This window comes from Streptomyces rugosispiralis, assembly GCF_024505145.1.
GTDB lineage: Bacteria > Actinomycetota > Actinomycetes > Streptomycetales > Streptomycetaceae > Streptomyces > Streptomyces rugosispiralis.
This window is the reverse complement of record NZ_JANIAA010000032.1, coordinates 1-57671: the sequence shown is the minus strand read 5'-3', so window position 1 is coordinate 57671 and position 57671 is coordinate 1. Positions and strand designations below refer to the sequence as shown.

Annotated in this window: 46 protein-coding genes and 2 pseudogenes (1 of these 48 running past the window's edge); 24 read left to right on the top strand and 24 right to left on the bottom strand. The window is 71.6% G+C overall.

What is annotated here, in order from left to right; all coding sequences use genetic code 11:
• Positions 1-156, top strand: partial view of a rifampin monooxygenase gene (gene rox, locus NP777_RS34055; RefSeq protein WP_256654037.1) — the final stretch only. 1275 nt of this gene lie to the left of the window's left edge; only the last 156 of its 1431 coding nucleotides appear in the window; its start codon lies off the left edge, out of view; it ends in the stop codon at positions 154-156.
• Positions 157-221: 65 nt separating this feature from the next.
• Here rox and NP777_RS34050 read toward each other — a convergent pair whose 3' ends face one another.
• Positions 222-584, bottom strand: coding sequence for an NUDIX domain-containing protein (locus NP777_RS34050; RefSeq protein WP_256654036.1), 363 nt, complete (start codon positions 582-584; stop codon positions 222-224).
• Positions 585-730: 146 nt separating this feature from the next.
• Here NP777_RS34050 and NP777_RS34045 point away from each other — a divergent pair, with 146 nt between their 5' ends.
• The 7 genes from NP777_RS34045 (at position 731) to NP777_RS34015 (ending at position 7264) form a co-directional block, all read left to right on the top strand.
• Positions 731-871 carry a hypothetical protein gene (locus tag NP777_RS34045; RefSeq protein WP_256654035.1) on the top strand — a complete coding sequence of 47 codons (141 nt, stop codon included), beginning with the start codon at positions 731-733 and terminating at the stop codon, positions 869-871.
• Between the two features lie 456 nt (positions 872-1327).
• Positions 1328-2263: an endo-beta-N-acetylglucosaminidase H gene (locus NP777_RS34040; protein ID WP_256654034.1), complete on the top strand. Its 936-nt coding sequence runs from the start codon at positions 1328-1330 to the stop codon at positions 2261-2263.
• Positions 2264-2383: 120 nt separating this feature from the next.
• A complete protein-coding gene (locus NP777_RS34035) occupies positions 2384-2602 on the top strand; it encodes an EF-hand domain-containing protein (protein ID WP_086880558.1) in 219 nt (72 codons plus the stop codon).
• An 827-nt stretch (positions 2603-3429) separates the two neighbouring features.
• Positions 3430-4146 (top strand): GntR family transcriptional regulator, encoded by a 717-nt coding sequence (locus NP777_RS34030; RefSeq protein ID WP_256654033.1) that lies wholly within the window; start codon positions 3430-3432, stop codon positions 4144-4146.
• Positions 4147-4248: 102 nt separating this feature from the next.
• Entirely contained in the window at positions 4249-5538 is a 1290-nt protein-coding gene (locus NP777_RS34025) for an MFS transporter (protein ID WP_256654032.1), read from the top strand.
• Between the two features lie 6 nt (positions 5539-5544).
• The gene (locus tag NP777_RS34020; RefSeq protein ID WP_256654031.1) at positions 5545-6945 is read left to right on the top strand and encodes an acyclic terpene utilization AtuA family protein; all 1401 of its coding nucleotides are present in this window, start codon (positions 5545-5547) and stop codon (positions 6943-6945) included.
• Positions 6946-6949: 4 nt separating this feature from the next.
• A complete protein-coding gene (locus tag NP777_RS34015) occupies positions 6950-7264 on the top strand; it encodes a DUF4387 domain-containing protein (RefSeq protein WP_256654030.1) in 315 nt (104 codons plus the stop codon).
• 55 nt (positions 7265-7319) lie between these two features.
• On the opposite strand, the gene NP777_RS34010 is transcribed toward NP777_RS34015, so the two are convergent.
• Positions 7320-7631, bottom strand: coding sequence for a hypothetical protein (locus NP777_RS34010; protein WP_256654029.1), 312 nt, complete (start codon positions 7629-7631; stop codon positions 7320-7322).
• Between the two features lie 103 nt (positions 7632-7734).
• On the opposite strand from NP777_RS34010, the gene NP777_RS34005 reads away from it, so the two are divergent.
• Together NP777_RS34005 and NP777_RS34000 are read left to right on the top strand one after the other, a co-directional pair.
• A complete protein-coding gene (locus NP777_RS34005) occupies positions 7735-7980 on the top strand; it encodes a hypothetical protein (protein WP_256654028.1) in 246 nt (81 codons plus the stop codon).
• 302 nt (positions 7981-8282) lie between these two features.
• Positions 8283-10958, top strand: coding sequence for an ABC transporter ATP-binding protein/permease (locus tag NP777_RS34000; RefSeq protein WP_256654027.1), 2676 nt, complete (start codon positions 8283-8285; stop codon positions 10956-10958).
• Here the strand turns inward: NP777_RS34000 and NP777_RS33995 are convergent.
• Positions 10955-11797 carry an AraC family transcriptional regulator gene (locus tag NP777_RS33995; protein WP_256654026.1) on the bottom strand — a complete coding sequence of 281 codons (843 nt, stop codon included), beginning with the start codon at positions 11795-11797 and terminating at the stop codon, positions 10955-10957. The two genes, NP777_RS34000 and NP777_RS33995, sit on opposite strands and share 4 nt — an antisense overlap.
• A 49-nt stretch (positions 11798-11846) precedes the next feature.
• Here NP777_RS33995 and NP777_RS33990 point away from each other — a divergent pair, with 49 nt between their 5' ends.
• Together NP777_RS33990 and NP777_RS33985 are read left to right on the top strand one after the other, a co-directional pair.
• A complete protein-coding gene (locus tag NP777_RS33990) occupies positions 11847-12695 on the top strand; it encodes a sulfite exporter TauE/SafE family protein (RefSeq protein ID WP_305890401.1) in 849 nt (282 codons plus the stop codon).
• Between the two features lie 221 nt (positions 12696-12916).
• Positions 12917-16048 carry a discoidin domain-containing protein gene (locus NP777_RS33985; protein WP_256654024.1) on the top strand — a complete coding sequence of 1044 codons (3132 nt, stop codon included), beginning with the start codon at positions 12917-12919 and terminating at the stop codon, positions 16046-16048.
• 75 nt (positions 16049-16123) lie between these two features.
• Here the strand turns inward: NP777_RS33985 and NP777_RS33980 are convergent, their stop codons facing one another.
• Positions 16124-17032: a LysR family transcriptional regulator gene (locus NP777_RS33980; RefSeq protein ID WP_256654023.1), complete on the bottom strand. Its 909-nt coding sequence runs from the start codon at positions 17030-17032 to the stop codon at positions 16124-16126.
• Between the two features lie 108 nt (positions 17033-17140).
• Here NP777_RS33980 and NP777_RS33975 point away from each other — a divergent pair, with 108 nt between their 5' ends.
• Positions 17141-18211: a YeiH family protein gene (locus NP777_RS33975; RefSeq protein WP_256654022.1), complete on the top strand. Its 1071-nt coding sequence runs from the start codon at positions 17141-17143 to the stop codon at positions 18209-18211.
• Between the two features lie 73 nt (positions 18212-18284).
• Here NP777_RS33975 and NP777_RS33970 read toward each other — a convergent pair whose 3' ends face one another.
• Positions 18285-19010: a hypothetical protein gene (locus NP777_RS33970; protein ID WP_256654021.1), complete on the bottom strand. Its 726-nt coding sequence runs from the start codon at positions 19008-19010 to the stop codon at positions 18285-18287.
• Between the two features lie 13 nt (positions 19011-19023).
• Here NP777_RS33970 and NP777_RS48860 point away from each other — a divergent pair.
• A pseudogene (locus NP777_RS48860) lies at positions 19024-19900 on the top strand (AMP-binding protein); the annotation flags it as partial.
• 57 nt (positions 19901-19957) lie between these two features.
• Here the strand turns inward: NP777_RS48860 and NP777_RS33960 are convergent.
• The 9 genes from NP777_RS33960 to NP777_RS33920 form a co-directional block, all read right to left on the bottom strand.
• Entirely contained in the window at positions 19958-20842 is an 885-nt protein-coding gene (locus NP777_RS33960; protein ID WP_256654020.1) for an NAD-dependent protein deacetylase, read from the bottom strand.
• A 216-nt stretch (positions 20843-21058) separates the two neighbouring features.
• The gene (locus NP777_RS33955; protein WP_256654019.1) at positions 21059-22165 is read right to left on the bottom strand and encodes an acyl-CoA dehydrogenase family protein; all 1107 of its coding nucleotides are present in this window, start codon (positions 22163-22165) and stop codon (positions 21059-21061) included.
• Positions 22158-22394, bottom strand: coding sequence for an acyl carrier protein (locus tag NP777_RS33950; RefSeq protein WP_391858634.1), 237 nt, complete (start codon positions 22392-22394; stop codon positions 22158-22160). Before NP777_RS33950 ends, NP777_RS33955 begins: the two co-directional genes overlap by 8 nt.
• Before the next feature lie 50 nt (positions 22395-22444).
• Complete coding sequence (locus NP777_RS33945) at positions 22445-23338, bottom strand: 3-hydroxyacyl-CoA dehydrogenase family protein (RefSeq protein ID WP_256654017.1); 894 nt, start codon at positions 23336-23338, stop codon at positions 22445-22447.
• Positions 23339-23447: 109 nt separating this feature from the next.
• The gene (locus tag NP777_RS33940; protein ID WP_256654016.1) at positions 23448-24557 is read right to left on the bottom strand and encodes a Rieske 2Fe-2S domain-containing protein; all 1110 of its coding nucleotides are present in this window, start codon (positions 24555-24557) and stop codon (positions 23448-23450) included.
• Between the two features lie 10 nt (positions 24558-24567).
• A complete protein-coding gene (locus NP777_RS33935; protein ID WP_256654015.1) occupies positions 24568-26040 on the bottom strand; it encodes a cytochrome P450 in 1473 nt (490 codons plus the stop codon).
• Positions 26037-27065, bottom strand: a complete 1029-nt coding sequence (locus NP777_RS33930) for a 3-oxoacyl-[acyl-carrier-protein] synthase III C-terminal domain-containing protein (RefSeq protein ID WP_256654014.1) — start codon at positions 27063-27065, stop codon at positions 26037-26039. Before NP777_RS33930 ends, NP777_RS33935 begins: the two co-directional genes overlap by 4 nt.
• 17 nt (positions 27066-27082) lie before the next feature.
• A complete protein-coding gene (locus tag NP777_RS33925; RefSeq protein ID WP_256654013.1) occupies positions 27083-33169 on the bottom strand; it encodes an SDR family oxidoreductase in 6087 nt (2028 codons plus the stop codon).
• Positions 33166-34698 (bottom strand): acyltransferase domain-containing protein, encoded by a 1533-nt coding sequence (locus NP777_RS33920; RefSeq protein ID WP_256654012.1) that lies wholly within the window; start codon positions 34696-34698, stop codon positions 33166-33168. The genes NP777_RS33925 and NP777_RS33920 overlap by 4 nt, the downstream gene beginning before the upstream one ends.
• Positions 34699-35706: 1008 nt before the next feature.
• Between NP777_RS33920 and NP777_RS33915 the strand changes: the two genes are divergently transcribed.
• The 6 genes from NP777_RS33915 to NP777_RS33890 all read left to right on the top strand — a co-directional run bounded on the left by NP777_RS33915 (position 35707) and on the right by NP777_RS33890 (position 42705).
• Positions 35707-36822 carry a M24 family metallopeptidase gene (locus tag NP777_RS33915; protein WP_256654011.1) on the top strand — a complete coding sequence of 372 codons (1116 nt, stop codon included), beginning with the start codon at positions 35707-35709 and terminating at the stop codon, positions 36820-36822.
• Positions 36823-37004: 182 nt separating this feature from the next.
• Positions 37005-40418 (top strand): CARDB domain-containing protein, encoded by a 3414-nt coding sequence (locus NP777_RS33910; RefSeq protein WP_256654010.1) that lies wholly within the window; start codon positions 37005-37007, stop codon positions 40416-40418.
• A gap of 142 nt (positions 40419-40560) precedes the next feature.
• A complete protein-coding gene (locus NP777_RS33905) occupies positions 40561-41250 on the top strand; it encodes a siderophore-interacting protein (RefSeq protein ID WP_256654009.1) in 690 nt (229 codons plus the stop codon).
• 43 nt (positions 41251-41293) lie between these two features.
• Positions 41294-41473, top strand: a complete 180-nt coding sequence (locus tag NP777_RS33900; protein ID WP_256654008.1) for a ribbon-helix-helix domain-containing protein — start codon at positions 41294-41296, stop codon at positions 41471-41473.
• A 1-nt stretch (position 41474) separates the two neighbouring features.
• A complete protein-coding gene (locus NP777_RS33895) occupies positions 41475-41819 on the top strand; it encodes a VOC family protein (RefSeq protein ID WP_256654007.1) in 345 nt (114 codons plus the stop codon).
• A gap of 28 nt (positions 41820-41847) precedes the next feature.
• Positions 41848-42705, top strand: a complete 858-nt coding sequence (locus tag NP777_RS33890) for a class I SAM-dependent methyltransferase (protein WP_256654006.1) — start codon at positions 41848-41850, stop codon at positions 42703-42705.
• A gap of 39 nt (positions 42706-42744) precedes the next feature.
• Here NP777_RS33890 and NP777_RS33885 read toward each other — a convergent pair whose 3' ends face one another.
• Positions 42745-43347: a TetR/AcrR family transcriptional regulator gene (locus NP777_RS33885; RefSeq protein ID WP_256654005.1), complete on the bottom strand. Its 603-nt coding sequence runs from the start codon at positions 43345-43347 to the stop codon at positions 42745-42747.
• Between the two features lie 132 nt (positions 43348-43479).
• Here NP777_RS33885 and NP777_RS33880 point away from each other — a divergent pair, with 132 nt between their 5' ends.
• Positions 43480-44094: a dihydrofolate reductase family protein gene (locus tag NP777_RS33880; RefSeq protein ID WP_256654004.1), complete on the top strand. Its 615-nt coding sequence runs from the start codon at positions 43480-43482 to the stop codon at positions 44092-44094.
• Positions 44095-44150: 56 nt separating this feature from the next.
• On the opposite strand, the gene NP777_RS33875 is transcribed toward NP777_RS33880, so the two are convergent.
• On the bottom strand, positions 44151-44870 hold the full coding sequence (locus NP777_RS33875; RefSeq protein WP_256654003.1) for a helix-turn-helix domain-containing protein: 720 nt from the start codon (positions 44868-44870) through the stop codon (positions 44151-44153).
• A gap of 235 nt (positions 44871-45105) precedes the next feature.
• Here NP777_RS33875 and NP777_RS33870 point away from each other — a divergent pair, with 235 nt between their 5' ends.
• Together NP777_RS33870 and NP777_RS33865 are read left to right on the top strand one after the other, a co-directional pair.
• Entirely contained in the window at positions 45106-45771 is a 666-nt protein-coding gene (locus NP777_RS33870; RefSeq protein WP_256654085.1) for a DUF4097 family beta strand repeat-containing protein, read from the top strand.
• Between the two features lie 129 nt (positions 45772-45900).
• Complete coding sequence (locus tag NP777_RS33865) at positions 45901-47091, top strand: alginate lyase family protein (RefSeq protein ID WP_256654002.1); 1191 nt, start codon at positions 45901-45903, stop codon at positions 47089-47091.
• Positions 47092-47115: 24 nt separating this feature from the next.
• Here NP777_RS33865 and narI read toward each other — a convergent pair whose 3' ends face one another.
• The 6 genes from narI to NP777_RS47820 form a co-directional block, all read right to left on the bottom strand.
• Positions 47116-47808, bottom strand: a complete 693-nt coding sequence (gene narI / locus NP777_RS33860) for a respiratory nitrate reductase subunit gamma (RefSeq protein ID WP_256654001.1) — start codon at positions 47806-47808, stop codon at positions 47116-47118.
• Positions 47805-48440 carry a nitrate reductase molybdenum cofactor assembly chaperone gene (gene narJ, locus NP777_RS33855; protein ID WP_256654000.1) on the bottom strand — a complete coding sequence of 212 codons (636 nt, stop codon included), beginning with the start codon at positions 48438-48440 and terminating at the stop codon, positions 47805-47807. Before narJ ends, narI begins: the two co-directional genes overlap by 4 nt.
• Complete coding sequence (narH, locus tag NP777_RS33850) at positions 48437-50071, bottom strand: nitrate reductase subunit beta (protein ID WP_256653999.1); 1635 nt, start codon at positions 50069-50071, stop codon at positions 48437-48439. Before narH ends, narJ begins: the two co-directional genes overlap by 4 nt.
• Position 50072: 1 nt before the next feature.
• On the bottom strand, positions 50073-53816 hold the full coding sequence (locus NP777_RS33845) for a nitrate reductase subunit alpha (RefSeq protein ID WP_256653998.1): 3744 nt from the start codon (positions 53814-53816) through the stop codon (positions 50073-50075).
• 283 nt (positions 53817-54099) lie between these two features.
• Positions 54100-55113: a tellurite resistance/C4-dicarboxylate transporter family protein gene (locus NP777_RS33840; protein WP_256653997.1), complete on the bottom strand. Its 1014-nt coding sequence runs from the start codon at positions 55111-55113 to the stop codon at positions 54100-54102.
• A 260-nt stretch (positions 55114-55373) separates the two neighbouring features.
• Entirely contained in the window at positions 55374-55964 is a 591-nt protein-coding gene (locus NP777_RS47820) for a TetR/AcrR family transcriptional regulator (RefSeq protein WP_305890400.1), read from the bottom strand.
• Between the two features lie 38 nt (positions 55965-56002).
• Between NP777_RS47820 and NP777_RS33830 the strand changes: the two genes are divergently transcribed.
• Positions 56003-56827: an oxidoreductase gene (locus NP777_RS33830; protein WP_256653996.1), complete on the top strand. Its 825-nt coding sequence runs from the start codon at positions 56003-56005 to the stop codon at positions 56825-56827.
• A gap of 22 nt (positions 56828-56849) precedes the next feature.
• Here NP777_RS33830 and NP777_RS33825 read toward each other — a convergent pair whose 3' ends face one another.
• Positions 56850-57296, bottom strand: coding sequence for an RbsD/FucU family protein (locus NP777_RS33825; RefSeq protein WP_256653995.1), 447 nt, complete (start codon positions 57294-57296; stop codon positions 56850-56852).
• A 6-nt stretch (positions 57297-57302) separates the two neighbouring features.
• Positions 57303-57671, bottom strand: a pseudogene (locus NP777_RS33820) (hypothetical protein); the annotation flags it as partial.

Below are 57671 nucleotides of genomic sequence, written 5' to 3'. Positions count from 1 at the left end.
TGGTCGGACCGGGTCGATCACCTCGCGGACCCCACCGCGGCACTGGATGTCCCGTGCGTCCTGCTACGCCCCGACGGCCACGTCGCCTGGATCGGCGACGACCAGCGGGACCTGGACGGCCACCTCTCCCGCTGGTTCGGCACGCCCGCCGGATAGTCGGCTAAGTCGGCACCAGGGCGGCCGAGGAGTACGCCCTGGTCGCTGAGGACGGTCGCGCCGGCTCAAGGCCCGGTGACCAGATAGTGCGGTCCTCGGTCCTGGCGTGCCCGTTCGATGGCATCGAGGCGGGCGAAGGGCCCCTCGCCCATGAGCCGTCGCCACTGGGCGAGATCGTGGACGGCCCACAGGTCGTGCTCGGCCGGGTCGAGCCGGACGCGGCGCAGCTGCCCGGAGCTGAGCCGGCCGCCGTCGAAGACGAAACCGATCTTGCCCAGTGGCCAGCGGGTGCCTGGCAGCAGGTAGTGCGTCAGCAGCAGACGCGGTTGGCCCTGGCCGAGTTCGAGCCCGGTCTCCTCGGCCGCTTCGCGGCGTGCGGTCCCCAGGGGGTCCTCCCCGGCGTCGGGTTGCCTCCGGGGAGCTGCCACAGCCGGTCGCCGTACACGGAGCGCAGCAGTACCGGGCGGTCGTGCTCGTCGCGGATGTACAGGCAGCCGTACACCGTGTGATGGGGCACCGTCTGGACGTACTCCTCGGGAGTCATGGGCATGGTGTGGCCGGGCCGTCCCGGCCGGTGGTCGAACTCGAAGGCGAGAGCGCCGAGGGCCTCCTTGTCCGGCGGGTAGCCGCGGCGGAGGCCGGCGAGCTGCTCCTCGCGTGTGCGGTCGGGATCGATGCGTACCGGATCCTCCGCGTCAAGAAGCTCCTCGAATGAGCCGTACGGAGTGATTCGCCGCGCGACGATGTCGAGTTCCCGCCCGCTGTCCGGCTCACGGAAGACGATCGTGTCCCCGGTCTCGACGGCCGCCTTCTTGGGTGTGCCGACGCGTACTTCGATCGCTCGAGCTCGATGTCCAGGCGCAGCCACCGGGCGGCGTTTCCGTGCTGGGCGGTCGCCTCGGCGAGGGCGTTGCCGGACCAGTCGACGGCGTCGACGTGGTAGCCGAGCGCGGACAGATGGGCTGCGAGTTCTCCGACCCCGCACCCGGGTGAGTTATACGTACGCCACGTCGGCGAGCCGGTGGGCGATGGGGATTGTGATGTGCGTGGGAGTCGTGAAGAGTTCGCGCGCGATTCTCGGGATTCGGTCACGGGAGCGGAAGACTTGGAGGGCTCACGCGGCGCTTCGAACAGGTCGGGCGCCGACCCAGCGAGGGGAGACCGGTCAACGATGTTCACTCTGGTACGGAGCAGATTACGGACGGCCGCGTTCGCGCTCTCGGTGGTCGCGGCCCTCGCCTTCGCCGGGATCGCCGGAACCACCGCGACCGCCTCGACCGGCGCGGCGGCGGCCCCCGCTGCCGCGAAACAGGGGCCGACCTCGGTGGCGTACGTCGAGGTGAACAACAACAGCATGCGGAATGTCGGCAAGTACACCCTCGCCAACGGCGGCGGCAACGTCTTCGACGTCGCCGTGGTCTTCGCGGCGAACATCAACTACGACACGGGTACGAAGGCGGCGTATCTGCACTTCAACGAGAACGTGCAGCGCGTCCTCGACAACGCCGCCACCGAGATACGGCCGTTGCAGCAGAAGGGCATCAAGGTCGTCCTCTCGGTGCTCGGCAACCACCAGGGTGCGGGCTTCGCCAACTTCCCGTCCCAGCAAGCGGCTTCGGCGTTCGCGAAACAACTGTCGGACACCGTGGCCAAGTACGGCCTCGACGGCATCGACTTCGATGACGAGTACGCGGAGTACGGTAACAACGGCACAGGCCAGCCCAACGACAGCTCATTCGTGCACCTGGTGACGGCGCTGCGCGCGAACATGCCGGACAAGATCATCAGCCTCTACAACATCGGCCCGGCCGCGTCGCGCCTCTCCTACGGCGGCGTCGACATCTCGTCCAAGTTCGACTACGCCTGGAACCCGTACTACGGCACCTGGCAGGTTCCCCGCGTGGCACTGCCCAAGTCGAAGCTGTCGCCGGCGGCTGTGGAGATCGGCCGGACCTCGCAGAGCACGGTCGCCGGCCTCGCCCGCCGCACCGTCAGCGAGGGGTACGGCGTCTATCTGACGTACAACCTCGACGGCGCCGATCGCAGCGCCGACGTCTCCGCGTTCACCAGGGAACTGTACGGCAGTGACGCCGTCTACACGCGGTAAGGCGACCGCACGCCCCGGCGCGCGGACGGCCATGTGAGTCGGGTCGGGTGGCGCCCGGGGCCGCTCCGGGCGGACGGATAGCCTGGGCCCGTCAGGGAAGATCGCAGAAGGGCGGAGCACATGGCAGACATCATGGAGACGGCGGCGCGGAAGGTCTTCGAGCGCTACGACCTCGACGGGGACGGTCTGGTCACCGCCGACGAATACCGGAAGGTCGTGGCGGAGTTGGAGGGCTCGGAGATCACCGAGTCGCAGGCCCAGGAACTCATCGACTCGCTCGACACCAATGGCGATCGCCAGATGTCCTTCGAGGAGTTCTGGGCTGCCATGAACGCCTGACACCGCCGGGTCCGGCACGTGTGAACGCCGTATGAGCGAGTATGCGCCGGAAGCGAGCATGCTGCCCGAAGACCCGCGGCCCGTCCCCGCCACCTGCGGGGACGGGCCGTTCTTCTCGAACCGTACTCGCCGGATCATCAATCGTCCTGGACCTCCCGGAACGCGGGAGCCCATCCTGTCCGGTGGGACGAGGGCGGTGCGCCCGGCCGCGCCGCATCGACATCCGCCCGGAAATCAGTGGAGCCGCACTCCCGTGTGCCGATACCGTGCTCCCGCCCACGTCACTCCGTCAAGGACATGCCGTTGTACACCAAGTGAGACCCACCAAGCGCTGATCCGTCGCGCGTCGCACCTGTGCGCCGTGCCCCTTTTCGCTGCGGTCTTCTCACTGGAACTGGTGTAACTCCGTGTCCAATAACTGGGTGGTCGTGCCCACCTGTGTGCCCACCTGTCTGCCCACCTTCCTGCCGATCGTCCTCCGCCGTTGCCACAGGTGCGCCTCCGGGCGCTTCTGGACGGACGGCGAATTCCACGTCACCGTCCCGGAGCGGATGAACGTGCGTTCCGTACCACCCGAGTCCGACATGGGCGGCCCGGGGCGAATCGAGCGGCCGGCCTGGCAGTCGCCGTACGGTCCGCCGCCGCGCCGGGCGCACCGCGGCCGGTGGGCGCCCGAGCCGGGGGTGGGGAGGTCTCGGTCCGCCGAGCGGCGTGGGTCCCCGTGCGGCCGGTGCGACTGATCGCCGAAGGCTTCGGCTTCACGGTCACGCGCGAGCGCCGAGCTCGCGCGATTGACTGTTTGCTATAGCAGAACTACGGTTGTCGACATGAGTGCTGACGCCCTGGGTCCCATGGAGACCACGTCGCTGGCCGACCAGGCATACCGGCAGCTGCGGGTCGCCATTCGTGACGGCGTTCTGCGGCCGGGCGAGAAGATCACCGAACGCGATCTCGCCGCCCGCCTCGGCGTCAGCCCCACCCCCGTCCGGGAGGCGCTGCGGCAGCTGGTGCACGAGAAGGTCGTCGAAAGGGTGGGCCCGCGTGCCCTGCGGATCGCCGACCACTCCTCGGCGGCCCGCTCCGAGATCGTCGAGGCCGAGGTCCGCCTGTCCGCGCTCATGGCGCGCCTCGCCGCCCGCAACGCCACGGCGGAGCAGCTCACCGACCTGGTCTCGCTGCTCGCCCGGACCGACCAGATGGTCGCCGATATCGAGAAGACGGCCGCCGAGCGGGGTGTGGAAGCCGATATGGCCGACCGGCTCGCGGCCGTCTTCCGCGAGCTGCGCCTCTTTCACCGCCGGATCGAGGCGTGCGTGGGCAACCCCGTCCTGGAGGGCCTGCTGAGTCAGGCCCGCGCCTTCAGCGAAGAGGAGCGGCTCGACCTCACCATAAGGCTCGCGCCCGAGCGCGCCGAGGCGTTCCGCGCCCGCTATCGCGAGCACCGCGAGTTGCTGGACGCTCTTCTCGAACGGGACGAGGACCGCGCCGAGGAGCTTGCCGTGCGACACCACCGCGCCGCCCTCGTCCAGCTGTCCGGCGGCTGACCCTCGATCCGCCTGCCCGCCCCCGGCGCATGGGATGCGCCCGCTGGCACTCCCTCCCCCCACCTCACTGGCTATAGCATATAGCGTAGGAGTCACTGCCTCATGACGCTCGATTCCCCGCCCGCCCCCACCACGGCCACGACACCGCCCCGCCCGGCAGTGGGGGAGCGGATGAACCGCGGTGCGGTGCTCTGGGTGACCCTCGCGGTGTTCGCCCAGGAAGCGGTCTGGAACTTCTACGACGCGCAGGTCCCCGAGCAGTTGCGGCGCTACTTCACCTCCGCGGGCGTGATCGGGCTGATCATGGGGCTGGACCACTCCTGGGGCATCCTCACCCAGCCGTCCGTCGGGTTCCTCTCCGACAAGCTCGCCCGCCGCCGCACCGGCCGGTGGCCGATCGTCCTGGTCGGCGCCGCGCTCGCCAGTGTGCCGTTCATCCTCATCCCCTGGGCGACGAACCTGCCGACGCTGATGGTGTGCGTGGTCGGCTTCGCCGCGATCGCCAACGCCTTCAAGGGCGTCACCGAGACCCTGATCACGGACTACATCGCGCCGTCCGGCCGCGGCAAGGCCCAGGGCTTCATCAAGGCCGGTGTCAGCCTGACCATCGTCGTGTCCTCTCTGATCAGCCTTCTGGTCGTGGACCGGTCCCTTCGTCTCGCCTTCGCGATCCCCCCGTTGCTGATGCTGACCGTGCTCGGCCTGTCCTGGGCCTTCCTCGGCCGCCGCCACGCCGACGCACTCCTCCCCGACGAGGAGACGGCCGAGGAGGTGCGGGAGTTGGGCTCTCCGTGGGCGGTGCTGAAGGGCGCGCTGCGTTCCCCGTCCAGCCCGACGCCGCTGCTGATGGTCGGCATCTTCTGTTTCGCCGGGATGTGGTCGGCGCTGCGCTCGCTGATGACCCCGTACGGTACGCAGGTCCTCGGCCTGACCCGCGGTGCGGCCGGCGGCCTCGCTCTGCCGGGCGCGGTCGCGTTCCTGATGGCTGTGGTGCCGATCGCCTACGCCTCCAACCGGCTGGGGCAGTTGCGCGCGGTGCGCTACGGGGTCGTCCTGTTCATCGCCGGAGTCCTGGTCGGCTTCACCGTCCCCACCGCCCCGGGCACGGTCGCGGCGATGGTGCTCTCCTCTCTCGGGTACGCGTCGTTCGCGGTCAACGCGCTCGCCGCGCTGTGGGACCTCGCGCCGACGCGGAAGGTGCTGGGCACCTACACCGCCCTGTACACCATCGCCTCCGCCTCCGGCATGGCGCTGGGCCCGGCCATTCTCGGCACCACGGTCGACCTGACCGGCTGGCGCTACATGTTCCTCAACGCCGCCGTCGCCGCCGGTGTCACCTTCCTCGTCTTCACCCGCCTGGCTCGACGCGCCCCCGACCGCGCCGTCGCCTGAGACCTCATGACATCCGCTCCCCGCTACGACGAAAGGCACCACCTCGTGGAACTCCGCATCCTGGCCCCCACCGGCGCGCTCGGTGCCGGGTTCGACGCCGACGCGTTCGCGCGCGGCCTCGCCGCCCGCCCGGACGTGATCGCCTGCGACGCCGGCTCCACCGACTCCGGGCCCGCCGCCCTCGGCTCGGGCACCCCGAAGCTGTCCGCCCAGGCGGTCACCCGCGACCTGCGGCTGCTTCTGAAGGCCCGTGCCGAGCTGGGCGTGCCGCTGATCATCGGCTCCTGCGGCACCTCCGGCCGTGACGTGGGAGTCGACCAGGTCGCCTCCCTCACCCGCGCCCTCGCCGCGGAGGAGCACCTGCGCTTCAAGCTCGGCCTGATCTACTCCGACCAGCCGGCCCAGCGCCTGAAGGACCTCTACGACATGGGCCGGATCCGGCCCCTGGCGAACGCGCCGGAGATCGACCGGGAACTGTTCGAACGCAGCCACACCGTCGCGATGATGGGCGTCGAACCCCTCCAGGAGGCCCTACGGAACGGCTGCGACGTGATCCTCGCCGGACGCGCCAGCGACACCGCCCTGTTCGCCGCCCTGCCCCAGATGCGAGGTGCCGACCCGGGCCTGACCTGGCACATGGCCAAGACCATCGAGTGCGGCGCCGCCTGCGCCATCCCGCCGTCCGCCAATGGCCTGCTCGCCACGGTGCGGGACGACCACTTCGACGTCACCACGCTGGCCGCCGGCACCCGGCTGACCCCCCGGTCGGTCGCCGCACACACCCTGTACGAAAACGCCGACCCGTATCACATCGCCGAACCCTCGGGCGTGCTGGACACCACCGAGGCGACCTACGAGCCGGTCGACGGACGAACCGTCCGCGTCCGCGGCGCCCGCTACCTCCCCGCCGACGGCTACACCAACAAGCTCGAAGGCGCCGAACTCGTCGGCTACCAGACCATCGTCATCGGCGGCGTGCGCGACCGCGTCGTCATCGACGCCCTGCCCAAGCTCCTGCCGACGGCCGAGCGTTACTTCGACGCCAAGATCCTCGACGTCTTCGACGGCGAGGTCGACCCCGCCGACATCGACATCGACTACCGCCTCTACGGCGCCGGGGCCGTCCTCACCGGCAGCGAACCCGATTCGCTCGCCCCGCGCGAACTCGGCGTACTGATCACCGTCACCGCACCCGACCAGGAGACCGCCCACGCCATCGCCACGTTCGTCGCCCACGCCAGCAGCCACCTGCCCATCGCCGAGTACGACGGCCTGGTCTCCACCCTCGCCTACCCCTACTCGCCACCCGAGACGGACCGCGGAGCCCTGTACCGCTTCACCCTCAACCACGTCGCCACCGGCGTCACCCCCACCGAGCTGTTCCGCACCGTCATCGAGGAGCTGTGACCCCATGACCACCCTTCTCGACTACTGCTCCCTGATCCGCTCGAAGAACGCCGGCCCCTTCACCCTCACCTTCGACTTCATGTGCCACGACCAGGCCGCGTACGACGCCCTCGTCGCCACCCGCTTCCTCAACGAGAACCTCTTCGCCACCCTTTACGGCGCCGACCCCGACCAGATCCTCGTCGTGAACCACCCCTTCGCCCTCGCGGTCAAGGTCTCCCTGCCGCGCCCGGCCGTCCAGGGCGATCCGCATGACACCGACTGCTACGCCGGGCAGCAGTACGCCCCGCTCATGGACATGGAGGTCGCTCCGGCATGACGCGGAACGACCACTACCTTGATCATGGGGGAGTATCGAGGACGCCGATGAGGAACTACTGAGGAAGCGTGAACGACGTGGGAATGGTCAGGTCGAAGAAGACTGCCGTCGGCTGGATCGTCAGCATGTGTGCGATGGCCGCGGTGTCAGTCCTCGCGGGGTGCTCGACGGACTCGGCGAAGACGGAGGACACGAAGGAGACGAAGGCCACGAAGGAAACGAAGGACGCGAACGGCTCGCCCTCGACCTCCGGAGCGACCTCGCCCCCGAACGGGCAGTCCAGTGACCAGTCCACGGCGCGGGGGGCGGTGGCCGCATGGGTGACCGCGGTCGTCGAGGACCGTCCCGAGCAGGCCTGCTTGGTCATGGCGACACCGGCCACCGGCGGGTCTCCCGCGAAGCCCGGCACCGAGGCGATGTGCGGAGGCGATGGGTCGGAGGCGCGACGGATGAAGGATCAAATTCACCGTATGCACACCGCGTTCACGCCCGACCAGCCGAAGAGCCCCCCGACGGTGAAGGTCGCCGAGGTCCCGGTCACCGGCAAGAAGGCGACAGTCGACGGTGAGCAGATCACCGTGGACGGTCAGACGTTGAAGGCCATCGTCCTGTCGCACTCCACCGGAGTGAAGGAGGATCAGGTCGGTGTCAGGATCGAGGCCGGTGTCGTGGAAGGCCGCTGGTACGTGACCAATCTGGGCCTCTCCGTCGGCTGACGTCGCGGACGCGAGACCAGGCCGGTTCCCGGTGGAAGAGAGGTCCCGGCCGACACCCATGGCCTTGAGTTGGAATCCCCGACTCAGTGCCATGACGGGCAACCTTTGTATGTCCCGCGCCCTCTTCCGTACCGGCGATGACCGTAACGGCCGGTGGTGGTCGGCCACCTCGCGCCGCGGGCCGTATGACGCTCATCCGCGCCCGGGACGTCCGGGAGCACACCGGAACCGCAGGAACCGTCCGAGCCGTCGTCTGTTCTCCCGCAGACGGCCTCGGTGTACACGACCGACTTGGGGCAGACGTGCCGGAACTTGTACTGCATGCCATTGGAAGCACCTGGACCCTGGACGCGTCCCGGAGCTACACCATCGGGCGCGATCAGCAGGCCGACATCCCGTGCATCGACCGCCGGGTCTCCCGGCGGCACCTCGTGATCCGTTGCGACGGCGGGACGTGGGTCATCGAGGATCTCGGCAGCGCCAATGGCACGTTCGCCGAAGGGCGCCGTATCCAGCGGCTGGAGATCGGCCACGGCTCGATCGTCCGGCTGGGAAACGTCTCCACCGGCTTGCGGCTGGACTTCACCGGGATGTTCAGCGGAGCCTCGGCGGCGGCGGGTGACGAACAGGTGCGTGCGGACGCCCGGATACGGGCGGGGGCGCCCCAGGGCGAGGCCCGTCCCGACACCGGGGGCGCCACGGATCGGGGCACGTCGGCGGCGGCTCCCGTCACACCCCCGGTGGTGCCCGGTCCCCGGGCGGGGGCGGCCCCGGGCGCCCCCACCGGGGCGGCGGCCCATGGCGACGACCTGTTCCGGCCCCTCCCCGACCACGTCGCGGCCGGCCTCGCCCGTGCCGCGTTTCCCGGAACTCCCGGAGACACGGACGACGACCGGGGCACCGACCGGCCCGAAGGGCCCACGGGCGGTCCCCGGGGGGCCGCCGCGGCCCTTTCCATCGACCGGGACCCCTCGGGCGTCCACCGGCTCGACCTGGGGCGACGGCTGCGCATCGGCCGCGCGCAGGACAACGAACTCGTGGTGGAGGGCCCGTATGTCTCCCGGCACCACGCGGAGTTCCGGCCCCTGCCCGGTGGCCGCTTCGAAATCGTCGACCTCGGAAGTCACAACGGCACCTATGTCAACGGGCAGCCCGTGGGCCGCCAGGTCATCGGCCCGTACGACATCGTCGGGGTCGGCCACTCCGCCTTCCGTCTCGTCGGAGACCGGCTGGAGGAGTTCGTCGACACCGGTGAGGTCTCCTTCACCGCCCGCGACCTGACGGTGACCGTCGGGCGCGGCAAGACCATCCTGGACGACGTCTCCTTCGGCGTCTCCGAGAAGTCGCTGGTCGCGGTGATCGGGCCGTCGGGCTCCGGGAAGTCCACCCTGCTGCGCGCACTCACCGGCTACCGGCCCGCCGACCGCGGTCAGGTGCTCTACGACCACCGCGATCTCTATGCCCAGTTCGCCGAGTTGCGCCACCGTATCGGTCTCGTCCCGCAGGATGACATCCTGCACAAGGAGCTGACCGTCGACACCGCGCTGAAGTACGCCGCCAAGCTCCGCTTTCCCGGTGACACCAAGGCGGCCGAGCGCAAGGCCCGTATCGACGAGGTGCTCCAGGAGCTCAGACTCGACGTCCACCGGACCAAGAAGGTCGCCTCGCTCTCCGGCGGTCAGCGCAAACGGGTGTCCGTTGCCCTGGAACTGCTGACCAAGCCCTCCCTGCTCTTCCTCGACGAGCCCACCTCCGGTCTGGACCCGGGCCTGGACCGTTCCGTCATGAAGTTGCTGCGGGAGCTGGCCGACGACGGCCGTACCGTGCTGGTGGTGACGCATTCGGTCGCCGAACTGTCCCTGTGCGACCGGGTGTTGGTCATGGCGCCCGGTGGCTCCGTGGCGTACTTCGGTCCCCCGGACGAGGCCCTGGACTTCTTCGGTCACGACAGCTGGGCCGATGTCTTCTCCGCCTTCGAGGACCATCGCGACGACGACTGGGGCGGGCGCTGGCGGGCTTCCCCGCAGTACGGCCGGTGCGTGGCGGAGATCGACTCGGCCGTACCGCCGCAGCAGCCGGGCGCCCCCGCGGCGCAGCCGCCCGCACGGGCCCTGCGGTCCAAACCACAGGGCTGGCTCGGCCAGTTGTGGACCCTGATGCGCCGCTATGTGTCGGTCATCGCCTCCGACAAGGGCTTCATGGCGCTGATGCTGCTGCTCCCGGCCGTGCTGGGCGGAGTGAGCTGTCTGATCCCGGCGAAATACGGACTCGCCCCGCCACCGGCCGACAGTGGTTTCCGCTACAACCAGGAGTCCGGAACCATTCTGCTGGTGCTGGTCGTCGGCATGTGCTTCTCCGGCGCGGCCAACTCCGTACGTGAATTGATCAAGGAACGAGTGATCTACGAACGGGAGAGAGCCACGGGTCTGTCCCGATCCGCGTATCTGATGTCGAAGGTGATCGTCCTCGGTCTGATCACCGCGATGCAGGGTGTCGTCATCTGCGCGATCGGCTTCTCCGCCCGTCAACTGCCCGCCCAGGGGCTGCTCATGCCCACGGCCGTCGAGGTCTGCGTGGTCATCAGCGCGCTGGGCTTCACCACCATGCTGTTCGGGCTGGTCATCTCCGCGCTGGTGCGGACCCCGGAGAAGACCATGCCGCTGCTCGTGATGTTCGCCGTCGTCCAGGTCGTCTTCACCGGGGTCCTCTTCCAACTGTTCGACTCCCCGGGCATCGAACAGGTCGGCTGGCTGATGCCCGCCCGCTGGGCGGTCGCCGGCGCCGGGACCACACTCGACCTCGCGCACACCATGCCGCCCTGGAATCTCGACCAGCCGAACGATCTCGACCCGCTGTGGGCCCACACCGTCACCCAGTGGGCCATCGACCTCGGTGTGCTCCTGGCGATCGGACTGATCTGCGGCTTCGTGGTGGCCCGGCTGCTGCGCCGGCACGAGCCCGAGATCATGCGGGACTAGGGGGCTTCTGATGGATCTTCGCGCCGCGGAGATCCATCAGAAGCCCCCTGGCCCGCACGGCCGGGGCGACCGCCCTGGCCACCGGCGGCGAAACGGGACGGCGGCAGGCCGAAGGCGCGGGTGAAGGCGGTGGTGAAGGCGGCGGGGGAGGCGTAGCCGAGGCGGCCGGCGACCTCGGTGACGGACGCGGTACGCAGCAGCGGGACGGCCGCGAGCAGACGGGCGCGGGCCCGCCATACGGCGGGGCTGTCTCCGGTCTCCGCGCGGAAACGCCGGGTGAAGGCCCGTTCACTCCGGGCCGTCCGGCCGGCCCAGACCGCGTTGGTGACGCCGACGTCCGGTGCGGCCAGATACTCCCGGCACAGCTCCGCCAGGTCGGTGGAGGGCGGAATCGCCACGTGGAAGGGGAGCGGGGTGCGCTCGGCGATCTCGTGCAGCAGGAGGGCGGCGATGCACCCTTCCCGCCCCGACAGGCCGTAGTCGGCCTCGAACTCGACGGCGCTCACGAGAAGTTCGCGAAGCAGCGGCGGTACGTCCACGACCGTGCAGGTGGCGGGCCACCAGGGAACGGCGTCCGGCTCGATGTACAGGCTCCGGGTGCTCACCCCCAGCATCCGGACCCGGTGCCGGGTGGCGGCCGGAATCAGGACGGCGCGCTCGGGCGGGACGGTCCATGTGCCGACGTCGGTGTCGACGACCATGACCCCGGTGGCGCCGTAGAGGAACTGCGCGCGGCGATGCTCGTGCCAGTCCAGGACGTGGCCCGGCGGGTAGTCGGTGCCGATCGGCAGGACGACCCGATCGACGTGGTCGACGGCGTCCAGGGGGACGTTTCTCACCCGATCCACCCTACTGGCCGAGACGCGAAGGAACCGTGCCGGCCTTCGCATGCGGGACGGGCGGCGGCCCTGGTGGGGTGGTCCCGTGGACGTTGCGATATTGATCGGGATCGGGCTCCTCACCGGAGTGACGACGGTGTTGTTCGGGTTCGGCGGCGGGTTCGCCGCGGTCCCGGTGGTGGTGTGGGCGGACGCCGCGCTCGGCGCGGACGCGATGCGGGTGGCGACCGCCACCTCGGCACTGGTGATGGTGGTGAACGCGGCGTTCGCGACGGCCGTCACACCCCGGCGCGTGCTCGGCGCCCTCCGCGGCGGCACGGGGCTGCTCCTCCTGCTGGCGGCCGGAGGTACGGCCGGTGCGCTCGCCACCCGCCTCGCCCCGGCGGCGCTGGTCCGCTGGCTGTTCGTCGCGTATGTGGCCATCACCATCGTCGACCTGCTGCTGCGCCCCGGCTTCCTGCGCCCCCGCGCGCACATCGAGGAGCCGGCGGACGGACCGCGGCCGCTGCCGGCCGTCCTCGGCGTCCCGATCGGCGCGGTCGCGGCCTTCCTCGGGGTGGGGGGCAGCGTCATGACCGTCCCCGCGATGAGGCGCGCCGGGCACACGATGCACGTGGCGAGCGCGCTGGCCAACCCCCTCACCTTGGCCATCGCGCTCCCGGCCACCGCGGTCTCGCTCGGCGGCGCCGCGCTCCCGGCCTCCGCCGGTGCGCACATCCACCTGGTGGGCCTCGTCGACCCCGGCGCCGCCGCGGCCCTGCTCGCCGGCGCCCTGCCGGTCATCGGGGTGCTGCGGCGGCGCCCACCGCGCATCCCCGACCGGGTCCACGCCTGGGCGTACGTAGGGCTGCTGACCGTCGTGGCGGCGGCGATGTCGCTGTCGGGCGTCCCACGGTGACGGTGCGCATGCGTCGTTCGCCGCGGGTGCCGCATCCGGCACCGGAGCAGGCGCGCGTTCAGCGTGCGTTCGATCGGGTGCAGCGGGGCCGGACCGGACGGCACCCCGCGAAAACCGGTGAACGGCTGACGTCGCACCCGTTGACGCGCGGACCGGGACCGCCGAAGAATGTGCGGCAGCCCTCCTCTGACAACGTTGTCCAGCCTCCGAGGTGTCATCCCGTGTCGCACCCCTCCCTGCCCCTCGACCGCCGCCGCTTCCTGCACCTCGCCGGCCTCACGGGCGCCCTGGCCGCCCTGCCCCCGCTCACCGGAGCCGCGAGTGCCCACGCGGCGCGGGGTGGCACGGACACCCCGCCCGACGCCGTCGCGGCCACCTATCTGCGGGTGCTCCTGGACCACACCCGGTGGTCCGAGACGCAGTGGGACGAGGCCCAGGGCCACTACCGGGCCAAGGACTTCGGGTTCGCCGTGGTCCTCGGCAACGCGGTCCTGCTCACCCACGGCACCTACGACGCGGCGCGTGCGGGCACCGACCGGGAGACCCTCGAGCGGCGCACGCTCGCCACCATCCGCCACTTCGCCGCGTCGAACCGGCTCACCGGTGGCGGCGAATGGGGCCGCACGCTCTTCTTCGACACCACCTTCCAGTCGTACTTCGTCCTCGCCGCCCGGCTGCTGTGGCCGGACCTCGACACCGCGACGCGGAAGAACGTCGAGACCATCGTCCGCGAACAGGCTGCCTACACCGTGTCGTTGGGCAGCGGCGACGACCCCGCCTCGGGCGACTGGACGCCGAACGGCCTGAACGGCGGACACGTCGGCGACACCAAGCTGGAGGAGATGGGCCTGTACGCCCAGACCCTCGCACCGGCGCTCGCGTGGGCCCACGACGACCGCCGCGCCGCCGACTGGGCCTCGTGGTACGGCATCTGGTCGCGCAACGAGGCGGGGCTGCCGCCCGCCGACCTCGCCAACCCCGCCCGGGTGGACGGCGTCGCCGTCGCCGAGAACACCGCCCGCAACCTGTACGACACCTTCATCGTCGAGAACCACGGCTCCTTCGGCCCGCACTACCAGGAGGAGCTGTGGCGCACCTCCGGCCGCAACGCCGCGCACTTCCTGGCCGCCGGACGCCCCCTCCCGCAGGTCCTCGCACGGCAGCCGAACGCCCAGCCGCTGTGGCGCACGCTGCTGGGCGTCATGAGCGACGCGGGCGAACCGCTGATGCCGATGGTCGACGACCGTGAGCACCTCTACGGCAGGGACGTCATCCCGCTCGCCTTCCTCGCCCAGGTGATGCGCGACCGGGCCGCGGCGCGTGCGGAGCAGGAGCTGGCGTCACGGCTGGAGGCGTACCAGCGGTACCCGCCCGAGCACCGGCTGGCGAAGTTCTCGGGGGAGCCGAAGTACGAGCCGGAGGCACGCGCCGAGGTCGCCATCAGCTATCTGCTGCACGTGTGGGCGGCGGCGTCCGGGCGGCCCGTCGAGGCGCTGTCGCGCGAGGAGATGTTCGAGCACGCCTCCGGTGTCACGGACTTCGGGACCGGCCCCGGACTGGTGTCGCACCAGTCGCCGACCGCGTGGGCCGGTGCCGTGACGAAGCCCGGGTTCGTGAAGTTCGCCTGGCAGCCGGGCCACGACGACTGGCTGTTCCGGCTCAGCGGCGCGACCCCGATGTTCCTGCCCGCCACCGCCGCGAAGGTCCAGGGCCGCACCGTGCGCCTGTACGAGTCCCCGCGCGACGGCTTCGACGGCAGCGCGACGCTGCTGCGCCTGGACGGCGGCTGGGCCGGGTTCGCGACGCTCCCGACCGGCGCCGTCGTCTACGCGAGCGGCGGCACCGCCGACGCGGAGGGCCACCTCGAGGTGCACAACCTGACGATGCCCGGCATGCCGGGGCTCGACGGCGCGCGTACCTACCGCTTCGAGGAGGGCGAGGCGACCGTCCGCGCCCGCGACACCTCCTCCGGCACACCCGCCGGGCGGGTCGACGACCTCGGCTTCACCCCCACGACGGTGCGCCATGTCCGCATGCTCGGCGTGCGGCCCGACCCGGCCTACGGGTACTCCCTGTACGCCTTCGAGGCGCGCGACGGAGCCCAGGGCGCGGACCTGGCGCGCGGCGGGTCCGCCACCGCCTCGTCGGCCGACGCCGGGAAGGGCGCGCCGCTCGCGGTCGACGGCGACGCGGCCACCCGCTGGGCGGTGTCGAGGGCCGACCGTCCGCGCGCCGACAGCTGGCTGGCCGTCGACCTCGGCGCCGAGCGCCGGATCGACCGGGTCACCCTGGCCTGGGAATCGGCGGCCGGCCGCGCCTACCGCGTCCAGGGCTCCATGGACGGCCGGGACTGGAAGGACCTGGCGACCGGGCCGCGGCCGGCGGTGAGCAGCCGCGGCGGCTGGCTCGACGTCGACGGACGCGCCGGGCTCGTGGTGCGTGACGGCCGGCACCCGATCGGCGTCTACGACGACAGGATCGTCCTCGGCGACGGCGCGGCGGCACCTCTCCTCGTCGAGGGGTTCCCCGGCACGTCGGCCGCGGAGCTGCGCGCGATCGCCCGGGGGACGGCGCCCGCGGCGGAGGCCACCGAGGTGCGCACGACGCTCACGGACGGGCACCTGACCCTGTTCAACCTCTCCGGCGAGTCCGTCAGGACGCGGATCACGATCCCGCGCACCGGCACGGACACGGTGGTCTTCGAGGGCACGCAGCGGCTGACCGCAGACGGCACGTCCTTCGAGGCCGCGCTGGACGCCGCCACGGCGGTCGTGCTGCCCCCGCGCTTCACGCTCACCCCCCTCACGGGCCGACGCCTGCCGCCGGGCCTGCTGGTCCAGGTCGTCGACGGCGCGACGGTACGCCTGTCCGGGGCCTCCTGCACGCTGCGTGTCCGGGCCCAGGGGCATAGCAAGGTCGCCGTCGTCAGAGCGGACCGGACGACGACCGTCGTCCTGGACGGCGCGGCCGCCCACCCGCACGACGACCTGGCTCTCGGCAGGACGGTCTTCCCCACGAGCCCGCTGCCGGAGGGCATGTCCGACCCCGCGGCGGCGGTGGACGGCGACGCCCACACGGCGTGGCAGCCGGGCACGCGCGGCCGCATGGTCGTGGACCTCGGCGCGGCCCACATGGTCCGCCTGGTGGAGACCGAGTGGACGGCGGCCACGGCGCCGGGCGCGAAGGTCGGCTTCAGCACGGACGGCATCACCTACCGGAACGCCGGGACCCTCACCGGCCGGGGCCGGGTGCGCCGACTGACCGCCTCCGAGACCGCCCGCTACGTCAGCGTCGAGGTGGACGGGACGTCACACGCGGCGGTGTCACGTCTGCGGCGCCTGACGGTGCGCTGACCGCTCCGCGCGGGTGCCGGCCGGGGCCCTCGCCGTCCGCGGACGTGATGGACGTCCGCGGACGGCATGGACCGCTCATGCCTTCTTTCCGCGGCGTCTCGTCACGGCCAGAAGCTCCGCCGCGGGGCCGGCCAGGACGCGTCCCGAAGTCCAGACGGCTCGCAAGTCACGGCGTAGTTCGATGCCCTCGACCTCCACCGACGCGAGGCGGCCATCGGCGAGGTCGGCCGCCACCGCGAGCTCGCTGATCACCGCCGGGCCGGTTCCGGCGATCACGGCATTGCGTACGGCGGTCGCCGAACCCAGCTCCAGGAGAGGCAGCGGTTCGCCCGCGCCGGCCCTGCGCAGAGCCAGGTCCAGGGTCTCGCGGGTGCCCGATCCGCGTTCACGCAGCACCAGCGGCGCGGCCACGAGCTCGGCGACGCTCAGCGGGCGACGGCGGCGCGTCCAGGGGTGCCCGGGGGCGACCACCACGAGCAGCCGGTCGCGGGCGACCCGCCGGGCGGAGAACCCTGCCGGGGCCCGCGGTGACTCGACGAACCCCAAGTCGACCGCTCCGCTGCGGAGCAGATCCGGAACCTGTTCGCTGTTGGTCACCTGGAGACCGACGTACAGCTCCGGCCGAGTGCGGCGCAGCTCGCCGATCCAGCCCGGCGCCAGACACTCGGCCACCGTCATGCTGGCCGCCACCCTCAGCTCGGCGTCCCGCTTCGTACGCAGCGCCTCCGTGCCGGTCAGCAGCCCCTCCATCTCCTGCAGGACCCGCTGCGCCCAGCCCGCCACGGCCCGGCCCGCGTCGGTGAGCTGCGATCCCCGCCGCGTCCGGTCCACCAGCACCAGGCCCAGCCTGCGCTCCAGCATGGACAGCCGCTTGCTCGCCGACGGCTGCGTGAGACCGAGCCGCGCCGCCGCACCGCTCAGGCTTCCCACGTCTCCGACCAGGACGAGCAGCCGCAGTGATTCCGGATCCGGCAACTGGCTCATAGCCCCAGGGTATGGGCCGGACCGGGTCGGCAGTCATTCCATTTGGCTATGACCTCCGCACGATCTCGGGGCTACAACCGTGGTCCGGGGCGCAGCAGAGTCGAGGCCATGAGCGAAGATCTGGACTGTCCGGTCCCCGCCCGGCCGGAGGCTGAACCGGCGCGGGCGTCCTGGCCCGCCGTGGCCTCTCTCGTACCCGGTCTGGCCCTCGTCCTGGCCCTCGCGGTGGCGGGCACGGCGGTGGGGAGGAGGTTCCCGCTCGTCGGCGGCCCGGTGGCCGGGATCGTCCTCGGTGTGCTGCTGGCCGCTCTGAGGAGACCAGGAGCACGGCTGCGTCCCGGCATCGGTTTCGCGAGCAAGCAGGTCCTGCAGATTTCGGTGGTCGTCCTGGGCACGCAACTGTCGCTGTCCCAGATCGTCGAGGTGGGCGCCGGTTCGCTTCCGGTGATGATCGGCTCGCTGGCGGTCTGTCTGACCGCCGCGTACGGCATCGGCCGATGGCTCGGCATCGTCGGGGACCTGCGGACGCTGATCGGCGTGGGCACGGGCGTCTGCGGGGCGTCGGCGATCGCGGCGACCGCACCGGTCATCGGCGCGGCCGGGGTCGAGGTGGCCTACGCGGTCTCCACCATCTTCCTGTTCAACGTCACCGCCGTGCTCACCTTCCCGCTGCTCGGCCACCTCCTGGGGATGAGCCCGCACAGCTTCGGCCTCTTCGCGGGGACGGCGGTCAACGACACGTCCTCGGTGGTCGCCGCCGCCACCAGCTACGGCGGGACCGCGGCGGACTACGCGGTCGTCGTCAAACTCACCCGCAGCCTCATGATCATCCCCATCTGCCTGGGACTGGCCTGGCTGGTGAGACGCCGCGACCGTGCCGCGGTGGAGACAGCGGCACGGCCCCGGCTTCAGGTGGCCAAGCTGGTGCCCGTGTTCCTGATCGGCTTCCTGCTGATGACCACGGCGAACAGCCTGGGTCTCATCCCGGCCGCCGCCCACCACGGACTCGGCGAGCTCTCGGTCTTCCTCATCACCGTCGCGCTCTCCGCGACGGGCCTGTCCACCGACCTCCCGGCACTGCGCCGCACCGGCCCCCGACCGCTCATCCTCGGTGCCTGCCTGTGGGTGGTGGTCTCGGTCACCAGCCTCGTACTCCAGCTCCTGACCGGGTCCTTGTGAGTGGTCGGCCAGTGGTCCGGTACGTGGTCGCGCGGCCCGGGGACGATCACGACCGTAGGCGATCCGGCGGGGTTCATGACCGCGGCTCCGGGTTCCTGAGCGCCATGTCGGACAGCGCGTCCAGGCGGCGCAGATCCCGCTCGTAGCAGGACTTGCCGATGATGAAGGCCGCGCCGGACGCGACCGCGACGAGCGGGACCGCTCGCAGCGCGCCGAGCAGCCCGACGCGGTCCGCGAGGGCGCCCGTCACCGCGGGCCCGGGGGCGAGCCCGAGCAGGCTGTTGGCCAGGGTGAGCGTGGCCATGGCCGTCGCCGCGATGGCGGGGGTCAGATGCGCCACCATGGCGGCCGCGGGCCCGGCCGTGGCGTTGGACAGCAGGGCCCCGGCCCCGATCAGCACGAGTTGCGGGGCGCCCGTCGGCAGTTGGAATCCGGCCGTCAGCAGCACGAGCGAGCCGAGACTGCAGACGATCGCGACGGTCCACTTGGCCGCACCGGCCCGCCGGCTGACGCGGTCCGCGACCATCCCGCCGCCGATCATGCCGACGCCGGTGATCAGCGCGAAGACCCCGGCGGCCAGGCCGGCCTTCGCGGTGGGCATGGAGTAGTGGCGATTGAGGAAGCTGGGCATCCAGGCGAGCAGGGCCATCGCGATGAACATCTGCGGCCCGCTGCCGATGTAGGCACAGACCACGGAGACGGAGGAGACCAGCCGTGGCAGCAGGGCCCGGACGGGGGCCGGTTCGGCGGACCCGCCACGTCGAGCAGTGCGGTGCGGCGCGGCCTGACGTTGCACCACCGTGAGAGCCCGCCACCCGGCGTTCACATCACCGAAAATCGCGTTCCTGCTGCGGGATTCCGGGTCCCGCACCGTGGTGACGTCCCCCCTGTGCGCGGACGAGGTCACGACGGCCGCGGCGGAGGCCGGCGCCGAGTGTCTGGTCACCGACCCCGCGGCATTCGACGATCTCGTACGGGCCACCGCTCCGCTGCCCGGGATCGTCGACCGGGGTGCGGACGACGCCGCCGTGATCCTGTACACCTCGGGCACGACAGGAACCCCGAAGGGCGCCGAGCTGACCCACCGTAACCTGATGACCAACACGGTCACCACGGTCGAGGCGGTGCTCCACATCGGGCCGGACGACGTACTGTTCGGCGGCCTGCCCATGTTCCACGCCTTCGGGCAGACCTGCGCCCTCAACACCGCTGTCGCCGCCGGTGCCACGCTGACCCTGCTGCCGCGGTTCGAGCCGGCCAAGGCGCTGGAGATCATGCAACCCTCCGGACCGGCCGCGCAAGGCGGGCTCGATCGGCCTCCCCGTCCGCGGGGTCGAGTTCATGCTCGCCGCGGACGACGGCACCACGGTCGGGCCGGGCGAGGTCGGTGAGATCGCGATCCGCGGTGGATACAACGTCTATCCGCGCGAGATCGAGGAGGTGCTCTACGAACACCCCGCCGTCGCCGAGGCCGCCGTCGTCGGCGTGGAGCACGAGATTCACGGGGAGGAGGTGGCCGCCGTGGTGACGCTCCGGGACGGTGCGCACACCACGGCCGGTGAGATACGCGATTGGGTCAAACAGCGGGTGGCCGCCTACAAGTACCCGCGGATCGTCACGGTCACCGACGGGCTCCCCAAGGGAGCGACCGGCAAGATCCTCAAACGGGAGATCGTGGTCGGGCAATAGGCAATGGGCAATAGGCAGTAGGGAATGGGCCATAGGGAATGGGCAACAAGGGTCCGGCTACTGAGCGGGGATGCCCAGCCGGTCGGCCACTGCGGTGAGGGCCGTTCCCAGGGGGAGTGCGACCCGGGTGACGGCGTGCTGGTCGCCGCGGGTCGGGTCCAGGTTGACGATCAGCACCGGCTTCCCGGCTCGGGCCGCCTGGCGGACGAACCGGAGTCCGGACATCACCGTCAGTGAGGAGCCCAGGACCAGCAGCGAGGCCGCCTCGCGGACCAGCTCGCGGCAGTGCTCGACCCGCTGCGGCGGAACGGCTTCGCCGAAGAACACCACGTCCGGTTTGAGGATGCCGCCGCAGACCGTACAGGGCACCACGCGGAAGTCCCCGACCTGCTCGTCGGTGAGGTCGGCGTCGCCGTCCGGGTTGATTCCGGCGGCCACCGGCTCGAAGCCGACATTGGCCTCCGCCAGCCGCCGGGCGAGTTCGCGGCGTGGGCTGAAGGCCCCGCAGGAGAGGCAGACGACCCGGTCCAGGCTTCCGTGGAGTTCCACGACGTCCTCGCTGCCGGCCGCCTGGTGCAGACCGTCGACGTTCTGGGTGATCACGCCCGAGAGCAGGCCGTGCCACGCGAACGCGGCCACGGCCCGGTGCCCGGCGTTGGGACGGGCGCGGCCGAAGGTGCGCCAGCCGAGGTGGCTGCGCGCCCAGTACCGGCGCCGGGCACGGGCGTCGGCCGTGAAGTCCTGGTAGGTCATCGGGGTGTGCCGGCTCAGGCTCCCGCCCACGCCCCGGTAGTCGGGGATGCCCGACTCCGTGGAGATGCCCGCCCCGCTGAGCACCAGCACACCGCCGGTGCTCAGCGCGTCGGCCACCGGCTCCGGATCCGTACTGCCCGGCGGCAGGTCCTCGGCGGGGGTCCAGCTCAAAGTGGGGCGCATGCGCATGCCGCCAGAGTACGGAACGCGGCGCGGATGACGTCCGCCGTATGCGATTCGGGGCATCGTCGGCCGGTACGAGGCGGGCGCCTCCACCTGGCCGCGATGAGCGCGGCGCTGGTGTCGCTCATGTTCGGCTCCTTGTGACGGCGTGACGGCGTGACGGCGTGACGGCGTGACGGCGTGGCGTTGTGAGGCGGCGTTCTCCGGCGGCCACGGGCGAGGTCACCGCCGGCTGAGCGCGTGGTCGGCCAGAATCAGCTGGCACACCTCGTTGCTGCCCTCGATGATTTCCATGAGCTTGGCGTCGCGGTACGCCCGCGCGACGACGTGACCGTCCTGCGCCCCGGCCGAGGCGAGCACCTGGACCGCGGCGGCCGCGCCCGTGGCCGCGTGCCCGGCGCTGACGTACTTCGCCAGCACGGTGGCCGGGACCAGGTCGGCGTCGTTGTCGTCCCAGCAGCGGCTGGCGTGCTCGCAGGCCCGGGTGGAGACCTGCTCGGCGGTCCACAGGTCGGCCAGATGGCGGGCGACGAGCTGGTGCCGCCCCAGCGGCCGGCCGAACTGGTGCCGGGATCCGGCGTGCTCGACGGCCGCCGCCACACAGGCCCGCAGGATCCCGACACAGCCCCAGGCGACGGAGATCCGGCCGTAGGCCAGGGCCGTCGTCACGAGCAGGGACAGCGGCTGCCGACCGCCGCCCAGCAGCCTGCTGACCGGCAGCCGCACATCGTCCAGCCGGACCTCCGCGTGCCCGGCCGCCCGGCAGCCCAGCGGATCGGCCACCCGTCGCACCCGCACCCCGGGGGCGGTCCGGTCCACGACCACCACGGCACCTCCCTCCGCCATCCGGGCGACGACCAGGATCAGGTCGGCGTACGCGGCGGCGGTCACCCACTTCTTGTGGCCGCTGAGCCGCAGGGTGTCCCCGTCCACGGTGACGGTGGTCTCGATCGCCGACAGGTCGCTGCCCGCCTGGGGTTCGCTGAAGGCCACGGCCGCGGTGGCGCCCGAGGCGAGCCGTGGCAGCAGCTCCGCCGCCTGCTCCGGGTCACCGAGCCGTTCCACGGTCCACGCGGCCATGCCCTGCGAGGTCATGACGCTCCGCAGCGAGCCGCACAGACTGCCGACATGGGCGGTGAACTCGCCGTTGTCCGCGCTGCTCCACCCCGCGCCGCCGTACCGCGCCGGGATCTGGGCGGCGAGCTGCCCGGTGGCGCCGAGTTTCCGCACCACGTCCTCGGGCAGCCGGCCCGCCAGGTCCCAGCCGGACGCCCGGTCGCCGACCAGTTCGGTGACGGCCGAGGCCGCCGCGGCGACGGGTTCACGCACCGGAGCCGCCGGGGGCGGGCTGCCGGAGCCGTTCGACCAGCGCGGCCATCCGCCGCACGGTACGGAAGTTCTCCATCCGCAGGTCGGCGCCGCGGATGGTGATGCCGTACGACTTCTCCAGATGCACCACCAGCTCCATGGCGAAGAGTGAGGACAGCCCACCGGAGCCGAAGACGTCCTTGTCGGTCGCCCAGGTGGTGCCCGTACGCTTCGCCAGGTACCCCAGCATCTCCGTCTGGACGACGCTGGAATCCGGCACCGGTTGGTCGGATGACGTGGTCATACCCGTTCTCCCTCGTACTCGTAGAAGCCGCGCCCGCTCTTGCGGCCCAGGTGGCCGGCGCGCACCAGCTCCAGCAGCAAGTCACAGGGGCGGCAACCTTCGTCGCCGGTCCGGCGGTGCAGCACCCACAGCGAGTCGACCAGGTTGTCGAGACCGATGAGGTCGGCGGTGCGCAGCGGGCCGGTCGGATGGCCCAGGCACCCCTGCATGAGCCGGTCGACCGATTCGGCGCTCGCGGTGCCCGCCGCCACCACCCGGGCCGCGTCGTTGATCATGGGGTGCAGGATCCGGCTGGTGACGAAGCCCGGTGCGTCGTCGACCACGATCGGTTCCCGGCGCAGCGCGGTGAGCAGCGCCCGCAGCGCGTCCAGGGTCGCCTCGCCGGTGTGGGTGCCCCGGATGACCTCGACCGTCCGGATCAGACAGGGCGGATTCATGAAGTGGGTGCCGACCAGATCGACCGGCCGCGCCGTCGCCAGGGCCAGCTCGTCGATGGGGATCGACGATGTGTTGGAGATGATCGGGGTGCCGGGCGCGACCAGCGCGGACACCTCCGCGAGAACCTTCGCCTTGGCCTCGGCGTCCTCGGTGACCGCCTCGATCACCGCGGTGGGGGCCAGGTCACCGGCCGTCGGCAGGTCGGCGAGCGACGGGCCGGTGACGAGAGCGCCGGGGACGTCCTCATCCGGCAGCGCGCCCATCAGCCGTGCCATCCGTACCTGGTGGTCGATCTTCGCCGGGGCCTCGGCCAGCCGCCGCCGGTCCGGGTCGATCAGCGACACCGCGATCCCGTGCCCGACCGCCAGCGCGGCGATGCCCGAGCCCATCACCCCCGCCCCGAGCACCGCCAGTCGTCGCCCGGCGCCGGGCGTACCGTTCTCCGCTGCCATGTCGCCTCTCTCCAGCTCCCCGGCCCGGCCGGGCCGCGTCGAACACGGTGCTCGCCGCCGAAGCGGCCCGGGAGCGGCCTGAGCGCTCCCGGGCCGCCGTCGCCGGTGGTCACTCCTCCGAGCGGCCCGCCCCGGCCCGGGGCGGGCGCGGTGGCATGAGACCGCCCGTGGGTTCCGTGTAGAACTGCTGCGCCCACTGCCGGTACCGGCCGATCGGACCGTCGCCCTTGGCCAGCTTCGGGTGCTCGACATGCTCCTGGTAGTGCCACATCAGCAGGTCCGCGCCGGTGTCGACGCTCGCCACCCGCTGGAGGACGGCGCTGAGCAGCCGGGCGACGGGCATGGCCGCCGCGCGCCCCACCGCCCCGGGCACCCCGGGGATGCCGTTCAGCTCCAGCTTCGTACCGAAGCGGAGCTGGATGCGCCCCGGGCTGGTGGGGGTCGCGTGCAGCATCACGTAGAGGGTGCCCGCGCCCCGGGGCAGGACCGTGCGCGCCGCGATGGTGGCCAGTCCGATCACGGTGAGCGTGTAGGACTGGCGGAACCCGCGCATCATGGTGCCGCGGGCGGTCGCGGTGACGGTGCTGGTCGGCTCCCCGGCCACCGGAGCGCCCTCGATGTCGAGGCCCTTGAGACCGTGCAGTGCCGGCAGATGACCCCAGTCGAAGGCGTTCTCGATGACGTCCTGCGGGTGACCGGCGATGTCGAAGGTGTCGTGGCTGTACGGCTGCCGGTCGTCCATGGGGAAGACCGGGACCTCCCACTGTGGTGGCACGCCGAGGGCGTGCCACCACACGTAGATCGAGCCGTTGGCCTCGCACACCGGGTACTGCGCCAGCGACGCCTTCGGCGGTGGTTTGTCGTAACCCGTGCGCACACAGGTGCCGGCCGGGTCGAACGCGAACCGGTGGAAGGGGCAGACGATGTCCTCGCCCTCGACCGAACCGCCGACCCCGAGATGCGCGCCCAGATGCGGGCACCGCGGCGGGACGGCCCGCAGCACGCCCTTGGCCGTCCGGTAGAGGACGACCTCCGTGCCCGCGAGCGGACGGGTGGTGACGGATCCGGGCCGCACCTCGTCGGTGAAGGCCAGGCAGAACCAGCCGTTCGGATAAGGGAGGGAAGGAGTGCGCAGGCTGTCGGCCGGGGCCGCGCTGGGCAGGCTGACCCTCCGGGCGTTGAGAAGCTGCTTCACCAGGGGCTTCAGGTGAGGCTTCACGGCATCACTCCTAGTGCTTCACCGGGCAGCCGCCGGTGCCCGGTGGCGTGGACGGGTGGGCGGGTGCGGATGGCTGGGCGGGTGCGGACCGCGGCGTGGCCGCGTGCAGTCCGGCGTCGCCGGTGCCGCTCGTCCGACGCTCACTGAGCCGCAGACGCAGCCCGCGCGAACTCAGGCTGGTCTCCACCTTGGGCTGGAACGGCTGGTCGCCGACGGGGCTCAGCTCCCAGCGGGCGACGATGGCGGTGAGGGCCAGGATGGCCTCGGTGAGGGCGAACTGGTCGCCGATGCACTTGCGCGCCCCGGCGCCGAACGGGATGTAGGTGGCCCGGTCGGGCTGACCGCCGAGCCAGCGGTCCGGGTCGAACCGGTCGGGCTCGGGGTAGAGGTCGGGCCTGCGGTGCAGGAGGTAAGGGCTGAGCACGATGGTGCTGCCGCTCTTGAGCCGTACCCCGCCGAGTTCGGTGTCCTGCCGGACCGCGCGGGTCATCATCCAGGCGGGCGGATACAGCCGCAGCGTCTCGGTCACCACCCGGGCGGCCAGGTCCAGCGAGGGCAGATGCGCGGGATCGACCTTCCCACCGGCCAGGACCTGATGGGTCTCGGCCTGGAGACGGCGCTGGACGTCCGGGTTCGTGGCGAGCAGATGCAGCGCCCAGGCCAGGGTGATGGCCGTGGTCTCCATCCCGCCGAGGAAGAACGTGAGGGCCTCGTCGGCCAGTTCGGTGTCGCTCAGCTGCTTCTGGCCGTCCTGGCTCTCCTCGTCGACCGCCGCGACCAGCGTGGAGAGCAGGTCGGCATGGTCGGTGGGATCGGCACGCCGCTCGGCGATGATCTCCGCGATGGTGGCCGCCAGCCGGTCCCGGGCCTGGTCGTAACGCCGCTTCCGCGGAGTCGGCACCCGGCGCAGCAGGGCCGGTGTCATCATCCGGCGGAAGAACGCGGTCACGATGGTGGAGGTGTCGGCGAGGGCCCGTCGCATGGTCTCCGCCGGCAGCGAGCCGCTGAACATCGTCTCCATGGTGGCGCGCGTCGTCAGCGTCATCATTTCCTGGGTGATGTCGAGGACGTCGCCATCGCGCCAGGACCCCGCCTTCACCTCGGCCGCCCGGGCGAACACCGTCCCGTACCCGGCGAGCCGGGTGGGGTGGAACGACGGCTGGCACAGCCGCCGCTGCCGCCGGTGCAGGGGGTACGGGCAGGTGGACAGGCCGTCGCCGATGACCTCGCGGATCCGGTCGTAGATCGGGCCGCCCTTGTCGAAGACCCGGTCGTTCAGGAACACCTGCCGGGTCAGGTCCGGATCACAGATCATCATGGCGGTGCTCGGGCCCAGCCGGACGCGGACCATCTCGCGGTAGCCGGACAGGGACATGATGAACGCCAGCGGATCGCGGAGCAGGGGCAGCGCATGGCCCAGCAGCGGCAGGGCCCGCGGAGCCAGCGGCACCGACGCGGCGGTCGCCGTACTCGTGTCCGTCATGGACAAACTCCTTCTGTGTGTGAGCGACCGGCCGGTGCCGCGGCGACCGGATCGCGGGTGACCTCGAACAGCGCGGTGGTCCAGCGGAAGCCGACCCCGAAACTCACGACGAGGACGCGTTCCCCGGCGCGCAGCGTGCCGGAGCGGAACGTCCGGTCGAGGGCGAGCAGAACGTCGGACGGGCCGGCGTGGCCGAGGTGGCGGCCGTAGGTCCAGCTGGTGTCCTCGGCACGGAGGCCGAGCGGTGAGCCGCTGAGCAGCATGTCGAGCACGACCGAGCCGATCGCGATGGGCACCACGTGCGTGATGTCCGCCGGTTTCACGGCGGCCTCGTCGAGGACGGTCTCGATGCAGCGGTGGGTGGCCCGCTGCAGCACGTCGATATGGGGCATGAACCCGGACTCCTCGACGGGGGACCGCCGGGCGACACCGGTGTGGCCCTCCCTGGTCCGGGTCTGCGCCTCCAGCTGGGACTCCGTGACATGGGCGGTCGCCACCAGGCGGGCGAAGCCCGTCCCCCGGGTGAGGACGGCGGCGGCGCCCGCGTCACCGGCCACATAACCCAACTCCCGGGAGTAGCCCCACCGTTCGTCCGGGAACCGGGCACCGGTCGTGACCAGCGCGGCCTTCGCGTCCGGCCGGGCGGCGAGGTGGTCGGCCGCGGCGACGAGCGCGGCGGCCCCGCCGTCACTGGCGGCGCCGACCTCGATCCCGGCGGTGTCCCTTCCCCCGAGCACCCGCATCAGATAGGCCGAGGGCGTGTAGTGGTCCGGGTCCTGGAAGCCGGCGTGCACGAGCAGACTCAAGGAGGCACTGTCCACGTCCGCGTGGCGCAGCGCCTTGAGACCGGCCCGGGCCGCCATCTGCGTCGCCGTGTTGTCCTTCGAGACGGCGGCCGAGGTGAACCCGTTGAGCGCCATCATGGAGGGCTGCCCGGTGCCCGGTCCGCCCCGCGGCTCCTGCTCCGGCCTGATGGGGGGTATCCACGCGCCGGTCCCGGCGATCGTGATGTCCTGCCACAACACTGCTGTCTCCTCCGCTGTCACGAAAGGGGCGACTGGGGAACGCGGGCGCGGGGCCGGACCAGCTCTCCGCTGTGGTCCAGGGCGTGTGCGGTGACCCCCGTGATACGGGCCAGCACCTTGCCGTGACCGGTCACGGCGGTCAGGTCCCCGGTGGCGAAGTCGCAGTGCAGCCGGATGTCCGGGTTCTCCGCGCTGAGTTCGCAGTCGTTGCCCGGCCCGCTGAGATCGACCTCGTCGAGGCCGGCCATCGGGCCGACCAGCGGCGGGTGGTCACCGCGCGGTGGCAGCAGCAACAGGTGCACCATCGCGTCCAGCAGGATCGCCGGTACGGTCATCCCCGCCAGGGCCGGGGCCCACGCGGCGTGGTCCAGACCGAACCTGGCGCTGTTCCCGTCCGGCCCGCGGGCGTAGTCGCTGGTGCCGGCGAACGGGCCGGTGAGCGAGATCGGCGGGTCGGGGGAGTAGACCGGCATCGCGAAATCGGGTTCGGGCTCGTGGGACGAACAGTCGGGCGGTCCGGCGAGCACGGGGTAGCGATCCGCCAGCACGACCGTCGTCTCGCACAGCAGGTCGTTGAAGCGCAGTACCTTGCCGTTCTTGCCGATCCGGTGCGCCGTCATGCGGACGGCCACCTCGGCACCGTCGCGGCTCCGGCTGGTGACCCGGGCCTCCACCGCTACGGTACGCCGCGGTCCGGCGAGCCTGACCGTGATCGACGTCCGGCAGACGAGCCCGCGGAACCCGGTGACCGCCAGGCCGGGGCAGAGGGCCGCGGCCGCGGCGGCCGCGGCTTCGAGGGTGAACGTGCCGGCCAGCGTGTACTCGCCGTTGACCCGGTGGTGACGCATCCACCGCCCGTCCCGCTCGGCCAGGGTGCGCGGATCCCAGGTCTTGGTGAAGACGGCCCAGTTCCGGCCGCGGTGCAGAACGCCGTCGAGCAGCGGACTGGTCAGCGACGGATCCGGCGGGGCGGGCGGCGGCGCGTCCGGGGCGGGGATCCGCGGCTCACCGGCGGATCCGTAGGCGCTGGTCCCACCCGGACCGTAGGTGCTGATCCCACGCCGGGCCAGCAGGACGCGTTCGTCGTCCCGGATGAAGAACGCCACCCCGCCGGCCGGTGGCCGGGTCACGGCCGAGAGGAACTGGGCGCATCCCTGCTCGGTGCTGATGTAGGCGTCCATCTGGTTGCGTTTGAGGGTCTCCCGCATGGTGACGCTGCTGGCGACGCCGACCTCCCGCCAGCCGCTCCAGAGGATCGCCAACTCCTGGTGACCCTCCGGTCCGTGCCGCTGGGCCCGGGCGCTCGCGTACGCGAGGTACTCGTTGACGGCGCAGTAGTCGATGTCACCGGGTGCGGGAGCGAGCGTCGCCAGGGTGCTGAAGTTGCACCAGATCCGGGGCGGACGCCCGGCCAGGGCCCGTTTGAGGTTGCGGTAACCGGTCGCCTTGGTGGCCCGGACCGCCCGGAAGTCGGTCAGGGTCTTGGCGTGCAGCGCACGCGACCGCAGGTCGAGGACGGTGTTGATGAGCAGGTCGATCTGTCCGTGCCGGCCGACGACCTCGTCGAGGACGGCGGTGGTGGCCTCGGCGTCGAGGATGTCGCACACGCGGTGGTGGACACGGTCCTGGCCGCACAGTTCCGTCAGCCGCCGCACCGTACGGCGCACCTCCAGGCGTGCCTGGGCCTTCTCGTAGGCGGCGCGCAGCTCACCCACCGAGGCGCCGGGGCGTCTGCGGTGTTCGGCGGCGATGAACTCGGCCTGCGGCGGCAGCGCGTCGTCGGCTTCCGGCAGCGGGGTGCGGCCGATGACGTACACATGCGGCCGGTCGCTGGTACGGGCGATCGCGTGGAGGAGTTCGGGGGTGATGCCCCGGGCGCCGCCGAAGGCGACCACGACCGCGCCGGGCGGCAGCGAGGCCGCTCCCGCCGGGGGCGGCGGCGCGTGGTCGTCGGCGACGGCCAGGGTGAACCAGTCGCCCCCGCGGCAGGCCAGGGTGTGGGTCGGCACCTGGGCGGTGCCCGCACGCGCCAGCTGGTCCAGGGCGGTCGCGACGTCCGGCGCGTCGCTGAGCAGGGTCACTCCGCCGCACTGCGGGACTTCGGCCCGTACGGAGCGGACGAGGCCGGTGAACAGCCCGCTCAGCGGGGGCGGCAGGTCGTCCGGCACCGCGCCGAGCAGGAGCGCGCCGAGCGAGCCGCCGGTGCGCAGCGCGGGCAGCGCCGCCTGGAGGGTGGTGAACGTGAGGTCCTGGAGGTCCTCCATCCGGGTGGCCTCGGCGTCGGTGCCAAGGTCGTCCTCGTCGTCCTGGACGGGCAGCCGGGACAGGACCCGGATGTGGCGCGGGATGAACGGCAGGTCGGCCAGGGCGGCCGCGGCCTCCTCGGGCGGGACGTGGGTGGCGGCCCCGAGGCCCGGCCGCGTTGACCAGACGGCGATGTCCGGCCCGGCGGCGGCCGCGGCGAGATCCGGGGCGTCGGTGATGACGACGGTGCCCGGCGGGATCGATCGCGTGGCCGAGCCGTTCCGCGGCGGGGTCGTCGGGACGAATCGGAAGGTCTGACGGCGGCCGGTGAAGTCCTCGGCGTGCTCCGGCTCGGTGCGGGCCGGCTCCTCCTGGGCCGGGCCGTGGTGACGCGGGCCGCCCGGCCGGGTGAACCGGATCAGGGGTGATCCGGGGGCGGCGGGCGTCACGACGGTGTCCGCTCGGGTGGCGACGGCCTTGAGGACCGCCAGCAGGGCGTCCAGCGACAGATAGGTGTGCCCGGCGTCGGTCAGTACGGGAAGGGCGTGCCCGGGAGTGGCCGGGGACGCCGGATCGGTGGCGTCGACCGTAGTGGAGAGCGATCCCAGGACGGGCAGGCCGTGCTCCAGCGCGGTCGACAGCCGGGTGACCGCCAGGACGGCGGCGCCTTCCGCGATGGACCGGCCCTCCGGCACCAGATCGTCGAGGTGGCGGTCCCAGCCGCTGATGGGCCGCTGGCACACCGCGCCGACGAGGGCGAGGTCGCAGGCGCGGTGCCGGAGTTGACGCAGGGCCAGGTCGAGAGCGGTGTGCGCGGAGTCCCGGTGGGCGTAGACGCTGGTGCCCATGCCCCGGAAGTCGTAGTAGTTGGCCGCCCGGCCCGACAGGATGCAGGAGACCGCCCCGGTGAAGTCGTCCTCGTTCAGATCGCCGGGGATCACCCCCTTGGCCTCCGCCATCCCCTTCGCGAGGTACTCCTTGAGCGTCTGTGCCCGCACCGGGTCGGGCAGGATGTCGAACGTGGTGGCGCACTCGCCGGCGTGCACCCGCAGCGCGGCCCGGGTGTTGTGGGTGGTCGGCAGCGTCGCTCCCACGATCACCGCCGTGGTGGGCCGCAGGCTGACGCCCGGCTCGCCGAGCTGGTCCAGCAGCGGGCCGAGGGCCTGGAGCATCATCAGGTGGGCGGGGTCCATATGCCGCATCGTCAGCGGCGGGATGCGCACCTCACGCGGGGACGGCAGGGGGTACGGCATGCCGAAGTCGGCCTCCGGGAGCGGGCCGTCACCACTCAGCCAGGCGGGCACCTGGGCGGTGTCCAGACCGGGCAGGTGGGTGTTCCAGCCCACGACGACCAGTTGCTCCGTGTCCGCGGGAGCGGCACCGCCCCGCCGCTGCGCGGGGGCGGCCGACGGCACCCGGTCGGACAGGACCACATGCGCGTCCGCCCCTCCGAGGCCGAACGACGACACGCCGACCACGCGCGGCCGCGCGTCGTCCGTCGGCCAGGGCGCGTCCCTGACCGGCACGGTCAGCCGCGTGCCGTCCTCCAGCAGCGGGTGCGGATCGGTGACCACGGGCTGGCCGGGTACCGCCCCGCGTTCGAGCGCGACCAGCGCGTGCGCGACCGAGACCAGGCCCGCCAGCACGCCGGTGTGCCCGAAGACCTGCTTGTTCGACGTCAGCAGGCACGCCCGCTTCCGCGCCCCCAACCGGGAGAGCAGCGAACGCAGTTCGATCTCGTCGCCCACCGGCGTGCCGGTGCCGTGTGCCACCACCCAGTCCACGTCGTCGGCCTCGACGCCCGCGTCGGCCCAGGCGCGGGCGATCGCCAGCTCCTGCCCGCGGGTGGCCGGAGCGTGAATGCCCTTTCCCCGGCCGTCGGCGGCGAGACCGGTGCCCCGGATGACACCGAGCACCCGGTCGCCGTCCGCCACGGCCCGCGCGTACGACTTCAGGGTGAGCATGATGGAGCCCTCACCGATGAGGGTTCCGTCGGCCGCCTTGTCGAAGGGGCGTATCCGGCCGCTCATCGAGATGCCCTGGGCCCGGCAGAAGAGGGTGAACCCGATCGGCTCGATCACCGAGGTGCCACCGGCCAGCGCCACATCGCAGGAACCCTCGCGCAGCGCCTTGACCGCCGCGTCCAGCGCGAACAACCCGCTGGCACAGGCCGCGTCGAGGGTCAGGTGCTGCGCGTCGTCGGGGATCAGCCCGCGCAGCGCGTCGCGGGAGACGGACGCGGGCAGGTACGCCTTCGGATCCCCGCCGTCGCCGCCGTAGTGCGCGCTGATCGCGTGGTCGGCCAGCTCGGCCAGCCAGTCACCGTCCTGGTCGGCGGGGATCGCCTCGCGCACCATGCGCCGGTACTCGTCCCCCAGCACGACACCCTGGGGGCCGAGCCCCGTCTGGTCGTGGATACCGGTGGTCGTGGTGAGCCACCGGTCCGTCGGACGCCGGTGTACCCCGGCCAGGGCCTGGACGGCGCAGTGCCGCAGCCAGCGAGTGGTACGCGGCCACCCGGGGCGGTCGACGTTGCCGTCCGGTTCGGCGATCGAGGCGGGGTCGGGGACGAAACCCTGGACGTACGCGGCCTCGCGAACGTAGAAGGCGTCGGTCTCCTCCCGGGTGGGCGCCCAGAAGTGCTTCAGGTCGAAGGCGGACGGCTCGCTGGCGATCAGGGCGCCCTCGCGCAACCGGTCCCAGAACTCCGCCGTGTTGTTCGCGCCGGGGAGGACCAGGCCGAGGCCGACCACGGCGACGGCTTCGGGGTCCGCCTCCGGTGGCTGGTGGGGCGCTGGGGCTGGTGCGTTGCCCGGTGCCGGGTCCGCCGCGGATGCCAAGGCGGGCGCTGGCGCTGGTGCCGGTGCGGGTGCGGGTGCGGGTGCGGGCGTCTCCGGTGTTCGCTCCGGTGCCGGGGCGGCCACCGGTGCCGGTGCCAACGCGGGCGCCGGGTGGGCAGCGGCCGGTTGTTCCGGGGCGGGGCGGCTCGCCTCGGCCGACGCCGCCGTCGCTGCCGCCGCCGGCACCGGTTGGCGCCTGGTGGGCCTGCTCACCTGGTCCGCCAGCCTGCTGTGCAGCCGCAGGCCCTGCATCCCGCCGATGCTGATGCCGCCGTCGGCGACGATGGTCTGCCCGGTGATGAAGCCGGCGTCCTCGTGCAGGAGGTGGACGATCAACTTGGCCGCCTCCGGCGTCGAGAGGGTACGGCTCATCAGCTCGCTGGCCTCGGCCGGTCCACCGGGCGTCGCCGCCGGGGCGTCGAGGTTGACGACGATCTCGCTGGCGACGGAGCCCAGCAGCACCGTGTTGACCCGGATGCCCTGGCCGACCAGCTCGAGTGCCAGATAGCGGACCAGCGACTCCAGGGCCGCCTTGGTGACACCGCCGGGGCCGTAGCCCGGAACCGGCTGGTGCGCCCCGACGCTGGAGAGACACAGGATGCTCGCGCCGTCCCGTCCCGCCATCAGCTCGGCCGCCCGGCGCGAACAGTGGTAGGCGGCCATCACATTGGTGGACCAGGCCCGCTGCCAGTACGTGTCGTCGATGTCGAACAGCGGCAGGAAGGCCCCGCCCGCGGCGTTGTTGATCAGAATGTCCAGGCCACCGTGCCGCTCCTGGACCAGGTCGAACATCCGGTCGATCTCGCTGGTCTTGGCCACTGAGGCGCGGATGAACTCGCAGCTGTGGCCGGCCTGCTCCAGCTCCGCCCGCAGCTGTTTCGCCTGGTCGACCGAGTGGAAGTAGTTGACGATCACGTGGGCCCCGCTCCCCGCCAAGCGGCGCACGATGTCCGCGCCGAGGCTCTTCGCGGCCCCTGTCACCAGGGCGACCCGACCCCGCAGGTTCTCCGTGGAGGTCATACCCCGGCGCCCCCCGCCCGGGCCTGGACGACGGCCTCCGCGATCCGGCGCAGCGTGCCGACGGTCAGCAGAGAGGAGTTCGACCGCAGATCGGGCAGGTCGTACCGGTCGGACACCATCCCGAGCAGGGCGACCTGCTTGAGCGACTCCACCCCCAGCTCGGCCTCCAGACCGTCGTCCTCACCGAGCAGATCGGGCGGGTAGCCCAGGAAGTCGCCGTACAGCGTCCGCAACTCCGCCAGCACCGTTTCGTAGTCCACCCCGGCAGCGGACGGCGAGGCGACCGGGGCGGCCGCGACCGGGGCGACGACGGCGGGGGCGACGACGGCGGGGGCAGCCGGAGCCGCGGGGGCGGCCGGAACCGGGGCGGCCGGAACCGGAGGAGCCGCGGGGGCCGGGGAGGGGACGGGGGCGGCCACGTAGGACACCGGGGCCGTGGCCGGTGCGGACACGGCGGCCGGGACCGGCAGATCGGCGACGGCGAGTGCCGCGACCGATCCGGTCGGCGCGGGCTCACTCACCCGCGCGACGGGACCGTGTCCGTTGCTCGACGGTGCCGCCAGGCGCGAGCGGAACGGGCCACCGCCGGTGGACTCGGCGGCCAGCGTCCGGACGGCTTCGACCGGGTCGCTCTCGCTCAGCGGGACGACACACTGCACCCCGGGGATCGACGCCTCGACGAACTTGGTGACGACGGGCCACTCCCCGCACTCGACGAAGGCGTCGGCCCCGGCCGCGTGCAGGTCACGGATGGTGTGCAGGATCCGGACCCGGGAGGTGAGCGCGCCGGCGACCAGGTCGACCGGGTCGTCGTCGCCGACGTCCCTCCCCAGCCATGGGGAGCACACCCGCCAGCGCCCGGCGCCGTACGGAACGCGTGGCGCGGATTCCCGCAGGTCCCGGGCGGCCTGTGCCATCGCCGGAGTATGGGTCGGATGCGGGACGTCGAGTTGGAGGCTTGGCCAGCCGAGCGCGTCGGCCACTCGCTCCACATGCGCGATCAATGCTTCCGGGCCGCTGATGACGCTCTGCCGAGGGGCGTTCTCGCAGGCCAGTACCAGATGGGGATGGTTGATCAGCTCCGCGAGCGACTCCGCGCGGCGGCCGTCCACGCCGACCGCGAGCATCTTTCCGCCCCAGCTCTGCCGGGTCAGTACCTGGGACCGGGCCACGGCCAGGCGCGCGGCGTCCTCCACGGCCAGGTGCCCCGCGGCGGCCAGGGCCCACAGCTCCCCGATGCTCTGCCCGACGATCGCGAAGGGCTTGACGCCCTCGGCGATCAGCATGTCGTGTGTCGCGATGCTGACCGCGAAGATTTCCAGATACTGCACTTCGGGGCCGCGCCGGTCGCTCGTCTCGTTCTGTTCGACAAGCCGGGCACTGATGTTGGGCAGCCCCATTTCCAGGGCCGCCTTGTCGATGCGGGCCAGCGTCTCGCGTACGGCCTCGTAACGGTTGTGCAGATCGCGCAGGATGCCTCCGCGCGGGGCAGCAACCGTTCCCGGCATGACAAAGACAGAATCCACCATGTGCATCACCCTCATCTCCGTCCCGACTGCCGACGATGTTGCATTGGCTTAAGCCGGGGCCCTGAAACGCCACGACGGCGCGATGAAATCGACGACATACGTCCGCTTGCTGCGGTATATCGGAGCGGCGAGTCCAGCGAAATTCGACCCTGGCCACCCATTGTTGGTGGCCATTCCCGCAAATGCGTGACCCTTGAGGAGGGATTTCCTTACTGATCGGGTTCGCTGATTAAGGTAACTGGGCTTCTTTCGGGGGGTCAACGATCTTAGGGTCTCAGTTTCGGCCTAAGCTGATTGTGTTCATGACTAGTAAATTATGTGATGTCAGAGGACGATTGCGGTCTTGTCGCCCGGTAAGGCCTCGTGTTAGCTGCGTCGGGCCAAATATGGCATCAATGTCCGCAATGTCTCTTTTGATTCAAGACGATTGGGATGTTTGAACGTGAAACGTCCGGGATCTCGGTCACCCTTCGGCGAACCAATGTGGCCGAGACCGAGTACTTGCGTGCGCCAATCAGTTCGTTAACTGTTAGTGCTCCAGCCGGACTTCTGCATTTGCGCTGGTCAACGGCTTGGATGTGGGGAGCGAGGCTGGCCGGCATCCGCCGAGCCGACTTTCGGCAACGTGTCACCCCGTCTCCCCGCGACGAAATTGCGCGGTTGCGGAACGGTGATCGAGTCATTGGCCGTGAGCGGCCGGCGATAATTCAGGGACGCCTGTCGCCCCCACCGACGTAAATACACCCGAGGCCGTATCCGGTTCCGGGCGCCGGTGGCGAGACGGCTGGCAGTGGCCGAGTTCGAATGGACCGTTTGCCCGCGTGCCGCGCGAGCTCGGCGTCGTCGAGTGGAAGACATCCTGCGGGAAGCGGGACCCGTGCCCTTGTCGGGTTGCCGCTGAGCCGCACTCTGTGGAGGCTGAGGCCGTGCGGGGCCCCGGCCGGTGGAGGATGGTCCGGCCTGCCGCCTCGGCTCGGCCCGGCTCGACACCAGGATGGAGAACTCCCCGTGATCCCCACCGATCTCTACCCCGCCGACCGTCTGGAGCGCGCCCGCGAGGCCGCCGCCGACGCGGGTCTGGGCGCGCTGCTGATCAGTCCCGGCGCCGACCTGCGCTATCTGACGGGCTACCACGCCCTTCCCCTGGAGCGGCTCACCTGTCTCGTGCTCCCCGTGGACGGCGACCCCTTCCTCCTGGTGCCCGAGCTGGAGCGGCCCGCCGCGCTCGCGTCCCCGGCCGGGAACCTCGGCATCGAGATCGCCGGATGGGCCGAGACCGAGGACCCGTATGCCCTCGTCGCGGCCAGGCTGCCCGCCGGTATGGCGCGGGTCGGCGTCGACAACCACATGTGGGCCGAGAAGGTGGTCGCCTTCCGGGCCGCGCTGCCCGACGCCGGCCAGGCGCTCGCCGGAGAGGTGCTCGGCCGGCTGCGGATCCGCAAGACCGAGGCCGAGGCGGAGGCGCTGCGCAGGGCGGGGGCCGCCATCGACCGGGTGCACGCCCGCATGGGCGAGTGGCTGCGCGCCGGACGCACCGAACGCGAGGTCGGCAGGGACATCGCGGAGGCCATCACGGCCGAGGGCCATGTGCGGACCGACTTCGTCATCGTCGGCTCCGGACCCCACGGCGCCAGTCCCCACCATGAGCTGTCGGACCGGGTGATCCAGCCCGGTGACCCCGTGGTGGTCGACATCGGGGGGACCACCGAAGACGGCTACTGCTCCGACTCCACCCGCGACTACGTCGTCGGCGAGCCCCCGACGGAGTACCTGCGGCTGTACGAGGTGCTGTTGACCGCCCAGCGCGCCCAGACCGACGCGGTGCGGCCCGGCATCACCGCCGAGCAACTGGACGCGATCGGCCGGGACGTCATCACGGACGCCGGCTTCGGGCCGCACTTCATCCACCGCACCGGTCACGGCATCGGGCTGGAGACGCACGAGGAGCCCTACATCGTGGCGGGCTCCGCCCTGCCGCTGGAGCCTGGTATGGCCTTCTCCGTAGAGCCGGGCATCTATCTTCCCGACCGGTTCGGAGCCCGCATCGAGGACATCGTCATCTGCACCGACGACGGAGGTGAACGGCTCAACCGCACCAGCCGTGAACTGGTCGTACTTCCCTGACCGTCCCGTACGGCCGTCGGCCGCTGCGTTCCCGAACGATCCGTACCCGCCCGGTCGTTGACAAAGTCGATGAGCGGTAGAAATCTGACAAAGTATCGCCGCAAAAGATTGACTGAATCACTCAACTCTTGCACTGCGGCGGGCTCGGCTCCAGGTTCAGGGCGAGGGATCGAGAGGGCCTCATGAGAAGAAGTCAGCACGGCCGGCGGTTGGCCGCCGGGCTTGTGACGGTGGGTCTGCTCACGGTCGGGCCGCTGCCCGTGACAGCCCACGCCGCGGCGGGAGCCCAGGTCGCGGAGGGAGCGAATCTGGCGCTGGGCAGGCCGGTGACAGCCAGTGGGGCACACGGCTCCTACCCGGCGAGCAACGTCACCGACGGCAGCCAGGCCTCCTACTGGGAGGGTCCCGCGGGCTCGTTCCCACAGTGGGTGCAGGTCGACCTCGGCGGCAAGGCGGACATCGACGAGGTGGTACTGAAGCTCCCCGCGTCGTGGGAGTCCCGCACCGAGGCCGTGAGGATCCAGGCCGCCGCCGACGGCCAGGACTTCACCACCGTGGTTCCGGACGTGCGCAAGGACTTCTCGCCATCGTCCGGCAACACCGTGGCGTTCGACGTCACGGCCGAGGCGCGGTATGTGCGCGTACAGGTGACCGGCAACACGGGCTGGAACGCCGCCCAGCTCGCCGAGGTGGAGGTGCGCGGGGAGGCCGCCGGGGAGCCGCCCGGGAACCCGCCCGCGGGCACCAACCTGGCCCTGCGCAAGCCGATCGAGGCGTCGTCGACCACCCAGGACTACATCGCGAGCAACGCCAACGACGGCAGCACCGCCACCTACTGGGAGGCGAGCGGTCAGTCCTCGACGCTGACCGCGAGGCTCGGCGCCGACGCGGATCTGACCGGCGTCGTCGTCAAGCTGAACCCCGATCCCGTCTGGTCCACCCGCTCGCAGAGCGTTCAGGTGCTGGGACGGGCGGCCGGGGAGTCCGATTTCACCTCGCTGAAGGACCGGGCCGACTACACCTTCAGCCCGTCACAGAACAAGAACACGGTGACCATCCCGGTCACGGGCCGGTACGCGGACGTACGCCTGCGGTTCTTCGGCAACACGGGGGCCGGCGGCGGACAGGTCGCCGAGTTCGAGGTCGTCGGCACGGCCGCACCCGCCCCCGATCTGACCGTCACCGAACTCACCTGGTCGCCCGAGTCGCCCTCCGAGGCGGACGCGGTCACCGTCGAGGCGACGGTCCGCAACGCCGGGACGGCCGCCGCGCCCGCGACCACGGTGAACGTCAGCCTCGAGGGCGCGGTCGCCGGCAGCGGCGCCGTCGGCGTGCTCGCACCGGGCGCGTCGCTGAAGGTGCCGGTCAAGGTCGGTAAGCGGCCCATGGGCAGCTACACCGTCTCCGCCGTCGTCGACCCGGCCGACACGGTCCCCGAGCTCGACAACACCAACAACAGCCGCAACGCCGCCTCGAAGCTGGTCGTCGGCCAGGCCCCAGGACCGGACCTGGAGGTCACCGGCATCACCACCAACCCCGCCGGCCCGGCCGTCGGTGCCAAGGTCACCTTCACCGTCGCGGTGCACAACAGGGGTACGAGCGCGGTGCCCGCCGGATCGGTCACCCGGCTCACCGTCGGCGGGACCACGCTGAACGGCACGGCGGGCGCCATCCCGGCCGGTGGCACGGCCACCGTGGCGATCGCCGGCGACTGGACCGCCACCAGCGGGGGAGCGACGCTCACCGCGACGGCGGACGCCACCGGCACCGTGGCCGAGACCAACGAGGACAACAACACCTTCGCCCGCTCCCTCGTGGTCGGGCGCGGAGCCGCCGTGCCGTACCTCGAGTACGAGGCGGAGGACGGCCGGTACGACGGCACCCTGCTGACGACGGACGCCAAGCGCACCTTCGGGCACACCAACTTCGCCACCGAGTCCTCCGGGCGCGAGTCGGTCCGGCTCGACACCACCGGTCAGTACGTGGAGTTCAGCTCCACCGCGTCGGCCAACTCGATCGTGGTCCGCAACTCGATCCCGGACGCGGCGGGCGGCGGCGGCAGGGAGGCGACCATCAGCCTCTACGCGGACGGCACGTTCGTCCGCAAACTCACCCTGTCCTCCAAGCACAGCTGGCTCTACGGCACGACCGACGACCCGGAGGGCCTGACCAACCGGCCCGGCGGCGACGCCCGGCGGCTGTTCGACGAGTCCCACGCCCTGCTCACCGACACCTACCCGCCGGGTACGAAGTTCCGGCTGCAGCGGGACACCGGTGACGACGCGTCCTTCTACATCATCGACCTGATCGATCTGGAGCAGGTCGCGGCACCGGCCACCAAGCCCGCCGAGTGCGTCTCCATCACCGACTACGGGGCCGTGCCCAACGACGGCATCGACGACGCGGACGCCATCCAGCGCGCCGTCACCGCGGACCAGGAGGGCGCGATCCCCTGCGTGTGGATCCCCGCGGGTCAGTGGCGCCAGGAGAAGAAGATCCTGACCGACGACCCGCAGAACCAGGGCCAGTACAACCAGGTGGGCATCCGGGACGTCACCATCCGCGGTGCCGGCATGTGGCACTCCCAGCTCTACTCGCTCATCCCGCCCCAGGAGGCGGGCGGCATCAACCACCCCCACGAGGGCAACTTCGGCTTCGACATCGACGACAACACCAAGATCTCCGACATCGCCATCTTCGGCTCCGGCACCATCCGCGGCGGTGACGGCGGCGCCGAGGGCGGGGTCGGGCTCAATGGCCGCTTCGGCAGGAACACCAAGATCACCAATGTGTGGATCGAGCACGCCAACGTCGGCGCCTGGGTCGGCCGCGACTACTCCAACATCCCCGCGCTGTGGGGGCCCGGTGACGGCCTCGAGTTCAGCGGCGTACGGATCCGCGACACCTACGCCGACGGCGTCAACTTCACCAACGGCACCCGCAATTCGACCGTGTACAACTCCTCCTTCCGCAACACCGGCGACGACGCGCTCGCCGTCTGGGCCAACAAGTACGTGAAGGACACCTCGACGGACATCGGCCACGACAACCACTTCCGCAACAACACCGTCCAACTGCCCTGGCGGGCCAACGGCATCGCGGTCTACGGCGGCTACGGCAACACGATCGAGAACAACCTGATCTCCGACACCATGAACTACCCGGGGATCATGCTGGCCACGGACCACGACCCGCTGCCCTTCTCGGGCAGGACGCTCATCGCCAACAACGGCCTGTACCGCACGGGCGGCGCGTTCTGGGGCGAGGCGCAGGAGTTCGGCGCGATCACCCTGTTCGCCCAGGGCCAGGACATCCCCGGGGTCACGATCCGCGACACCGACATCCATGACTCCACCTACGACGGCATCCAGTTCAAGACGGGCGGCGGCGCGATGCCCGGCGTCCAGATCGGACACGTCACCATCGGCAAGTCCAACAACGGGTCCGGGATCCTCGCGATGGGCGGGGCGCGGGGCGACGCCACGCTGACGAACGTGAGGATCACCGACTCGGCTCAGGGCGATGTGGTGAAGGAGCCCGGCTCGCAGTTCGTGATCAACGGCTCCGCGAACCGGTCCTCGGCATCGCGCGATTGAGCGCCGCGCCCGGGACCCGGAGCCCGCACCGCCAAGTCGCGCACTATCGCATTTGCTCGGAGACGCGTACTATCGCGTTCTGGTTCGGCCATGGCCGTCCAACTCTCCCCGCGCGCCCCCGAGTTCCCCGAGGAGCACTCCCATGCCCACGCTGCTGGACCCGGTCCTGGACCTGTTGATGCTCCGCGGCACCGTCACCGAGGCCGAGCCGATCGCGGCCCGTATGCGCCGGCTGCGCATCGAGGGCGCCGCCCTCGCCGGGCTCGATGTCCGCCCCGGGCAGCAGGTGCGCGTCCTGGTCGGCTCCGGGCTGACCCGTCGTACGTACTCCGTGTGGGCTTACGACCCCTCCGGCGCCGTCGAGCTGTGCGTGCTGGACCACGCGGAAGCGGGGCCGGGGGCGCGCTGGGGCGGGAGTGTCGAGGTCGGCGCGCGGGTCCGGCTCGGCAGGCCCGAGGGGTCGTTCACGCTGCGGCCCGAGGCCGCGCACCACGTCTTCGTCGGGGAGGAGACGGCGTCCGTCGCCTTCGGGGCGATGCTGGCCGCCCTGCCGCCCGGGGCGCGCGTCTCCGGCTGCGTGGAGACGGAGACGGCCGCGGACCGGCTGCCGCTGACCCACTCGGACCGCCTCGACTGGCTGACCAGGGGCGGCACTTCACTCCCGGACGCGGTGCGCCGCCTCGCCCCCGAGCCGGGCGGGATCGCCTACGTCGCCGGGGAGGCCCGGACCGTGCAGCGGGTGCGGCAGGTGCTCGTCCGGGAGGCGGGCTGGGACCGGCGCGCGGTGCTCACCAAGCCGTTCTGGGCGCCGGGGAAGCGGGGGATGGAGTAGGGCCCCTCGTCATCTAGCTTGCTAGGATGCTAGCATCGGACTCGTGGGTGACAGGGAAGTCAAGCAGTTCAACGTGTACCTGCCGATCGAGCTGATCAAGCAGGTCAAGTACCACTCCATCGAGTCGGGCATGTCGTTGTCGGCGCTGGTCGCCGACGCGCTGCGCGCCTACCTCGACGACGCCCATGGGCACGAACAGCAATCGATCGAGAAGGAGGGCTGACATGGCGACCGAAGGAATCGAGGCCGTGTTCCTGACGACCCACAACTGGGGCAAGTCGGCGAGGTTCTTCCAGGCGCTCGGGTACGAGCTGGAGTTCGCGACCGACCACGACTCCGGTCAGCTCCGCAACGGTGACGGGCCGTACGTCTTCATCGCCGAGGTCCCCGAGGACCAGGAGCCCCAGACGCGGATCGTGCTGAAGGTGGCGGACGCGGACGGGTTCCGTCCCGACCCCGCCGTCGAGGTGGTCACGCCGTTCGAGGACACCCATTACGGGACCAGGGAGACGACCGTCCGGGACCCCGACGGGCGGCTGTGGAGCCTCCAGGCTCCCGGCACGAACTGACCGCGAGGAAAGAGGAAAGGGGAACGCCGTGGCGGACGAGCGGACCGGGGCGCCGGACAGTACCGCGGTGCGGACCGCCCTCTGGCGGGCGATGCATGTCCAGGTCGACACACCGCCGCATGTGTTCGAGGACGAGATCGGCCTGCGGCTGGCGGCCCCGGACGCCGACTGGCGCCGCCGCCCCGACATGGACCCGGACACCACCAGAGGGTTCCGGGCGGCCATGGTGGCCCGCGCCCGTTTCATCGAGGACCTGATCGTCGAGCGGGCCGGCCACGGCGTCACCCAGTACGTCATCCTGGGAGCCGGTCTGGACACCTTCGCCCAGCGCAGGCCGGAGACCGCCGCCCGGGTGCGGGTCTTCGAGGTCGACCAGCCGGGACCGCAGGCATGGAAACGCCATCGCCTGCACGAACTCGGCTACGGCGTCCCCGACTGGCTGCAGCTGGTGCCGGTCGACTTCGAGGCGAGCGAGGACTGGCTGAAGCAACTCGCCGCGGCCGGTTTCGACGCGAGCAGCCCCGCGGTCATCGTCTCCACCGGCGTCACCATGTACCTCACCGAAGACGCCATCGCGGCCACCCTGCGCCAGATCGCCGGGCTCGTGCCCGGCTCGACGCTCGCCATGACCTTCCTGCTGCCGATCGAACTGCTCGACGCCGCCGATCGCCCCGGCTTCCGGGCGAGCAGGGACGGCGCGCAGGCGTCCGGAACGCCGTTCATCAGCTTCTACTCACCATCCGCGATGCTGGAACTGGCCCGCGAAGCCGGTTTCGGCGACGTGCGGCATGTGTCGGGAGCTTCGCTCGCCGAGCGCTACTTCGCCGACCGCACCGACGGCCTCCGGCCGTCGAGCGGAGAAGACCTGCTGCTGGCCACCACCTGACGCGCGCGGCCGGACAGCGGCCCCCAACGGCGATACCGCTCATGGGACGCGCAATGCCCGGCGCCAGTGGTCGGTGACGGTGTGGCGCAGCCGTGCGATGTCGACGGTGTGGGGGTCGAGGAGGCATTGCAGCCCGATCCCGCGCAGCTGTCCGAGGATCGCGATGGCGACGTCGTCGGGATCGACGTCCGCGCGCACGTCGCCGTCGGCGATCCCGGCGGTGACGTCGACGCGCAGGTCGGAGCGGAACGCCTCGTCGCGCTCGCGGAAGATCGGGGCCAGTTCGGACGCGGTGGCCGCTTCGGCCCACAGCAGCAGGAAGGCCCGGTTCATCGTCCCGGCGCCCCCGGAGGCGCCGATGTAGCCGTCGACGAGTCGCAGGAGCCGGTCCAGTCCGGGCGGGAGGTCCGCGAGCCCGGGGACGAAGCCGGATTGTGTCGCGCGGGCCAGTCGCTCGATCAGGGCCTGCTTGGACCCGAAGTGGTGGGTGACGATCCCGCGGCTGTACCCCGCGTGTTCGCCGACCCGTGCCAGCGTCAGCGACCGCACACCGTGCTCGACGACCAGTTCGGCGGCCGCGCCGAGCAGCGCGGCCTCGGCCTGGGCGCGGCGCTCCTGCTGGGTACGGCGAGTGGTGACCATGCGGATATCTTACCAAGTAACTTGCGTGTTGACTGGCAAGTATGTAGCGTCGGCGTTCTCCGGACCAGCGGTCAACGCACCGTCTTCGTGCGTGAGCGATGAGTTCGGGTGGGGGTTCGGGTCTGCCCTGACATGACTCGAATCATCGCTGACATCTCGGTCTCCCTCGACGGCTTCGTCACCGGCCCCGACCCCGGCCCGGACAGTGGGCTGGGCACCGGTGGCGAGGCCCTGCACACCTGGGCGTTCTCCGATGACCCCGACGACCGCCGGGTCCTGGGCGAGGGGACCGCCCGCTCGGGCGCCGTCGTCCTCGGGCGCCGGCTCTTCGACGTGGTCGACGGGCCGGGCGGCTGGGACGACACGGTCGGCTACGGCGCCGGCGAGGTCGCCAAGCCCGCGTTCGTCGTGGTGACCAGTTCGCCGCCAAGGGCGGTGCGGCTCACCGACCTCGACTGGACGTTCGTCACCACCGGCCTGTCCGACGCCGTCGCCGCCGCGCGCGAGCGCGCCGAGGCGGCGTCGTCGGACAGCGGCAAGGACCTCGACGTCGTCCTCATGGGCGGTGGCGCCACGGTCGGCTCGGCGATCGAGGCGGGGCTGGTCGACGTGTTGTCGCTGCACCTCGCGCCCGTCGTGCTGGGTGCCGGGACGCCGCTGTTCACCGGCGGAGCGCCGCGCACACTGGTCCAGCGGAGCGTGACCCCGACAACGACCGCGACGCACCTGACGTACGACGTCCTCTGACGGTGCCTCTGACGGCGTCCTCTGGCGGCATCCGGCGTCGCCGCGGAACCACGTTTTCAGGTTGGTCCGGGTTTGGTGTGGAGGACCTCGCGGGCCTGTTCGGCGGCGCGGGTGATGCTCTCGCTGATGAAGTCGAGGAAGCGGGCGATGTTCTCCAGGCGGGTGGCGGCGGGAGTGTGGGGGCCGAGGACGGCGACGCCTTGGCGTGCGGTTTCGACGAGTTGGTCGTTGGATCGGGCACTGGCGATCGTCGCCTGGTAGAAGAGTTCGTCGTCGACGACGTAGCGGTCGCGGCGGCGTTCGTCGCGTTCCCGGCGGACGAGGCTCTGGCTCTCCAGGAAGGCGATCGCCTTGGAGATGGACGCCGGGCTGACCTGGAGGTGCTGGGCGAGTTCGGACGCGGTGAGGCTGCCCGCGTCGGTGGTGAACAGGCAGGTCAGCACCCGGGCCGTCATCTTGGGCAGGCCCGAGGCCATGAGGACGGTGGTGAGCGTCTCCTCGTACGCGGCCACGGCCTCGGCGTCGCGCCCAGGTGGCTGGGGGGCCGACGCCGATCCGCGCGAGGGGGCGGGCCTGCGCCGGTGGGCGCGGCGTTCGGTGGCGCGGTGGGCAAGGTCGGCGCGGTAGGCGGTGGGGCCGCCGTTGCGCATCACCTCGCGCGTGACCGTCGAGGTCGGACGGTCGAGGCGCCGGGCGATCTCGGCGTAGGGGAGGCTGTCGGCCAGCCCCAGCGCGATCTGCTGGCGTTCCTGCTGGGTGAGCCTGCCTCCCGGCATCGCGGTCTCCTTGGTGATCGTTCGTGGTCGTCCCGGCCCCCACAATAGCGTTCACTTCTCGCTCATTGCAATGAACGCAGCGCTCTTCGTTGCGTTACCTCAAAGCCCATTGCAACAGTTTTCGCGCTTTGAGCTGCACTGATGTCAATTCTATGCAACGAACTTGTTGTTGGAATCTGGAAAGCAACGTAGCGTTTCTGACATCGGAAACAACGATCGAGCACCGGAGAACATGATGCAGAAGTTCGACACCCCCGCCCCGATCTCCGCCGTCCTGGCCATCCCCGCCGGACGCGTCCAGTTCATCGCCGCCGACCGTGCCGACACCACCGTCGAGGTCCGGCCCGTCGACCCCTCCAGGAGCCGCGACGTCCAGGCCGCCGAGCAGACCGCCGTGGCCTACGCCGACGGCGTCCTGCGGATCCACGCTCCCGAGTCCAAGAACCGGCTCATCGGCCCCTCCGGATCCGTGGAGATCACCGTCCAACTGCCCGCCGGCTCCCGCGTCGAGGTCAAGGCCGCCGCTGCCGAGTTCCGGGGTGTCGGCCGCCTCGGCGACATCGTCTTCGACGGCGGGTACCGCCAGATCAAGATCGACGAGGCGGCGAGCGTCCGCCTCACCGCGCTCGACGGCGACGTCGAGGTGGGTCGGCTGGGTGGCCCCGCGGAGATCAGCGCCATGCGGGGTGACATCCGGATCGCCGAGGCGGTGCGCGGCAGGGTCGTGCTCCGCGCCCAGTCCGGCGACATCTCGGTCGGTGCCGCCGTCGGTGTCTCGGCCGCCCTGGACGCCGAAACCGGCTACGGCCGGGTCAGCGACGCCCTCAAGAACGACGGCACCGCCGAACTCGACATCCGCGCCACCACCTCCCGTGGCGACATCACCGCACGCAGCCTCTGAAGGAGGGGCCGGGGTGCCCGGAGCATCGCTCCGAGCATTGACATGTTCACGGGTGGCCCTTATGGTCCAGGCCATTCCTGTCCGTATGTGGGAACTGCGTTCTCATCCATGAACATAAGGGGTCATCGGATGGCACGAACCAGAACCGCGTTACTCAGTGTTCTCGCCCTGCTGGCCGGTCTGCTGAGCCTTCAGCTCAGCGGACCGGCCCCACGGGCCTCGGCCGCGCCGGCCGCCTTCACCCACCCCGGGGTGCTGGTGAGCCGGGCCCAACTCGACTACGCACGTTCCAAGGTGACGGCAAGTCAGCAGCCCTGGAAGGCCGCCTACGACGACATGATGGGCAGCTCCTACGCCTCGCTGTCGCGTACCCCCCAACCGCGCGCCGTCGTGGAGTGCGGCTCGTCGTCCAACCCCAACCACGGGTGCACCGAGGAGCGCCAGGACGCCATCGCGGCCTACACCGACGCGCTCGCCTGGTACTTCACCCGGGACAGCAGATACGCCAAGAAGTCGATCGAGATCATGGACGCCTGGTCCGCCACGATCACCGATCACACCAACAGCAACGCCCCGCTCCAGTCCGGCTGGTCCGGTGCCACCTGGCCGCGCGCCGCCGAGATCATCAAGTACACCTACGACGGCGGCTGGCCGGGCGCCGGGCGCTTCGCCACCATGCTGCGGAACGTCTACCTCCCCGAGGTGATCAACGGCGCCGCCACCAAGAACGGCAACTGGGAACTGGTGATGACCGAGGCGGCCATCGGCATCGCGGTCTTCCTCGACGACCGTTCCACCTACGACAAGGCGGTCAGCACCTATCTCGACCGCGTCCCGGCGTACGTCTACCTGACCGGCGACGGCGACCTGCCCAAGCCGCCCGCGAACAGCAGCATCGACACCGAGGCCGAGATCATCAAGTACTGGCAGGGCCAGAGCACCTTCGCCGACGGCCTCGCCCAGGAGACCTGCCGCGACTTCGGGCACACCGGCTGGGGCATCGCCTCCATCGCCGACATCGCGGAGACCAGCCGCATCCAGGGCCAGGACCTCTATCCGAAGATCCAGGACCGGCTGCGCTACGCCCTGGGCTTCCACACCGCCTACGAGAACGGCACCGCCGTGCCGTCCTGGCTGTGCGGGGGCTCGGTCAAGAAGGGCCTGGACCAGGTCACCGAGGTCGGCTTCAACGCCCTCCACAACCGACTCGGCATCAGCATGTCCAATACCCAGAAGTACACCGAGGCCCACCGCCCGTCCGGCACGGACAACTACTTCAACGCCTGGACGACCCTCACCCACGCGGACAACCCGTCCTGACCGAACGGTTGCCCCGGCCCCCCGCTACCGCCGGGGGGCCGGGGTGCGGGAGCGGTAGACGACATACGGCCTGGTGAGGTAGCCGACGGGGGCGGTGAAGGCGTGGACGAGGCGGCTGAAGGGCCAGAGGGCGAACAGGACCATCGCCAGCAGGGCGTGGATCCGGTAGACCAGAGGCGCGTGGGCCATCGCGGGCACGTCCGGGTCGAGGGTGAACAGGCTGCGGAACCAGATGGAGACGCCCCGCCGGTAGTCGTAGGAGTGGTGGCCGACGCCGGTGGCGGTGGCGGTGAGTCCGGCGAGCAGGACGGTGGCGAGCAGCGGGTACACGGCGCGGTCGCCACGGCTGGTGGCGGCGCGTACGGCGGGCACGCGCAGCCGCCGGTACAGCAGGATGCCGAGGCCGGTGACGGTGGCCAGTCCCGCGGTGCCGCCCACGAGCAGGGCGTTGGCGTGGTACAGCGACTCGCTGACGCGCAGCCGTTCGGTGAGCGTTTCGGGGATGAGCAGGCCCACGACATGCCCGGCGATCACGAAGAGCAGCCCGTAGTGGAAGAGCGGCCCGCCGACGGCGAGCAGCCGGTGTTCGTGGAGCTGGCTGGAGCGGGTGGTGAAGCCGAACCGGTCGTAGTGGTAGCGCCAGGCGGCGCCCGCGGCGAAGAGGGTGAGGACGAGGTAGGGGAGGACCCCCCACAGGGCGATGTGCAGGTGGTTCATCGACCGTTTCCTCTCGCGAGGGGGGTGGCGGCGGGGTCGCTCGCGGCGAAGGGGGCCAGGCCCACGGTCTCGGTGGGCGGTCCGCCGCGGGCGAGCGCGAGGGCCGCGGCGCGGTCGGCGGGTGAGGGGCCGGGCAGGGTGTCGCAGACGGCGCGCAGGATGTCGGCGTACGGACCGCCGTGGTCGGTGAGGGCCATCCGCAGCAGCTCCAGGCCGGCGCGGTGGTCGCGCAGCAGCCGGTGGCCCGGGGCCGGGCAGCGGGCGGCGAACTCCAGCATCAGCGGCAGGTGGTCGGGGAGTTCGTCCTCGGGGGGCGCCCATCCATGGGCGCGGTAGTGGGCCTTGAGGGCGGCGAGGGTGGAGCCGCGGCGGCGGGTGTCGCCGTCGGTGTAGTAGGTGAGGTGCAGGGTCCGGCGGCGGCTGCGGTCGAAGGTCCGGACGTAGGCAGAGGCCAGGTCGAGCACCGGCACGCCGTCGACGGCTGCGCAGAACCGCAGCAGGGGCGTGGCGGCGGGGGCGGCGAGTTCGGTCAGGCAGTCCCGTACCAGGGTGTGGCGGGCGGGCCAGTCCGGCCCGGGGTAGCCGAGGAGGAGGGCGGCGGCCTGGTGGACCGCGGGGGTGGCGGCGTTCACCGGGTGTCCTCGTTCCGCTTGGGGAACAGCCCGGCGGGGCGGCCGCGGCCGTTCCAGTTCAGCAGGTTGAGCCGGCCGGCGAGACCGGATCCGGCGGCCGCGGGTTCGGGTGACAGGGGCGCGTGGAAGGTGCCCGCGTCGTCGTACGGCATCATGCCGGGCAGCCCGTCGCCGTCGAGGCTGCAGGAGTCCATGGCGGCGTGGCCGCCGGGTGTGGCGGTGTAGCTGGTGGGAATGACGTACCGCTCCTCGTACTTGGCGAGGGCGAGCAGCCGGTACATCGCCTCGATGCCGTCCTGGTCCAGGCCGACGGCCGCCGCGATGGCGGGGTCGCGTTCCTCGCCGAGGTTGATCCGGCGCATATGGCTGCGCATCGCGGCCAGCCGGCACAGGGCGGCCTCGACCGGTCCGGGGTCGCCCGCGGTGAAGAGTTCGGCGAGATAGCCCAGGGGGATCCGGAGGCTGTCGATGGCGCCGAAGAGGTTGACCGGGTCCTCGCCGTCGTGGCCGGTGGCGGTGAGCGCGTCGACGACCGGGGACAGCGGGGGGACGTACCAGACCATGGGCATGGTGCGGTATTCGGGATGCAGCGGCAGGGCGACCCGGTACCGGCTGATGAGCGCGTGCACCGGGGAGCGCCGGGCGGCCTCGATCCAGTCGTGCGGAATGCCGGAGTCGGCGGCGGCGCGGGCGACGGCGGGGTCCTCGGGGTCGAGGAAGCAGCCGAGCTGGGCCTCGTAGAGGTCCTTCTCGTCGGGGGTGGCGGCGGCCTCCCCGACCTTGTCGGGGTCGTAGAGCACGACACCGAGGTAGCGCAGCCGTCCCACGCAGGTCTCCGAGCACACGGTGGGCTCCCCGGCCTCGATGCGCGGATAGCACAGGGTGCACTTCTCGGCCTTGCCACTGCGGTGGTTGAAGTAGACCTTCTTGTACGGGCAGCCGCTGACGCACATGCGCCAGCCGCGGCAGCGGTCCTGGTCGACCAGGACGATGCCGTCCTCGATCCGCTTGTACATCGCGCCGGAGGGACAGACGGCGACGCAGGAGGGGTTGAGGCAGTGCTCGCAGATGCGCGGCAGGTAGAACATGAAGGCTTGCTCGTACTCCAGCCGGACCTTTTCGCTCATCCTCGCCAGGACCGGGTCGCCCGCGAGGTGCTCGGGGCCGCCGCCGAGGTCGTCGTCCCAGTTGGGGCCCCAGGTGACGGCGGTGGGGCGGCCGTCGATCAGGGAGCGGGGCGGGGCGGTGGGCACGTCGTCGCCGAGCGGGGCCGTGGTGAGGGTGTCGTAGTCGTACGTCCAGGGCTGGTAGTAGTCGTCCAGCCGGGGCAGTTCGGGGTTGGCGAACAGCCGGGCGAGGCGCCGGGCGCGGCCGCCGGTGCGGGGCACCAGCCTGCCGCCCTTGAGGTGCCAGCCGCCCTTCCAGGTGTCCTGGTCCTCGTAGCCGCGGGGGTAGCCCTGGCCGGGGCGGGTCTCGACGTTGTTGAACCAGACGTACTCGGTGCCGGAGCGATTGGTCCAGGTCTGTTTGCAGGTGACCGAGCAGGTGTGGCAGCCGATGCACTTGTCGAGGTTCATGACCATGGCGACCTGGGCCATCACCCGGGGGCTGCGCGGACGGTGGCGCGGCATGTCAGTACTCCACGTTCTGGGAGCGGCGCCGGATGACGGTGACCGCGTCCCGCTGGTTGCCGGTGGGTCCGTAGTAGTTGGGGGCGAAGGAGAGCTGGGCGTAGCCGCCGATGAGGTGGGTGGGTTTGATGAGGAGCTTGGTGAGGGCGTTGTGCACGCCGCCGCGGCGGCCGGTGGCCTCGGACTTGGGCACGTTCACCAGCCGTTCCTGCACGTGGTACATGAACACGGTGCCGGTGGGCATGCGGTGGGAGACCACGGCGCGGGCGACCATGACACCGTTGGCGTTGACGGCCTCGATCCAGTCGTTGTCGGACACCCCGATGGCCTCGGCGTCGGGGACGCTGAGCCAGATGACCGGGCCGCCGCGGGCCAGGGTCTGCATGATGAGGTTTTCCTGGTACTCCGAGTGGATGGACCACTTGGAGTGCGGGGTGACATAGCGGACGGTGACCGAGCGGCCGGTGTCGCCGCCTCCGGTGCCACCGTCGGCTCCGGGCGGGGCCTCACCGAGGGCGGCGAGGTCCAACGGCGGCCGGTAGACGGGGAGTTGTTCGCCCAGCTCGGCCATCCAGGAGTGGTCGAGGTAGAAGTGCTGGCGGCCGGTGAGGGTGTGCCAGGGCTTGCGGTGTTCGGTGTTGATGGTGAACGGCGCGTAGCGGCGGTCGGGGGCCTCCTTGCCGGACCATTCGAAGCTGGCGCCGACCTGGACGGGACGGGCCTGGGTGTCGGAGAACACCACGCGGCGTTCGGCCACCGAGGCGCCCAGTTCGGTGAGGCCGGAGCCGGGGCCGCACTGCTCGGCGAGCCGGGCGAATCCCTCGGCGGCGAGGCGCCCGTTGGTGGTGCCGGACAGCGCGAGGATGGCCTCGCACATCTTGGCGTCGGTGTCGAGGAGGGGCCGGCCGACGGCGGCGCCGCGAGTGGCGGTGGAGCAGCGGTCGGCCAGCCAGGCGACTTCCTGGTCCGGGGTGACGGTGACCCCCTTGACCTGCATGCCCGCCTGCTGGGCGAGCGGGCCGAAGGCGGCGAGGTGGTCGGCGACGGCGGTGTAGTCGCGGGTCACGAGGGCGACGTTCGGCAGGTTCACGCCCGGTACGGCGGGGGTGTGACCGTCGCGCCAGTCCGGTACGGTCCCGCCGGGCTGGGCGGTCTCGCCCGGGGTGTCGTGCATCAGGGCGGTGGCGACCAGGTCGTGGGCGGTGTCCAGCCGTCCGGCGGCGAGTTCGCTGAGCTTGCGGGCGAGGCCGTGGAAGATGTCGAAGTCGGTGCGGGCCTGCCAGGGTGGGCTGATCGCCGGGCTGAAGGCGTGCACGTACGGGTGCATATCGGTGCTGGACAGGTCGTGTTTCTCGTACCAGGTGGCGGCGGGGAGCACGAGGTCGGCGAAGAGGGTGGTGGAGGTCATCCGGAAGTCCAGCGCGAGCAGCAGGTCGAGCTTGCCGCGGGGCGCCTGATCCTGCCAGGTGAGGTCCGCCGGCCGGCGGTCCGGTGGGGTCTCCTCCGCGGTGGCGTTGTCCTGGGCGCCCAGCAGATGGCGCAGGAAGTACTCGTTGCCCTTGGCGGAGGAGCCGATGAGGTTGGCGCGCCACACGGTGAGCACCCGCGGCCAGTTCTCCGGCGCGTCGGGGTCCTCGCAGGCGAACTCCAGCTCGCCCGCAGCGAGTTGTTCGGCGACCCACTCCCGCGCCGGCCGGCCGCTCTGCCGCACCCGGCGGCCGAGCTCCAGGGAGTTGGCGGAGAAGGTGGGGTAGGAGGGCATCCAGCCCAGCCGCATCGACTGGGCGACCAGATCGGCGGTGTGACGGCCGGTGAACAGCCCCTGGCCGGTGGGCGAGGCGAGCGCGTCGGCGCCGTACCGTTCGTAGCGCCACTGGTCGGTGTGGAGGTACCAGTACGGGGTGCCCGCCATCTGCCGGGATGGCCGCGCCCAGTCGGCGGCGGTGGCCAACTGCTGCCAGCCGGTGTACGGGCGCACCTTCTCCTGGCCGACGTAGTGGGCCCAGCCGCCGCCGTTGACGCCCTGGCAGCCGGTGAGCAGCAGCAGGGTGAGGAAGGAGCGGTAGATGGTGTCGGAGTGGAACCAGTGGTTGGTGCCCGCGCCCATCACGATCATGCACCGGCCGCGGGTCCGCTCCGCCGTGCCCGCGAACTCGCGTGCCGCGCGGATCACGGCCGCCGCCGGGACCGAGGTGATGGCCTCCTGCCAGGCCGGGGTGGCGGGCGCCGAGGCGTCGTCATAGCCGGTGGGCCACTGCCCCGTGAGGCCGGGACGGCCCACCGCGTACTGGGCCAGGAGCAGATCGAAGACGGTGGTGACCAGCCGCCCGCCGAGCCGCCGTACGGGGACGGCGCGCCGCACGGTGGCGCCCGGTTCGTCGAAGCGGGGCAACTCCACCTCGACGGCCTCGGCGCCGGGGGTTCGGTGGAGGGTGAGCCGGGGGGTGATGCCCTCCAGGTCGAGGTTCCAGCGGCCTTCACCGCCCTTGCTCCAGCGGTCGCCCAGCGTGCCATGGGGGACCACGGGCCGGTCGGTCTCCGCGTCGTAGAGCACCGGCATCCAGCGCCGGGCCGCCTCGTCGGCGTGGGCGCCCAGGCGTGGTTCGGTGTCCGCCAGGGTGGCGGCGGTGAGGAAGGCGCCCGGGGTGTGGCGCCCGTCCCGTTCGGTCAGTTCGACCAGGAAGGGCAGGTCGGTGAAGCGCCGGACGTAGTCGGTGAAGTAGGGGACCTGGCGCTCGGTGAAGCACTCCTTGAGGATGACGTGGCCCATCGCCATGGCGACCGCCCCGTCGGTGCCGGGGTGGGGGTGCAGCCATTCGTCGGCGAACTTGGTGGCGTCCGCGTAGTCCGGGGAGACCACGACCACCTTCTGGCCCCGGTAGCGGGCCTCGGCCATCCAGTGGGCGTCGGGGGTGCGGGTGACCGGCACATTCGAGCCCCACAGCATCAGATAGGCCGCGTCCCACCAGTCGCCCGACTCGGGGACGTCGGTCTGGTCGCCGAAGACCTGCGGGGAGGCGATCGGCAGATCCGCGTACCAGTCGTAGAACGAGATCATGGGCGCGCCGATCAGCGCCATGAAGCGGGCGCCGACGGCGTGGGAGGCCATCGACATGGCGGGGATCGGGGAGAAGCCGGCGATCCGGTCCGGGCCGTGGGCGCGCAGGGTGTGGACATGGGCGGCGGCCGCGATCTCCAGGGCCTCCTCCCAGTCGATCCGCACCAGCCCGCCCTTGCCGCGGGCCGACTGGTAGCGGCGCCGCTTGACCGGGTCGCCGGTGATCTCGGCCCAGGCGGCCACCGGGTCCCCGAGCCGCTCCCGGGCCTCCCGGTAGAGCTCGACCAGCACACCGCGGGCGAGCGGGTGGCGCACCCGGGTGGGGGAGTAGGTGTACCAGGAGAAGGAGGCGCCGCGCGGGCAGCCCCGCGGTTCGTACTCGGGGCGGTCCGGGCCCACCGAGGGGTAGTCGGTCTGCTGGGTCTCCCAGGTGATCAGCCCGTCCTTGACGTAGACCTTCCAGGAGCAGGATCCGGTGCAGTTGACGCCGTGGGTGGAGCGCACCACCCGGTCGTGCGCCCAGCGTTCGCGGTAGGGGGAGTCCTCCACGGTCTGGTCGGTCCGGTAGACGGCCCGCAGATCCGGGGTGGTCGGGAGGCGGCGGAGCGCGGTCCCGGCCGCGAGCAGCCTCTCCGTCACCGCCGAGGCGGTGGTCCCGGCCTTCGCTCGTGCTGTGCGGCGCACCACGGTCCAGCTCCTTCGGCTGTGGCTCCGGGCCGAACGGTCGGCCGGGGCCCTGATTGCGTGTCGCGCGACAGCATCACTCGTGTATCAGCCGTGCCGTATGACCCCTTTGAGTCGTTCAGCGTCGCCTGGATCTGTTTTTTCTTGCGGTTTGCCTTTCCCATGGTGAACGCGTGTGCCGATGAAGGCGGCGCGGTGAACGGAACTTGACAAGGTGTCATCATTGCCTGATAGGCAAGCGGGGGGCGCTCACCAGTTCGGTGCGGAACGTCCGTCGGCCGGACTTTCACATCCCTTGACCCGGTTTCTGGCGTGAATTCGCCGTCGCCGGGCGGTGCCATCGCGTCCGCACCAGCCCGGCCGCGACCAGCGACCACACACCCAGGGCGACCCAGACCGCGAGATGCCCGAGGAGCACCAGGCGGTGGATCCCCTCGGCCTCGCCCAACGCGGTGGTGGACACGGCGTACATGCCCGTGGGGAAGACGATGGTCCACCAGGCCGGCTCGTACCTCAGAGGCACCCGGTGCAGCAGATGCCGCCAGATCCCGGCGGCCAGCAGTGGCGGCAGCAGGCCGGTGGCCCAGCCCCACAGGGCGAGCAGGGCGACGCGGATCGCCGTCTGGAGATGGGTGGTGCCGAGCCCCTGGTGCACCAGCCGGGCACCGGCGAGCAGGCTGATCGCGCAGGCCCCCATCGTGATCCAGTACGGCGGTGAGAGCTCCCGGGGCCGTATCCCGAACCGCGCCAGCCGGCCCGCGACCACCATGGCCACCGCCGCGTACAGCAGCACCCCCGCCACCCAGCCGAGCGCTTCGGCCGGCCGGGCGCGGCCGGGGGCCAGCGCGGCCACCGCCAGGACCGCGGACTGGATCCCCACTACGCACAGGAACCAGACCCCGTCCGCGCGCCGCACCATCCCGCCCGCGCCGAGCCGGTGCGCCATGGACGCCACGCACCCCAGCAGGAGGACGGCCACGGGTACGGCCAGCACCGGCAGGGCCGCCGCGGCCGCCCGCGCGGGACCCGCGGCCAGCCGGACGGCGAGCACATCGGAGCCGGCGACGAAGGTGAAGAAGCCGAAGAGCCGTGCGGGATCCCGCAGGTCGGCGGCCACTTCGCGCGGATACCGCGCCACCCGCCACATCAGCCCCGCCAGCAACCCGCCGTAGAGCACCACGGCCACGGCCAGCAGGGCGTCCGAGAGCCGTGGGGCTCCCACCGCCGCCAGTCCCTGGGACACGATTCCGGTCGCCATCACGGGGGCGAAGGCGCTGGGCGGCAGGTTACGCGCCGTCACCCCGTTCATCGTTCGCAGCACGCCAGCAGGCTGTCACCACGTCGGAGTCCGGGTGGAGTGGTGGAGCGGGCACGGGAACGCGACAGGGGGTTCATCGGCCACCGGTTCCCCAAGAGACTCGCGGGTCCCGCTTGGTACGCGCTTGAACCACCGCAGACCGTTCCGATAACCGGGGGCGACGGGCCGCCCCGGGCCGACCGTGGGAAAGGGGCCACGGTGGCGTGAAGACGCCTTCCGGCCGCTCATGGCCCGGACGGCGATCAGCCGGGCGGGGGCGGGGGAGGCTCCGCCCCGGCCCCGATCAGCGAGCGGGCCACCGCGAGCGCCGCCTTGTGGCGTTCCGCCTGCCGGCCGCCCAGTTCGCGCCCACGCGCCGCGGCCATGATCACGGCGGACAGGGCCAGCCGTCCGCGCATCGCGCCCTCGGGCCCTTCGCCGGCGGCCAGCGCGCGGGTCAGGTCGTCGAGCCGCTGCTGAAGTGTGCGGGCGGCGGCCAGGCCGCGCAGGGCGTGCTCGTTGAGCTGGGCGCACACCAGTGAGGCACCGTGCTCGCCGCGGACCAGGGCGTCGAACCGCTCGACGGCCCGCATACGGGCCGCGGCGGACGGCGGATGGGCGCGGGCGGACTCGATGATGAGGTCGAGCGCCGGGAGCAGCTCTTCGTAGGAGCTGGTGAGCAGTTCCTCCTTGTTCGCGAAGTGGTGCAGCACGGCCTGCCTGGTGACGCCCGCCTGCCTGGCGACCTGGGTCAACGAGGTCAGTTCATAGCCCTGCTCGGTGAACAGTTCCAGCGCGATGGCCCGTACGCGTCGACGCGTGTCGGTGCGCCTTCGATCGGCTTGCTCTCCCATGAAAACTGCCTTACTGGTAAGTCAGGTATTCTGGCCGCATGAACGGCATGGAGAGCAACGTACCTGCTGGTGGGAGCGGTGTGCTCGCACCGATTCCCGACGAAGGGCTCACGGGGCGGCGCGCACTGGTCACCGGCGGGAGCCGCGGGCTCGGCGCGGCGATCGTGCGGCGACTCGCCGCGGCGGGCGCGACCGTGTTCGCGTCGGCCAGAACGGCGCCGCCCGAGGGTTCACTGCCGGCGCGGTTCCTCACCGCGGACCTCGCGGACCCCGACGGAGCACGGCAGCTGGCGGAGCGGGTGCGCGAGGCCGCCGGCGGGGTGGACATCCTCATCGACAACGCAGGCGCCGCCAGCGCCCCGGAGGACACGCTGACCCGATCGCAGGAAACCTGGCGGTCGGACCTCGAGGTCAATGTGCTGTCCGCGATCCGGCTGGACCAGGAACTGGTCCCGGGCATGGTGGAGCGCGGCGCGGGGGTCGTGGTGCACGTCTCGTCCATCGCCGGCCTCCTGCCACAGCCGGGCCAGGCCGCCTACGCGGCGGCCAAGGCCGCGCTGAACAGCTACAGCCGCTCGCTCGCGGCCGAGATCGGCCCGGCCGGGGTACGGGTGGTGTGCGTCCTGCCCGGCTTCATCGCCACTCCGGGGGCGATCGCGCACCACCAGAAGATCGCCGACCGGCAAGGGGTTTCGCTGGAGGAGGCCCAGCGCGATCTCGCGGCGCGGCTGAACGTGCCGATGAACCGCCCCGGAACCCCGGAGGACGCCGCCGAGTTGGTCGCGTTCCTGGTCTCGGAGCGGGCGCGCTGGCTCACCGGAGCCCAGTTCCGCGTCGACGGAGGCATCCTCGCCCAGGTGTGACGCCCGGCCCCGGCGGCAGGCGTCAACGTTCCGGAGCGAACTCCGGCAGCACGCCCTTGGTGAGCAGGAAGCATCCGTACGGCCTGTCCTCGCCCGTGATGACCACCGCGAACGCGGAGCGGGCGCGGGCGTAGAACGCGTGGCGCTCGACCGTCTCCACCGCGACGGGGCGGCCCGATGCCTCCGCCGCGGCGGCGATGAAGTCCTTCTGCACCGGCGGCTCGGCGGTGGCGTCGCCGACGACCCCCATCCTCGCGATGGGCTCGGGGACGAACGTGTCGAGCGGCAGCAGCCCGAGCACCGCCCGGCCCGCCGAGACGACATCGGTGCCGTCCAGCCGGATCACACGGTCGTTCACGGAGTGCGCCGGGAAGTTCCTGTCGACGAGTGCGATGGTGTCTCCGTGTCCCATCCGCGCGAGCGCGTACAGCAGGTCCGGGGTCAGGAGCGGGTCGAGTCCCTTGAGCACGATGGATCACCTTTCCGTGATCGACGATGAGCGGGGGCCGGAGCCGGAGCCGTCCGGGAACGCACCGGGGTTCGGCGTCGTGAGCGCGCGGCGCAGCCGTGGCGGGGCGAGCAGCCCGCACGGCTCGGGCCCGGCGCGGAGCCCGGTCCCGGCGTAGTAGCGGTTGGCCGCCGACGGCGCGACCCGGATGCGGAGTTCGTTTCCCCCGGGTCGCAGGGTGTCGGCGGGGATCGTGACGCGGTACGGCGCCCAGGCGCGCTGCGCCACACGCGTGCCGTTCACGGCCACGGTCACGGCTCCGGCGACCGCCGGGAGCGTCAGCTCCAGGGGGATCGGCGTGTCGAGCTCGATCCGCCGCACATAGTCGGCGGTGCC

What these genes read in the sequence shown, in the direction of transcription:
- narH (WP_256653999.1), bottom strand. Translation starts at nt 50,071, where the DNA reads ATGCCGCGCCACCGTCCGCGCAGCCCCCGGGTGATGGCCCAGGTCGCC.
- NP777_RS34015 (WP_256654030.1), top strand. Translation starts at nt 6,950, where the DNA reads ATGACCACCCTTCTCGACTACTGCTCCCTGATCCGCTCGAAGAACGCC.
- NP777_RS34005 (WP_256654028.1), top strand. Translation starts at nt 7,735, where the DNA reads ATGCACACCGCGTTCACGCCCGACCAGCCGAAGAGCCCCCCGACGGTG.
- NP777_RS34010 (WP_256654029.1), bottom strand. Translation starts at nt 7,631, where the DNA reads ATGACCAAGCAGGCCTGCTCGGGACGGTCCTCGACGACCGCGGTCACC.
- NP777_RS34040 (WP_256654034.1), top strand. Translation starts at nt 1,328, where the DNA reads ATGTTCACTCTGGTACGGAGCAGATTACGGACGGCCGCGTTCGCGCTC.
- NP777_RS33950 (WP_391858634.1), bottom strand. Translation starts at nt 22,394, where the DNA reads ATGCTGGGGTACCTGGCGAAGCGTACGGGCACCACCTGGGCGACCGAC.
- NP777_RS34035 (WP_086880558.1), top strand. Translation starts at nt 2,384, where the DNA reads ATGGCAGACATCATGGAGACGGCGGCGCGGAAGGTCTTCGAGCGCTAC.
- NP777_RS47820 (WP_305890400.1), bottom strand. Translation starts at nt 55,964, where the DNA reads ATGGGAGAGCAAGCCGATCGAAGGCGCACCGACACGCGTCGACGCGTA.
- NP777_RS34030 (WP_256654033.1), top strand. Translation starts at nt 3,430, where the DNA reads ATGAGTGCTGACGCCCTGGGTCCCATGGAGACCACGTCGCTGGCCGAC.
- NP777_RS33980 (WP_256654023.1), bottom strand. Translation starts at nt 17,032, where the DNA reads ATGAGCCAGTTGCCGGATCCGGAATCACTGCGGCTGCTCGTCCTGGTC.
- NP777_RS33960 (WP_256654020.1), bottom strand. Translation starts at nt 20,842, where the DNA reads ATGCGCATGCGCCCCACTTTGAGCTGGACCCCCGCCGAGGACCTGCCG.
- NP777_RS33865 (WP_256654002.1), top strand. Translation starts at nt 45,901, where the DNA reads ATGGCACGAACCAGAACCGCGTTACTCAGTGTTCTCGCCCTGCTGGCC.
- NP777_RS33905 (WP_256654009.1), top strand. Translation starts at nt 40,561, where the DNA reads ATGCCCACGCTGCTGGACCCGGTCCTGGACCTGTTGATGCTCCGCGGC.
- NP777_RS33920 (WP_256654012.1), bottom strand. Translation starts at nt 34,698, where the DNA reads ATGGTGGATTCTGTCTTTGTCATGCCGGGAACGGTTGCTGCCCCGCGC.
- NP777_RS33880 (WP_256654004.1), top strand. Translation starts at nt 43,480, where the DNA reads ATGACTCGAATCATCGCTGACATCTCGGTCTCCCTCGACGGCTTCGTC.
- NP777_RS33895 (WP_256654007.1), top strand. Translation starts at nt 41,475, where the DNA reads ATGGCGACCGAAGGAATCGAGGCCGTGTTCCTGACGACCCACAACTGG.
- NP777_RS33925 (WP_256654013.1), bottom strand. Translation starts at nt 33,169, where the DNA reads ATGACCTCCACGGAGAACCTGCGGGGTCGGGTCGCCCTGGTGACAGGG.
- NP777_RS33870 (WP_256654085.1), top strand. Translation starts at nt 45,106, where the DNA reads ATGCAGAAGTTCGACACCCCCGCCCCGATCTCCGCCGTCCTGGCCATC.
- NP777_RS33990 (WP_305890401.1), top strand. Translation starts at nt 11,847, where the DNA reads ATGCGGGACGGGCGGCGGCCCTGGTGGGGTGGTCCCGTGGACGTTGCG.
- NP777_RS33875 (WP_256654003.1), bottom strand. Translation starts at nt 44,870, where the DNA reads ATGCCGGGAGGCAGGCTCACCCAGCAGGAACGCCAGCAGATCGCGCTG.
- NP777_RS33830 (WP_256653996.1), top strand. Translation starts at nt 56,003, where the DNA reads ATGAACGGCATGGAGAGCAACGTACCTGCTGGTGGGAGCGGTGTGCTC.
- NP777_RS33910 (WP_256654010.1), top strand. Translation starts at nt 37,005, where the DNA reads ATGAGAAGAAGTCAGCACGGCCGGCGGTTGGCCGCCGGGCTTGTGACG.
- NP777_RS33975 (WP_256654022.1), top strand. Translation starts at nt 17,141, where the DNA reads ATGAGCGAAGATCTGGACTGTCCGGTCCCCGCCCGGCCGGAGGCTGAA.
- NP777_RS33945 (WP_256654017.1), bottom strand. Translation starts at nt 23,338, where the DNA reads ATGGCAGCGGAGAACGGTACGCCCGGCGCCGGGCGACGACTGGCGGTG.
- narI (WP_256654001.1), bottom strand. Translation starts at nt 47,808, where the DNA reads ATGAACCACCTGCACATCGCCCTGTGGGGGGTCCTCCCCTACCTCGTC.
- NP777_RS33935 (WP_256654015.1), bottom strand. Translation starts at nt 26,040, where the DNA reads ATGACGGACACGAGTACGGCGACCGCCGCGTCGGTGCCGCTGGCTCCG.
- NP777_RS33885 (WP_256654005.1), bottom strand. Translation starts at nt 43,347, where the DNA reads ATGGTCACCACTCGCCGTACCCAGCAGGAGCGCCGCGCCCAGGCCGAG.
- NP777_RS34020 (WP_256654031.1), top strand. Translation starts at nt 5,545, where the DNA reads ATGACATCCGCTCCCCGCTACGACGAAAGGCACCACCTCGTGGAACTC.
- NP777_RS34025 (WP_256654032.1), top strand. Translation starts at nt 4,249, where the DNA reads ATGACGCTCGATTCCCCGCCCGCCCCCACCACGGCCACGACACCGCCC.